At 67.7% G+C, this 45,745-nt stretch carries 42 protein-coding genes (1 of these 42 running past the window's edge); 11 read left to right on the forward strand and 31 right to left on the reverse strand.

Translation table 11 applies throughout. The annotated features are described in order from the left end of the window. The 5 genes from mmsB to ACXJ3V_RS14905 all read right to left on the reverse strand — a co-directional run. Positions 1 to 846, reverse strand: partial view of a multiple monosaccharide ABC transporter permease gene (gene mmsB, locus ACXJ3V_RS14885; RefSeq protein ID WP_457101108.1) — the 5' portion only. Its footprint begins 387 nt before the window's first position; only the first 846 of its 1,233 coding nucleotides appear in the window; its start codon is at positions 844 to 846; its stop codon lies off the left edge, out of view. A 22-nt stretch (positions 847 to 868) separates the two neighbouring features. Next, positions 869 to 2,398 carry a multiple monosaccharide ABC transporter ATP-binding protein gene (gene mmsA, locus ACXJ3V_RS14890; protein ID WP_457101109.1) on the reverse strand — a complete coding sequence of 510 codons (1,530 nt, stop codon included), beginning with the start codon at positions 2,396 to 2,398 and terminating at the stop codon, positions 869 to 871. A gap of 112 nt (positions 2,399 to 2,510) precedes the next feature. Beyond that, on the reverse strand, positions 2,511 to 3,584 hold the full coding sequence (gene chvE, locus ACXJ3V_RS14895; protein WP_457101149.1) for a multiple monosaccharide ABC transporter substrate-binding protein: 1,074 nt from the start codon (positions 3,582 to 3,584) through the stop codon (positions 2,511 to 2,513). 97 nt (positions 3,585 to 3,681) lie between these two features. Then, a complete protein-coding gene (locus ACXJ3V_RS14900; protein WP_457101150.1) occupies positions 3,682 to 4,401 on the reverse strand; it encodes an L-ribulose-5-phosphate 4-epimerase in 720 nt (239 codons plus the stop codon). A gap of 182 nt (positions 4,402 to 4,583) precedes the next feature. Beyond that, positions 4,584 to 5,603: a LacI family DNA-binding transcriptional regulator gene (locus ACXJ3V_RS14905; protein WP_457101110.1), complete on the reverse strand. Its 1,020-nt coding sequence runs from the start codon at positions 5,601 to 5,603 to the stop codon at positions 4,584 to 4,586. A gap of 171 nt (positions 5,604 to 5,774) precedes the next feature. Here ACXJ3V_RS14905 and ACXJ3V_RS14910 point away from each other — a divergent pair, with 171 nt between their 5' ends. The 3 genes from ACXJ3V_RS14910 to ACXJ3V_RS14920 are packed head-to-tail and all read left to right on the forward strand — an operon-like array spanning position 5,775 to position 8,211. Beyond that, entirely contained in the window at positions 5,775 to 6,326 is a 552-nt protein-coding gene (locus tag ACXJ3V_RS14910) for a hypothetical protein (protein ID WP_457101111.1), read from the forward strand. A gap of 33 nt (positions 6,327 to 6,359) precedes the next feature. Continuing rightward, positions 6,360 to 7,343, forward strand: coding sequence for a Gfo/Idh/MocA family protein (locus ACXJ3V_RS14915; protein ID WP_457101112.1), 984 nt, complete (start codon positions 6,360 to 6,362; stop codon positions 7,341 to 7,343). A gap of 1 nt (position 7,344) precedes the next feature. Beyond that, positions 7,345 to 8,211, forward strand: coding sequence for an NYN domain-containing protein (locus ACXJ3V_RS14920; protein WP_457101113.1), 867 nt, complete (start codon positions 7,345 to 7,347; stop codon positions 8,209 to 8,211). Between the two features lie 9 nt (positions 8,212 to 8,220). On the opposite strand, the gene ACXJ3V_RS14925 is transcribed toward ACXJ3V_RS14920, so the two are convergent. From ACXJ3V_RS14925 to ACXJ3V_RS14965, 9 genes are all read right to left on the reverse strand, one after another. Continuing rightward, positions 8,221 to 9,024 (reverse strand): alpha/beta fold hydrolase, encoded by an 804-nt coding sequence (locus tag ACXJ3V_RS14925; protein WP_457101114.1) that lies wholly within the window; start codon positions 9,022 to 9,024, stop codon positions 8,221 to 8,223. Positions 9,025 to 9,029: 5 nt separating this feature from the next. Then, entirely contained in the window at positions 9,030 to 10,421 is a 1,392-nt protein-coding gene (locus ACXJ3V_RS14930; RefSeq protein WP_457101115.1) for an FAD-binding oxidoreductase, read from the reverse strand. A gap of 12 nt (positions 10,422 to 10,433) precedes the next feature. Further along, positions 10,434 to 11,120: an NAD-dependent deacylase gene (locus ACXJ3V_RS14935; protein ID WP_457101116.1), complete on the reverse strand. Its 687-nt coding sequence runs from the start codon at positions 11,118 to 11,120 to the stop codon at positions 10,434 to 10,436. A gap of 4 nt (positions 11,121 to 11,124) precedes the next feature. Further along, entirely contained in the window at positions 11,125 to 12,642 is a 1,518-nt protein-coding gene (locus ACXJ3V_RS14940; RefSeq protein ID WP_457101117.1) for an ATP-dependent DNA ligase, read from the reverse strand. A 2-nt stretch (positions 12,643 to 12,644) separates the two neighbouring features. Further along, positions 12,645 to 14,471, reverse strand: coding sequence for a Na+/H+ antiporter NhaA (gene nhaA / locus ACXJ3V_RS14945; protein ID WP_457101118.1), 1,827 nt, complete (start codon positions 14,469 to 14,471; stop codon positions 12,645 to 12,647). A 54-nt stretch (positions 14,472 to 14,525) separates the two neighbouring features. Then, positions 14,526 to 14,987 (reverse strand): DUF3817 domain-containing protein, encoded by a 462-nt coding sequence (locus ACXJ3V_RS14950; protein ID WP_457101119.1) that lies wholly within the window; start codon positions 14,985 to 14,987, stop codon positions 14,526 to 14,528. A gap of 23 nt (positions 14,988 to 15,010) precedes the next feature. Continuing rightward, a complete protein-coding gene (locus ACXJ3V_RS14955; protein ID WP_457101120.1) occupies positions 15,011 to 15,442 on the reverse strand; it encodes a MarR family winged helix-turn-helix transcriptional regulator in 432 nt (143 codons plus the stop codon). 30 nt (positions 15,443 to 15,472) lie between these two features. After that, complete coding sequence (locus ACXJ3V_RS14960; protein ID WP_457101121.1) at positions 15,473 to 17,530, reverse strand: elongation factor G; 2,058 nt, start codon at positions 17,528 to 17,530, stop codon at positions 15,473 to 15,475. Positions 17,531 to 17,600: 70 nt separating this feature from the next. Continuing rightward, a complete protein-coding gene (locus ACXJ3V_RS14965; protein WP_457101122.1) occupies positions 17,601 to 18,623 on the reverse strand; it encodes an NAD(P)-dependent alcohol dehydrogenase in 1,023 nt (340 codons plus the stop codon). 110 nt (positions 18,624 to 18,733) lie between these two features. On the opposite strand from ACXJ3V_RS14965, the gene ACXJ3V_RS14970 reads away from it, so the two are divergent. Next, positions 18,734 to 19,426: a TetR/AcrR family transcriptional regulator gene (locus ACXJ3V_RS14970; RefSeq protein ID WP_457101123.1), complete on the forward strand. Its 693-nt coding sequence runs from the start codon at positions 18,734 to 18,736 to the stop codon at positions 19,424 to 19,426. Between the two features lie 41 nt (positions 19,427 to 19,467). Next, positions 19,468 to 20,595 (forward strand): class I SAM-dependent methyltransferase, encoded by a 1,128-nt coding sequence (locus ACXJ3V_RS14975; protein WP_457101124.1) that lies wholly within the window; start codon positions 19,468 to 19,470, stop codon positions 20,593 to 20,595. A 6-nt stretch (positions 20,596 to 20,601) separates the two neighbouring features. Here ACXJ3V_RS14975 and ACXJ3V_RS14980 read toward each other — a convergent pair whose 3' ends face one another. Then, positions 20,602 to 21,246, reverse strand: a complete 645-nt coding sequence (locus ACXJ3V_RS14980) for a hypothetical protein (RefSeq protein ID WP_457101125.1) — start codon at positions 21,244 to 21,246, stop codon at positions 20,602 to 20,604. 133 nt (positions 21,247 to 21,379) lie between these two features. Between ACXJ3V_RS14980 and ACXJ3V_RS14985 the strand changes: the two genes are divergently transcribed. Next, positions 21,380 to 22,183 carry an alpha/beta fold hydrolase gene (locus ACXJ3V_RS14985; protein WP_457101126.1) on the forward strand — a complete coding sequence of 268 codons (804 nt, stop codon included), beginning with the start codon at positions 21,380 to 21,382 and terminating at the stop codon, positions 22,181 to 22,183. On the opposite strand, the gene ACXJ3V_RS14990 is transcribed toward ACXJ3V_RS14985, so the two are convergent. Beyond that, on the reverse strand, positions 22,180 to 22,566 hold the full coding sequence (locus ACXJ3V_RS14990; RefSeq protein ID WP_457101127.1) for a DoxX family protein: 387 nt from the start codon (positions 22,564 to 22,566) through the stop codon (positions 22,180 to 22,182). The genes ACXJ3V_RS14985 and ACXJ3V_RS14990 overlap by 4 nt on opposite strands. A 206-nt stretch (positions 22,567 to 22,772) precedes the next feature. Between ACXJ3V_RS14990 and ACXJ3V_RS14995 the strand changes: the two genes are divergently transcribed. Further along, entirely contained in the window at positions 22,773 to 24,779 is a 2,007-nt protein-coding gene (locus ACXJ3V_RS14995; RefSeq protein ID WP_457101128.1) for an ATP-dependent helicase, read from the forward strand. Between the two features lie 63 nt (positions 24,780 to 24,842). Next, the gene (locus ACXJ3V_RS15000) at positions 24,843 to 25,997 is read left to right on the forward strand and encodes a DUF4232 domain-containing protein (RefSeq protein WP_457101129.1); all 1,155 of its coding nucleotides are present in this window, start codon (positions 24,843 to 24,845) and stop codon (positions 25,995 to 25,997) included. A gap of 46 nt (positions 25,998 to 26,043) precedes the next feature. Here ACXJ3V_RS15000 and ACXJ3V_RS15005 read toward each other — a convergent pair whose 3' ends face one another. From ACXJ3V_RS15005 to ACXJ3V_RS15040, 8 genes are all read right to left on the reverse strand, one after another. Beyond that, on the reverse strand, positions 26,044 to 26,331 hold the full coding sequence (locus ACXJ3V_RS15005) for a TraR/DksA family transcriptional regulator (protein WP_457101130.1): 288 nt from the start codon (positions 26,329 to 26,331) through the stop codon (positions 26,044 to 26,046). A gap of 99 nt (positions 26,332 to 26,430) precedes the next feature. After that, positions 26,431 to 26,766, reverse strand: a complete 336-nt coding sequence (locus tag ACXJ3V_RS15010; RefSeq protein ID WP_457101131.1) for a PRC-barrel domain-containing protein — start codon at positions 26,764 to 26,766, stop codon at positions 26,431 to 26,433. Positions 26,767 to 26,801: 35 nt separating this feature from the next. Then, positions 26,802 to 27,461, reverse strand: coding sequence for a hypothetical protein (locus ACXJ3V_RS15015; protein WP_457101132.1), 660 nt, complete (start codon positions 27,459 to 27,461; stop codon positions 26,802 to 26,804). A 104-nt stretch (positions 27,462 to 27,565) separates the two neighbouring features. Beyond that, the gene (locus ACXJ3V_RS15020; RefSeq protein ID WP_457101133.1) at positions 27,566 to 28,270 is read right to left on the reverse strand and encodes a glycosyltransferase; all 705 of its coding nucleotides are present in this window, start codon (positions 28,268 to 28,270) and stop codon (positions 27,566 to 27,568) included. Then, a complete protein-coding gene (locus tag ACXJ3V_RS15025) occupies positions 28,267 to 29,634 on the reverse strand; it encodes a PIG-L family deacetylase (RefSeq protein ID WP_457101134.1) in 1,368 nt (455 codons plus the stop codon). The genes ACXJ3V_RS15020 and ACXJ3V_RS15025 overlap by 4 nt, the downstream gene beginning before the upstream one ends. Then, positions 29,634 to 30,767: an acyl-CoA dehydrogenase family protein gene (locus ACXJ3V_RS15030; protein ID WP_457101135.1), complete on the reverse strand. Its 1,134-nt coding sequence runs from the start codon at positions 30,765 to 30,767 to the stop codon at positions 29,634 to 29,636. Before ACXJ3V_RS15030 ends, ACXJ3V_RS15025 begins: the two co-directional genes overlap by 1 nt. 894 nt (positions 30,768 to 31,661) lie before the next feature. Next, entirely contained in the window at positions 31,662 to 31,805 is a 144-nt protein-coding gene (locus tag ACXJ3V_RS15035) for a hypothetical protein (protein WP_457101136.1), read from the reverse strand. 108 nt (positions 31,806 to 31,913) lie between these two features. After that, positions 31,914 to 32,159: a hypothetical protein gene (locus ACXJ3V_RS15040; protein WP_457101137.1), complete on the reverse strand. Its 246-nt coding sequence runs from the start codon at positions 32,157 to 32,159 to the stop codon at positions 31,914 to 31,916. 98 nt (positions 32,160 to 32,257) lie between these two features. Here ACXJ3V_RS15040 and ACXJ3V_RS15045 point away from each other — a divergent pair, with 98 nt between their 5' ends. Then, positions 32,258 to 32,785: a hypothetical protein gene (locus ACXJ3V_RS15045; protein ID WP_457101138.1), complete on the forward strand. Its 528-nt coding sequence runs from the start codon at positions 32,258 to 32,260 to the stop codon at positions 32,783 to 32,785. A 177-nt stretch (positions 32,786 to 32,962) separates the two neighbouring features. Here the strand turns inward: ACXJ3V_RS15045 and ACXJ3V_RS15050 are convergent, their stop codons facing one another. From ACXJ3V_RS15050 to ACXJ3V_RS15070, 5 genes are all read right to left on the reverse strand, one after another. Further along, positions 32,963 to 33,619: a hypothetical protein gene (locus ACXJ3V_RS15050; RefSeq protein WP_457101139.1), complete on the reverse strand. Its 657-nt coding sequence runs from the start codon at positions 33,617 to 33,619 to the stop codon at positions 32,963 to 32,965. Between the two features lie 155 nt (positions 33,620 to 33,774). Further along, positions 33,775 to 35,712, reverse strand: coding sequence for a hypothetical protein (locus ACXJ3V_RS15055; RefSeq protein WP_457101140.1), 1,938 nt, complete (start codon positions 35,710 to 35,712; stop codon positions 33,775 to 33,777). Between the two features lie 1,159 nt (positions 35,713 to 36,871). Then, positions 36,872 to 37,039, reverse strand: a complete 168-nt coding sequence (locus tag ACXJ3V_RS15060; RefSeq protein WP_457101141.1) for a metallopeptidase family protein — start codon at positions 37,037 to 37,039, stop codon at positions 36,872 to 36,874. 272 nt (positions 37,040 to 37,311) lie between these two features. Then, the gene (locus ACXJ3V_RS15065; RefSeq protein ID WP_457101142.1) at positions 37,312 to 38,943 is read right to left on the reverse strand and encodes a tachylectin-related carbohydrate-binding protein; all 1,632 of its coding nucleotides are present in this window, start codon (positions 38,941 to 38,943) and stop codon (positions 37,312 to 37,314) included. A gap of 386 nt (positions 38,944 to 39,329) precedes the next feature. Beyond that, positions 39,330 to 39,638, reverse strand: coding sequence for a hypothetical protein (locus tag ACXJ3V_RS15070; protein WP_457101143.1), 309 nt, complete (start codon positions 39,636 to 39,638; stop codon positions 39,330 to 39,332). A gap of 275 nt (positions 39,639 to 39,913) precedes the next feature. Between ACXJ3V_RS15070 and ACXJ3V_RS15075 the strand changes: the two genes are divergently transcribed. Then, positions 39,914 to 40,633: a DUF5995 family protein gene (locus tag ACXJ3V_RS15075; protein ID WP_457101144.1), complete on the forward strand. Its 720-nt coding sequence runs from the start codon at positions 39,914 to 39,916 to the stop codon at positions 40,631 to 40,633. Between the two features lie 1,371 nt (positions 40,634 to 42,004). Here ACXJ3V_RS15075 and ACXJ3V_RS15080 read toward each other — a convergent pair. Beyond that, on the reverse strand, positions 42,005 to 43,132 hold the full coding sequence (locus ACXJ3V_RS15080; protein ID WP_457101145.1) for a hypothetical protein: 1,128 nt from the start codon (positions 43,130 to 43,132) through the stop codon (positions 42,005 to 42,007). Between the two features lie 176 nt (positions 43,133 to 43,308). After that, positions 43,309 to 45,039 (reverse strand): hypothetical protein, encoded by a 1,731-nt coding sequence (locus ACXJ3V_RS15085; RefSeq protein WP_457101146.1) that lies wholly within the window; start codon positions 45,037 to 45,039, stop codon positions 43,309 to 43,311. Positions 45,040 to 45,497: 458 nt separating this feature from the next. On the opposite strand from ACXJ3V_RS15085, the gene ACXJ3V_RS15090 reads away from it, so the two are divergent. After that, on the forward strand, positions 45,498 to 45,745 hold a 248-nt coding region (locus ACXJ3V_RS15090), incomplete at its 3' end, for a phospholipase effector Tle1 domain-containing protein (protein WP_457101147.1).

Genomic DNA, 45,745 nt, shown 5'->3' on the forward strand with positions numbered 1-45,745 from the left:
GTGACGGCCGAACACGGTCCGGTTCATCACGATGCCGTAGACCAGCACGAGGATGGCCAGGATGACCAGCGTCACGGGGATGCCCTTGTAGGACGCGAGCGCCCAGGCGAACCAGCCGATGACGAGGGCGATCAGCACGAGCTTGGTGATGAACCACGTGAGCGGCTCGACCTCCTGGCCGTACTTGCTGCGGCCGGAGCGCGTGCGCACCTGCTGAATCACGAACGCCGCGATCGCGAGGCCTCCGATGGCCAGCGTGAACAGGTCGGGGTCGGTGTCGGCGCCGAAGACGTTCGAGATGAAGCCGTTGCCGAGGGCGCGGTACTCGGTCGGGAACGAGCCGATGTTCGCGTTCTGGAGCACGACCAGCGCGAGGCCGCGGAAGATCAGCATGCCCGCGAGGGTCACGATGAAGGCGGGGATCCCGACGAAGGCGACCCAGAAGCCCTGCCATGCGCCGACGAGCGCGCCGATGATGAGCGACAGGATCACCGACAGCCACCAGGGCAGGCCCCACGTGACCGCGAAGACGCCGGAGCAGGCGCCGACGAAGGCCGCGACCGATCCGACCGACAGGTCGATGTGGCCCGCGATGATGACCATCACCATGCCGATGGCCAGAACGAGGATGTAGCCGTTCTGGACGATCAGGTTGGAGATGTTCTGCGGCCGCAGCAGGATGCCGTCGGTCAGGATCGCGAACAGCGCGACGACCGCGATGAGCGCGATGAAGATGCCGTTCTTGCCCAGATCGGCGAGGACGTGGCTCAGCCAGTTGGTGAACTTGTTCTCGGTCGGGTTGATGTTCGCGCCGACCGCGGTGTTGGTGGGGATGTTGTCGGACATGTTCGTGTTCTCCTGGCGCGCGTCAGCGCGGCTTCTCCATGGTCATGAGCTTCAGGACGGTTTCGGGTGTGGCCTCTTCGATCGGCAGCTCGCCGGTGATGCGCCCTTCGGAGAGCGCGTACACCCGGTCTGAGATGCCGAGGAGCTCCGGCAGCTCGGAGGAGATCACGATGATCCCCTTGCCGGATGCCGCGAGCTTGTTGATGAGGGTGTAGATCTCGTACTTCGCACCGACGTCGATCCCGCGGGTCGGCTCGTCGAGGATCAGGACATCGGGGTCCGAGTAGATCCACTTGGCGAGGACGACCTTCTGCTGGTTGCCGCMGGAGAGCTTGCCGGTCTTGACCAGGACGTTCGGGGCCTTGATGTTCAGGTCGCGACGGTACTGGTTCGCGATCTTGAACTCTTCGTTGTCGTCGACGAGCCCGCGCTTGGTGAGCTTGTGCAGCGACGCCATCGAGACGTTGCGCTTGATGTCCTCGATGAGGTTCAGGCCGTAGGACTTGCGGTCCTCCGTGGCGTACGCGATGCCGTTCTCGATCGCCTCCGCCACCGAACGGGTCTTGATCTCCTTGCCGCGCATGAACACCTTGCCGGTGATGCGCGACCCGTAGCTGTGCCCGAACAGGCTCATCGCGAACTCGGTGCGACCCGCGCCCATGAGGCCCGCGATCCCGACGATCTCACCGGCGCGCACGTTGATCGACACGTTGTCGACCATGACGCGGCTGGGATCCTGCGGGTGGTGGGCCGTCCAGTCCTCGACGCGCAGCAGCTCTTCGCCGATGTGCGGCTCGTGGTCGGGATAGCGGTGCTCGAGATCACGGCCGACCATGTCGCGGATGATGCGATCCTCGGTCACGTCGTCCTTGGCGATCGTCTCGATCGTCTWGCCGTCACGGATGACGGTGACGGTGTCGGCGACCTTCTTGATCTCGTTCAGCTTGTGGCTGATGATGATCGACGTGATGCCCTGGGCCTTGAGGCGCAGGATGAGGTCGAGCAGGTGGTCGGAGTCCTCGTCGTTGAGGGCCGCGGTCGGCTCATCGAGGATGAGGAGCTTCACTTCCTTCGAGAGGGCCTTGGCGATCTCGACGAGCTGCTGCTTGCCGACGCCGATCTGCTTGATCGGGGTGGTCGGGTTGTCGCGCAGGCCGACCTGGTCGAGGAGTTTCTGCGCCTCGAAGTTGGTCTTGTTCCAGTCGATGAGACCGAGGGGATTCTTGCGCTCGTTGTTGAGGAAGATGTTCTCGGCGATCGACAGGTGCGGGCTCAGCGCCAGCTCCTGGTGGATGATGACGACGCCCTTGGCCTCACTGTCGGTGAGGTTGCGGAACTGCACCTCCTCGCCTTCGAAGACGATGTCGCCTTCATAGGTGCCGTGGCCGTAGACGCCGGACAGCACCTTCATGAGCGTGGACTTGCCTGCGCCGTTCTCGCCGCAGATGGCGTGGACGGCACCGCGCTCGACCTCGAAATTGACGTTCGAGAGCGCCTTCACGCCGGGAAATGTCTTGGTGATGCCCCGCATCTCCAGGATGTAGTTGGTCACGTTCTTCGACCTCCTCGTGGGGGACTGACAGTGGGGACGTACACGGGGCGACGGCGGTGAGGGTGGAGTTCCCCCACCGCCGTCGCGCTATCGAGCGGTGAGCTCGGCCGGGTTACAGGCCGAGGTCTTCCTTCGACCAGTAGCCGGTGTCGACCAGAGCCGACTCGACGTTGTCCTTGACGACCGGGACCGGTGCGAGCAGGTACGAGGGAACGACCTTGACGTCGTTGTCGTACGTCTCGGTGTCGTTGACCTCGACCTCGTCGCCGTTCAGAACGGCGATGGCCATGCCGGCAGCGACCTTCGCGAGCTCGCGGGTGTCCTTGAAGATCGTCGCGTACTGCTCACCGGAGAGGATCGCCTTGACCGAGTCGACCTCGGCGTCCTGGCCCGAGATGATCGGCCACTCGTCGCCGACGGAGTAGCCGGCGTCGGTGAGGGCCGAGATGATGCCGCGCGAGATGCCGTCGTACGGCGACAGCACGGCGTCGACCTTGGTGCCGTCGGAGTAGGTCGAGGTGAGGATGTCCTCCATGCGGCTCTGGGCGGTCTCGCCGTCCCAGCGCAGCGTGGCGGCCTGCTCGATCTCGGTCTGACCCGACTTGACGACGAGCGTGCCGTCATCGATCAGCGGCTGGAGGACGTCCATGGCGCCGTTGAAGAAGAAGAACGCGTTGTTGTCGTCCAGCGAGCCGGCGAACAGCTCGATGTTGAACGGGCCGGCGGGCGCGTCATCGAGGGCGTTGCCCTCGAGGTCGGTCAGGCCGAGGCCGTTGAGCACGGTCCACGCCTGCTGCTGGCCGACGAGGAAGTTGTCGAACGTCGCGTAGTAGTCGACGTTCTCGGTGCCCTTGATCAGGCGGTCGTACGCGATGACGGGAATGTCAGCGTCCGCGGCGGTCTGGAGGACCTCCGAGAGCGTCGTGCCGTCGATCGACGCGACGATGAGGGCCTTGGCGCCCTTGGTGATCATGTTCTCGATCTGCGAGACCTGCGTGGGGATGTCGTCCTCGGCGTACTGCAGGTCGACCTTGTAACCCTCGGACTCGAGCGCTTCCTGAACGGCCTTGCCGTCAGAGATCCAACGCTCCGAGCTCTTGGTCGGCATCGCGACGCCTATCAGGCCGCCGTCTGCGCTGTCGCCAGAACCGCTGTCACCCGAGGTGCCCGAGCATGCCGTGAGCATGAGTGCTCCTGCCGCGACTGCGGCGATGAGGAACTTCTTGCCGTTGTTCACTGTGTGTGTCCTTTCATGGACGTCATCGTCTTGGTGGTGCCGATATTCAGTTGTTGCCTCGGGCCACCGGGGCGTCCCGGCGGTCGTCGGAGTTCTGCCCGTAGACGTTCTGGTACCGGCTGTAGAGCCGGTCGATCGCGTCCTGCGGGATGGAGATGAGGGGGCCGCCCTGCTTGGCGAAGTGCACGGTGCGGGCGACGTCTTCGCACATGACGGCGGCCTTGACGGCGTCCTTCGCGGTCGCGCCGATCGTAAACGGGCCGTGGTTCTGCATCAGCACGGCGCGGGAGCGGTGCCCGGTGAGCGTCTCGACGATGCCTCGACCGATCGAGTCGTCGCCGATGATCGCGAACGGGCCGACCGGGATCGGGCCGCCGAATTCGTCGGCCATCGCGGTGATGACGCATGGGATCTCCTCGCCACGCGCAGCCCATGCCACGGCGTAGTCGGAGTGGGTGTGCACCACACCGCCGACCTCGGGCATGTTGCGGTAGACGTAGGCGTGTGCGGCGGTGTCGCTCGATGGGGTGCGCTCGCTGCCGGGAGTGCCTGGGACGACGTTGCCGTCCAGGTCGCACAGGATCATGTTCTCGGGGGCGAGGTCATCGTACGAGACGCCGGAGGGCTTGATCACGAAGAGGTCGGCGCCGGGAACGCGACCCGAGACGTTGCCGCCGGTCCAGACGACGAGTCCGTAGCGGACGAGTTCGGCGTGCAGCGCGGCCACGTCGGCGCGAACCCGCGCGATGGCGACTTCGGTCTTCACTCCGACGACGTACCGATCACGCTGCTCAGCGTCTTTGCCCTGCACCACAGTGCGTCTCCTTGGTCTCGCGCTCCGATGAGCGTTCCCGATGTGACGTCATGTGACCGTTCACATCGGTTCACTATAGCCACGGGCGCGGCCGGAGTGTCAACTCAAACGGTCTCGGGTTGGTAACGGCCTCTTCAGCCCCACCGCACCGGCCCGGTCGAGGACCGCACGATCAGCTCGGGCATGATCGTGGCGGGCGCCGACTCATGGTTCGGATCGACCGGGCCGAGCAGGATGTCGACGCACCGGCGGCCGAGTTCGACGAAATCCTGTCGCACCGTGGTCAACGGCGGCCAGAAGTGCGCGGCCTCGGGGATGTCGTCGAAGCCGACGATGCTGATGTCCCGCGGCACCTCGAGCCCTTCGTCCCGGATGGCGTGGATCAGCCCGAGCGCCATCTGGTCGTTCGACGAGAAGATCGCGGTGAAGTCCCGCACCCGCAGCAGCTCACGCCCCGCGTAGTAGCCGAAATCGGCGGTCCAGTCGCCGAGGATCGGCGCCGTGGTCGGGATGTCGCTGGCCGACATCTCCTCGAGGAAGCCGCGCATGCGCGCCTCCGCCTCGATCCAGTCCTGGGGGCCCGCAAGGTGGTAGATCCCACGATGACCCTGGTTGATCAGGTGTTTTGTCGCGAGCCTGGCGCCGGCGACCTGATCCACCGACATCGCGTGCGCAGGATCGAGGTCGGTGGACTGCAGCGTGACGTACGGGATGTCTATGGCTTCCGCCGACAGTGCGCGCAAGACGCGCACCTGCGGGGCGATGACGACGATGCCCTCCACCGCCTGGGTCATCAGATGCGTCAGCCCGGCCGGGATCGACTGCGGATCCGACGCGTCGATGTTCGCCGTGCTCACCCAGTAGCCGCGCTCCTGGGCGGCCGCCTCGATGGCCGCGATGCTCGAAGCCGGCCCGTACTGGGTGCTCCGGGCCGCGAGGATGCCGATCGTCTGCGAACGGCTGGTCACGAGTGCCCGCGCCGCGCGGTTCGGTCGGTACTGCAGCCGTGCCATGACCTCGAGCACACGCTCTTTGGTTTCGGGACGGATGCTCGGGTGGTTGTTGAGCACGCGGGAGACGGTCTGATGCGAGACGCCGGCGAGGCGTGCGACGTCGCGGATGCTGGGTCGCCGGGCGCTGGCTTCTTCGCTCATCCGGATGCCTCCTCTTCGCGGCTAGGGAAATTCCATGTGCACGGTCACATGACTCTCCTGGACATTATGCACCCGGTAGCTCGATTACACCCAGGTGCCCATGTGACTGTCACATCCTGCCTGCTGTGTCGTGTGACGCGGTGCATGCCGTCACACGCCTACACTGGCCGGGTGTCGGATCTGTCCAAGCATCTTCCGCTGAGCAATCAGCCGCGCGGCGACGAGACCGGCGTCACCTCGGATCGCCGCAGCCCCATCGTCGAGCTTCTGACCGAGGCGTCGCGGCTCGTCGGGAACGCTCCAGCGTCCCAGCAGGCTGCCCTCGTCACCGCCTTCCTCGACGACGCGCGCCTCGCCAGGGAAGCCCCCGCCGATMGCGACCCGCTCCCGCGCCTGACCGAGGCCGCMGCGGCGGTCCGGAACGGCCGGAAGCGCGGCATCCGTCCCCTCGTGCACACCGCGCGCGCGCTCTTCCGGCTCGCGTCCTCGCTCGGGGCCTCTCCGGCGATCGACCCGCAGGTCTGCGGCGCCATCGTGCTGTGGGGGGCGACCTCGGGGCCGTTCGACCGCCGTGCGGTGCTCTCCGGGCACACGATCCGCGCCACCGACGCCGATTGGGAGTTCGGACACGGCCCGGTGCTCGCCGGAACCGCCCTCGCGATCGCCGCCTTCGTGCTCGGGGCGTCGGACACTCCCCCGCAGCAGGTCAGCTCGCCGCGATGACTCGCCGAGGCCGGCGATCGGTACGCTCGAAGCATGACCGGACTGCGCTGGGGAATCCTCGCCACGGGCGGAATCGCCCATATGTTCACCAAGGACCTGCGCACCGCGGGCCTCGACATCGCCGCTGTGGGATCGCGGCGCGCTGACGCGGCCCGCGCCTTCGCCGACGAATTCGAGATCCCGCACGCCCACGACTCCTACGAAGCCCTCGTAGACGACCCCGACGTCGACATCGTCTACGTCGCCACCCCGCACCCGGCGCACGCCGACAACGCCATCCTCGCGCTCGAGCACGGCAAGCACGTCCTCGTCGAGAAGCCCTTCACCCTCAACGCCGCCGAAGCGGCGCGGGTGCGCGATGTCGCCGCCGCCAACGGCCTGCTCGCGATGGAGGCCATGTGGACCAGATACCTTCCGCACATGGCGCGCATCCGGGAGCTGCTCGCGGAGGGGGCACTCGGTGACGTGCGCGCCGTCACCGCCGACCACACCCAGAGCATCTCCACCGATCCCGCGCACCGGCTCAACGCTCTCGAGCTCGGCGGCGGCGCCCTGCTCGACCTCGGGATCTACCCCGTCTCGTTCGCGTGGGACATGCTCGGCGCGCCGACGACGGTCACCGCCGCCGCGCGACTGAGCGAGACCGGCGCCGACGCGGAGGTCGCCACGATCTTCACCCACGCGTCGGGCGCGCTGTCCACCACGATCTCCGCCGCCCGCTCGGCGGGACCGAACACGGCGCACGTCATCGGCACGGACGCCCGCATCGACATCGACCGGGTCTGGTACAGCGCCACCTCGTTCCGCGTGACCCGGCCCGACGGCACGGTGGTCGAGGATTACATCTCTCAGATCGACGGCCGCGGGATGCAGTACCAAGCGCTGGCCGCGGAGCGGATCCTCGCCGAGGGACGCACCGACAGCGACATCCTCCCCATCGACGAGACCGTGGCCATCATGGGCACGCTCGACGAGATCCGCGCCCAGATCGGCGTGCGCTACCCCGGAGAGCAGTGATATGCCCGACCACCTGAACCCCCGCGTCGCCGTCTACCTCGACTTCGACAACATCGTGATGAGCTGGTACGACCGCGTGCACGGACGCAACTCGTACTCGCGCGACCGCCAGCGGATCGCCGAGAACACCACCGACACCGAGATCGCCGGGCGCCTGGCCGCCGCGACGATCGATGTCGGGGCGATCATCGACTACGCCGCCTCGTTCGGCACGCTCGTGCTCACCCGCGCCTACGCGGACTGGTCATCGCCGGTCAACGCCATCTACCGCTCGCAGCTCGTCGCGCGGGCCGTCGACCTCGTGCAGCTCTTCCCTGCGGCCGCGTACGCCAAGAACGGCGCCGACATCCGCCTCGCGGTGGACACCGTCGAGGACATGTTCCGCCTCCCCGACCTCACCCACGTCGTGGTCGTTGCCGGCGACAGCGACTACGTGCCGCTCGCCCAGCGCTGCAAGCGCCTCGGCCGGTTCGTGGTCGGTGTCGGCGTCGCGGGGTCGACGGCGAAGTCCCTCGCCGCCGCCTGCGACCAGTTCGACGCGTACGACTCACTCCCGGGCGTCGTCGTTCCGGTCACCGAGAAGGCGACGGATGCCGCACCCGCCGCGACGGGACGCCGCCGGAAGAAGGAGCCCGAGGACACGTCCGGCGAGTTGCTCGGTCGCGCGCTGCGCCTCGAGCACGAGCGCACCGACGAGGACTGGGTGCACCTCTCCGCGGTCAAGAACCTGCTCAAGCGGATGGACCCGTCCTTCACGGAGAAGGGACTCGGGCACCGCTCGTTCTCGGACTTCGTGAAGGCGCACCCCACCGTCGCTGAGATCGACGAGTCGACCAACATCGTGCGGGTGCGGCTCGTCGGACGCTGAGCGCCCTGCTCAGACGCCGCGCAGGAACTCCAGCAGTGCGGCGTTGAAAGCCTTCGGCTGCTCCCAGTTCGCCGCATGGCCGTCTTTGGGGATGACGACCGACGAACCCCGCGGGGCGAGCGCCGCCGCAGCCGCCGCGTGGCTGCTCGGCCACAATTCGCTCTCCGCCCCCGCGACGAAGAGCACCGGCACGTCGGTCTGGGCGATCGTCGCGCGCCAGTCGGCCTTCGCGTGGTCTCCGAGCAGGGCGAGTTCCCCGGGCGTCAGGGTGCGGTCGACCCCCTTCAGGGCGCTGAGCATCCGCACGAGGCGCATCCCGCGCTTGAAGACCGGGGTGCCCTTTCCGGTGTCGGGGATCTTCTCGGCGAAGTACGTGTCGATGTTGGAGGCGTCATAGCCGTAGAACCCGTGCGGCCAATCGGGCGTGTTGAGCATCTTCGGCGTCTGGTCGATGATCGCGATCGCGCGCACCCGGTCAGCGGTGAATTGGTCGACGTACGACCAGATCGTGTTGCCGCCCATCGATCCGCCCACGAGGATCGCGTCGGAAAGATCGAGGGCCTGCAGGACATCCCGCAGGTCCTGCCCGCGGCGACGCATGTCGACGCCCTGTGCCGGGCGCTCAGCGGCGCCGTGCCCACGCAGGTCGACGGCGAGCACGCGGTAGCCGGCATCCGCCAGCGCCGGCACCTGGTACTTCCAGCTCGTGGCGGCGGCCTTGAACCCGGCCGTGAGGACGAGGGGTGGGCCGGCCGGGTCGCCGTGCTCGGTGTAGTCGAGGCGGACGCCGTCGTCGGCGGTGATGGTTGTCATGGTGCTCATGCTCCGTTCGGGAAGGCTTTGCCTGGGTTGAGGATGTCGTGGGGGTCGAGTGCCCGTTTGATCGCGGAGTGCAGCTCGAGCACCACGGGGCTCAGCTCCTCCGCTGCGCCGGTGAGCTTGAGCAGACCGACGCCGTGCTCGCCGGTCACGGTGCCGCCCAGGGCGCGGCAGTCGTCGACGATGCGGTCGAACGCCCGCTTCGCCCGGCGCTTGGCCTCATCGTCGCCCTCGGGGGCGATGATCAGGGGGTGCAGGTTGCCGTCGCCGGCGTGGGCGATGTTGGCGATCACGACGCCTTCATCGGCGGCCGCCCGCTCGATGCGAGCGAGCATCTCGGGCACGGCGCTGCGCGGGACGCAGACGTCCTCGGTGAGCACCGGCCCGAGCCGCTCCAGCGCCGGGTAGGCGAGGCGGCGCGCCGCGAACAGCCGGTCGATCGCGTCCGGGTCGGAGGCGCGCTGCACCTCGGTGCCGCCGGCCTCGGCGAACAGGCCGGCGATGCGTGCGGCCAGCTCCTCGCCGCGCTCGCCGACTTCGTCGACCTTGGCCAAGAGCAGGGTCTGCGCACTGTCCGGGAGGGTCCACCCCTGCCATTCGGCCACGGCGTGCAGACAGGTGCGGTCGATGAGCTCGAGGGCTGAAGGGACGATGCCGGCCGCGGACACGGCTGCGACGGCGTGCCCGGCATCCGTCAACGAAGGAAAGTAGCCGATGATCGCGCGCTCTTCGCGCCCGCCGAGTGGGAGGAGCTTGAGGGTCACCTCGACAATGATCCCGAGGGTGCCTTCGGACCCGACGAGGAGTCCGGTGAGGTCGTACCCGGTTACCCCCTTGGCCGTCCGGCGCCCGACTCGTGCCACCCGGCCATCGGCCAGCACCACGGTGAGCCCCAGGACGTAGTCGCGCGTGACGCCGTACTTCACGCAGCAGATGCCGCCGGCGTTGGTGGCGACGTTGCCGCCGATCGTGCTGATGGACTGGCTCGCCGGGTCGGGCGGGTACCAGAGGCCCTGGGTGGCGACGTGCCGGCGGAGGTCGTCGTTGAGGACGCCTGCCTCGACGACCGCGTACCGCTCGGCCGGCTCGACCTCGAGGATCCTGGTCATCCGCTCGAGTGATAGGACAAGGCATCCCGCGGTGGCGTTGGCGCCTCCGGACAGTCCCGTGCCCGCGCCACGCGGCACCACCGGCACGCCGTGCGCCGCCGCGATGCGGACGGCGGTGGACACCTCATCAACCGAGGTGGCGAAGACGACCGCCGCGGGCCGGGCGAACTCGGCCCATTCGGCGTCGTCGTGGCTGCAGCGCTCGAGGGTGTCGGGATCGGTCACCACCGTTCCGACGGGGAGGGCTGCGAGGAGGTCGGCGACGATGGCGGGCGTGGTCATGGCCCCTCGATGCTATGTCAACAGAACCTCGTCGACCCACGCAGGCACGACCTCGGTGGCAGGCCCGGCCCGCACCTCGTCGAACGGCACAGCGGCGTCGCTCGGCTCGAGGTTGAGCTCAAGGGTGCGCGCGCCGAAGGCCGCGGCGAGGGCGACATAGCCGGCGGCCGGATACACCGCGCCGGATGTCCCGACCGATACGAACGTGTCGCACGACACAACGGCCCGCTCGATGCGGTCGAGGTCGTACGGCATCTCACCGAACCAGACGACGTCGGGGCGCAGCATCCGCTCTCGGCACACGGGACAGGGCGGGCGGTCGATCAGATCGGAGGCCCACGCCGAGCGCGACCCGCACGCGGTGCACCGCGCCCGGAGCAGCTCGCCGTGCATGTGGACGAGGCGGCGGCTGCCGGCCCGCTCGTGCAGATCGTCGACATTCTGCGTCACGACGAGGAGGTCATCGCCCAGCTCGTCCTCGAGCCGCGCGAGTGCGCGATGCGCCGCGTTGGGGACGACGGATGCCAGGGCCCTTCGTCGCGCGTCGTAGAAGCCGAGCACCAGCTCGGGGTCGGCCTCGTAGCCCTCCGGCGTCGCCACGCGGTCGACGGAGTGGCCCTCCCACAGGCCGTCGGTGGCACGGAACGTCGGCACACCGCTCTCGGCGGAGATGCCGGCACCGGTGAGCACGACGATCATGCCGTCACCCCTTGAGCATCGCGCGCAGCGTCTGCACGGTGTCGGCCTCGGCCGGCCGCTTGTCTTCGCGGTACCGCTTGACCCGGGCGAAGCGCAGCGCGATCCCCCCTGGGTAGCGCGTGGAACGCTGTACGCCGTCGATCGCGATCTCCACCACGATCTCGGGGGCGATCCACACGGTGCCCTCGGAGCGCCGCACCTCGAGCTCGGGGAACCGCTCGGTCTGCCACCGCAGGAGCTCATCGGTGAGGCCCTTGAAGGTCTTGCCGACCATCACGAAGCCTCCCCCGAATTCGCCGGTCTCATCGCGTGCGCCGAGGTGCAGGTTGGACAGCGTCCCGGTGCGCCGCCCGTACCCCCACTCCGCGGCGAGGACGACGAGGTCGAACGTGTGCACCGGCTTCACCTTGATCCAGCTCGCCCCGCGGCGGCCGGCCGCGTAGGGCGAGTCGATGGCCTTCACCACGACGCCTTCGTGCCCGGCCGCGAGCGCTGCGGCCGAGACCTGCTCCGCCGCCACGGGATCGGCCGTGATCTCGCCGGGGATCAGGTGCGCCGGGGCGATCCGGCCGAGCTCCGCGCGGCGAAGCGCCAGCGGCTCGTCGATGAGATCGCGGCCGTCGAGGTGCAGCACGTCGAAGAACCACGGATGCAGGAGGGTCTCGCGCGCTCCGTCTGCGCCGAACCTGGCCATCGTGTCCTGGAAGGGACGCGGCACGTCGTTCTCGTCGAGGGCGAGGGTCTCACCGTCGAGGATCACCGCATGCACCGGCATCCGCCGGACGATGTCGACCACCTCGGGGAGCCGATGCGTGATGTCGGCGAGGTTGCGGGTGAACACCCAGACCTCGTCGCCCGCGCGATGCACCTGGATGCGAGCGCCGTCGAGCTTGTATTCGACGGATGCCTCGCCCACCGTCGCGATCGCCGCCGCCGCGCTCGGGGCCGTGCCGGCGAGCATCGGCATGATCGCGCGCCCGACGACGAGCCCCACCGCGTCGAGCGCCTCCGCCGTCCCGCGGATCGCCAGTGCCGCGGTCTCGGCGAGGTCGCCGGAGAGCATCGCCGCCCGCCGCACGCTCGCAGCCTCGCGCCCGGAAGCCCGCACGATCGCGTCCAGGAGCACACCCTCCAGAGCGCCGGTGCGCAGCTCGCCGACGATCACCCGAGCCAGAAAGTCCCACTCCGGGGCCGTGGCCTGCGCCGCGAGCGCCTGAAGTGTCGCAGTGCGCGTCGCGACCGACCCTGCACCGGATGCCGTGGCCAGCGCCTCGAAGGCGGCATCGACGTCGGCGATGGTCAGGGTGGGCTCCGGCGCGTGCTCGACCTCGAGTGTCGCGATGCCGCGCCAGCCGACGCCGATCCGTCCCTGCCGCGGGCTCGCGGTGAGGAGGCCGACGGCCGGGGCGAACTCGTCCTGGTCGAGTGTGCTGAGGAGCTCGGAGAGCGCCTCGATCTTCGCGAGCCGCGACCGCGTCGCGGTGACCGCATCCACGGCCTGCAGCACGCGTGCGAGCAGCATGCTCAGCTCGCCTCCAGGACCCGGATCAGCGTCGCCGAGTCGTACGGGCCGATGTGCCGACGTCCGTTGACGAAGAACGTGGGAGTGCCGTGCAGGTCCATGACCTCGGCATCCATCCGATCGTCCTTGATGCGGTGCATCACATGCGGTGAGCGGAAGTCCTCGGCGAACCGGTCGGGGTCGAGGCCGAGCTCGACCGCATACCGGCACAGGTCGTCGACCTCGAGGCGATCCTGGTTCGCGAACAGCACGACCGCCATCTCGAAGAAGCGGCCCTGCAGGGCCGCCGCTTCGGCGGCCTGGGCGGCCTCCTGCGCACGCGGATGCGGTGCATCGAGCGGGAAGTGCCGGAAGATCCAGCGCACGTCATCGCCGAACCGCTCGCGGACGGCGTCGATCGAGCCGGTCGCGCGGCTGCAGAAGGAGCACTCGAAGTCGCCGTACTCGACGATCTCCAGCACGGCCCCCACTCGGCCGCGGAAGTGGTCGCGGTCGGGGTCGAACGGCCGCGCCAGGCGGGCGCCCACGGCTCGCGGCGGCCGCACCCGGTCGCCGATCGCCAGGATCGCCCAGCCGGCGAAGAAGGCGATCACCGATGCGGCCAGCACGGCGATGCGCGCGATGTCCCGGGTGTGCGGGTCGTCGATCGCGAGGGGCACCAGGAAGAGGGAGATCGTGAAGCCGATCCCGGACAGCGCCGCTCCTCCGGCGATCCGGGTCATCCCCAGCCCGGGCGCGAGCACGCCCTTGCCTGCCAACCGGATCATCGCGGTGGCGCCCGTGATGCCGATGAACTTGCCGACCACGAGCCCCGCGACGATGCCCCACGCGACCGGGGAGGTCGCGGCATCCCGGATCATCTCGGGTTCGAGGTGCACCCCCGCGTTCGCGAGCGCGAACACCGGCAGGACGCCGTAGGCGATGTAGGGGCGCCAGGCCGCATCGACCCGCTCGTTGATCGAGAGCGAATCGCGCAGGCTCCGGGTGACGGCCGCGGCATACGCCGGATTCGGCGACTCGCGGAACGCCTGCGTGAGTTCGGCCGCGCGTTCGACGTCGGAGCGCCGGGGCGGGAACACCGGGATGAGCAGCGCGACCGCGACCCCGGCGAGCGTCGGATGCACGCCGGCCAGGAGGAGCGCCGCCCACAGGGCCGCCCCGAGGGCGATGTAGCCGAGTGCCCGCGCCGCCGGGAGGAAGCGCACCAGCGCGAGGAGGCCGATGAGCAGAGCCGCGGCGACGAGCGGGACGAGCTGGATGCCGGTGTTGTAGAAGATCGCGATCACCACAAGTGCGCCGATGTCGTCGACCACGGCGAGGGTGAGCAGGAAGATCCGCAGTCGGGCGGGGAACTGCAGGCCGATCAACGCCACGGCACCGAGCAGGAAGGCGGTGTCGGTCGAGATGACCACACCCCAGGCATCCGCGTGCCCGCTCGAGAACGTGAACAGGGCGAAGATCGCGGCGGGCACGATGAGCCCGGCGACGGCCGCCGTGATCGGTACGACGGCGCGGGCGCGGTCGGTGAGCTCGCCGATCGTCAGTTCGCGCTTCACCTCGAGCCCGACGAGGAAGAAGAACAGGGTCATGAGGCCCTCGTTGACCACCTCGTGCAGCGTGAAGGCCGCTTCGAGTCCGCCCGCCGAGATCGACAGCGGAAGGTTCCAGAACTCCTCGTACGTCGTGGCGAACGGGGCGTTGGCCCACACCATGGCCAGCACGATGCCGACCAGCATGACGGCGGCGGCCCGCCGGTCGCCGTCCATGCGGCGCCGGCGATGACGCGCGCCGATGCCGGCGGTCGTGCGGATGACCCGGCTCTCGCTCACGCTCCTATCCTGGCCGAGGATCCGGCGCTGGGCACCGAGATTGCCGCGCTCGGCTCAACGACCGCCGGGCGGCCCGAGGATGAGGAGGACGATGAAGAGGACCAGGATGCCGAGCAGCAGCACTGATGCGAACACCCACGGCCGGCGGAGGAACCATCGCATCAGACGGTCGTGCCACGCGAGATCGCGCGGATCGGCGGTGGCGTCCACCCGCCAGGCACCGGTCAGTCGTCCCGTGCGATGCAGCCACAGCTCGACCGGGATGGTGGCGTACGGGATCACCGTGCTGACGAGCGCGACGAGGGTCGGTCGCACGGTCCAGCGGTTGTTCTTCGCCACGAGGATTGCGGTGGCGCCATACGACAGGAACACCAGTCCGTGGATCGCACCTCCGATCGTCGTGGCGATCGCGAGTCCTGCGGTGGCGCGCAGGATCAGGCCGATGATGAGCAGGGTCCACGAGATCGCCTCGGCGACCGCGAGCACTCGAAAGAGATTCAGGGGGGTTCGGAACACCCCTTCAGTATAACTGAAGCCCTTCAGTCTTCCTGAAGGTTCGCTCCGAACGGCTCGTCGTGCGGTTCGCCTTCCAGCGCGCGGGTGAGCGTCGGGGCTCCGCCGGCGAAGGCGGCATCCAGCCGCGCGAGGCGCCGCTCGGCCTCGGCGAGCGCAGATTCGCCCTTCGCGGTAGGTCGCAGATCGGATGCCGCGCCGGCCTGTGCCGTGGCATCCGACACGAGGCCCTCCTCCTGGAGCGCACGCACCGCGGTGTGCGCGGTCTGCACCGTGATCTGCGAGCGGCGGGCGAGTTCGGAGAACGAGATGCCCGGCGTGACGTGGATATGCGCGAGCAGCCCGTACTTGCGGGTCGTCAGGCCGAGGTCCTTCAGCGCCGCCGTCAGCTGTGCGTCCCACACGCTCGACAGAGTCAGCAGTGCGATGACCGGACTGAAAGGCGGGCGCTCAGACATGGATCCCCATCGTAGCGAGCGCGTGCACGCTCAGGCGGGAGCGCGCTCGTACCGGTCCGGGGCGATCGTCAGCTCGGCTTCGCCGCCGGTGAGGGCGCGCAGGTCGAGCACGTACCGGCCCAACTCGGCATCTGGCACGCTCGCGATGACCCGGGCGCGGCCTTCGTCGGCGGTCTCGCTCGCGATGACCCGCCCACGTCGACCGGAAAGATCGGTGAGCACGGGACCCTGGTGATCGGCCGGAACCGTGACGGTGACGATGGACACCGGTTCGAGTCGCACGGTGCCGGCCTCGGCGAGCGCGGCCTTCACCCCGAGCGACGCCGCGGTGCGGAACGCCATCTCGGACGAGTCCACCGAATGCGCCTTGCCGTCGAGGAGTTCGACCCGGACGTCGACGACCGGATGCCCGAGCGGACCACCGGAGGCGAACGCCTCGCGGGCGCCGCGCTCGACGGCGGGAATGTAGGAGCGCGGCACGGAGCCGCCCACGACGGAATCGATGAATTCGAAGCCGCCCCCAGGCGCAAGCGGCGATACCCGTACGTGCACGACGGCGAACTGGCCGTGTCCGCCCGACTGCTTCTTGAGCTTGCCCTCCGCCTCGGCCGTGCCGGAGATCGTCTCGCGGTACGCGATCGGCGCGCTGTCCGTCGTGACGTGCACGCCGAGCACGCGGGCCAGCCGCTCGACGCCGACGGCGATGTGGGTCTCGCCGAGGCCCCGCAGGAGCGTGTCGCTTCCAGCTCGATCGACCACGAGGGTCGGATCCTCGGCGACGAGGCGCGCCAGCGCCGTTGTGAGCTTGGCGTCATCGGACTGCGACACCGGCTCGAGGCTCACCGCGAAGACCGGCGCGCGCACGGGGAGCCGCATCGGGCGCGCCCCGCCGCTGGTCCTCGTCCACAGCAGCGACCCGGCCGGACTCCCGGTGAGCTTGGCGACCGCACCGATCTCTCCGGCGCGCAGCGAATCCGCCTGCAGGTGCTCGGCCCCGCGGAGGCGGAAGATGCCGGCGATGCGCTCTTCGACGCCCGTGGTGGCGTTGTGCAGCCGATCCCCCGGCCGCATCACCCCGGACAGCACCTTGAGCATCGCGACCTGACCGACGAACGGATCGGCGACCGTGCGGAACACGTGGACGAGCGCCTCCCCCGCCGGATCAGGCGCGACGCGATGCTCGCTGCCGCCGTTTCCGTCGGCATCGACGCCGAGGAGGATCCGCCCGTCATGCGTGCCGCCGGACGGGGCGAGGTCGCAGATCAGGTCGATGATGTGGTCGATCCCCGTCCCGGTGACGGCGGAGCAGAGGATGACGGGCACCACCTCGCCCGCTGCGACCGCCTTCACGAGCGTGCGCTCCAGGTCGGGTGACGAGGGCTCGTTCCCGTCCAGGTAGGCCTCGAGCTGCTCGTCGTCGCGGGAGACGATCTCCTCGGTGACCTCCTGGTGCAGGCGATGCTCCTCCACCGCGATGCCCTCGGGGAGCGCGTCACCATGGTGGTGGCCGGACTCGTCGTAGACGAGCGCCTCCTCGGAGAGGAGGTCGGCGATCCCGTGGAAGTCCGCCTCCTCGCCGAGGGGCAGCTCGAGCGGCCAGAGCGTCTCGCCGAAGGCGGTGCGCAGCTGCGCGAGCGTGCGCCGGAAGTCGGCGCGCGCGCGATCCTCCTGGGTCACGACGATGATGCGCGGCACACCGGCCGCCGCCGATGCCGTCCAAGCGGCGCGGGTGCCGCCGGTGACGCCGTCGACAGCGCTCACCACGACCACCGCGACATCCGCGACGGAGAGCGCACCGTCCACGGCGCCGATGAAGTCCGGATGCCCTGGCGTGTCGATGAGCGTCACGTCCCGCTCGGTGCCGTCTTCGCGCCACGTGAACCACGCAGGCGCGAGCCCGAGGGTGGCGCCCCGCGCGATCTCCTCCGGCTCGTGATCCAGCGTTGTCGTCCCCTGCTCGACGCTCCCCATCCGCGGGATCGCGCCCGCTCGGTAGAGCAGCGCCTCCGCGAGGGTCGTCTTGCCCGAGCCCATCGCGCCGATGAGCGCCACCGTCCGGTGGGTGGAGAGAGCGGATGTCGCTGCCAAGGGGTCCTCCCGCGTCATCGCGGACCAATTGCGACCATCGTCCCCCGGATCGCGGAAGCGCACCAGTGGCTCACGCCATGCGCAGCACCACGTTCCCGCGCTTGTGGCCGGTGTCCACGCGGCGATGCGCCAGGGCCACATCCGCGAGCGGATGGATGCTGTCGATGACGGGGACGAGCGCGCCGGACTCGGCGAGCTCCGTCATCCGTCGCAGCGCCTCACCCGCCGTCAGCTTCGCGCCCTGATAGGTGACGAGCGCGCCGCTGCGGCGCGAGTTGCGGCGGGTGCCGAGCATCCCCTTCAGATCGGCGATGACGAGCAGGAGCGCTCCACCGCGGCGCAGGATCGGCGCCACCCGTTCGAACGGCGCGTTGCCGACGCACTCGACGATCACGTCGTAGGTGAGGCCCTCCGCGGCGAAGTCGGTGGTCGCGTAGTCGATGACGCGCTCCGCGCCCAGCGAGCGCACGAGCTCGGCGTTGCCGGCACTCGTCACCGCCGTCACCCGAGCGCCGGCTGCCGCAGCCAGCTGGATCACGATGCTCCCGACCGCACTCGACCCGCCGTTGACCAGGACTTCGGTGCCTTCGCCCAGCTCCACGCGATCGAGGAACGACAGGGCGGTGAGAGCCCCAAACGGCAGCGCGGCAGCCTCCTCGAATGTCAGGTTCGCCGGCTTGCGAAACACGTCCTTCGCCTTCAGGGCGACGAACTCCGCGTGACAGCCCATGTCGAACCCGCGGATCGCGAGGACCTCGTCGCCCACGGCGAACCCGCGCACGTCGCTTCCGACCGCGTCGATCACTCCGGCGGCGTCGGTGCCGAGGATCGGATGCCGCGGCCGGAACACCCCGATCATCACCAGCCCGAGCGCCCCGAGTCCGCGGGGCAGGTCGCGCGAGCGCATGCGATGGTCGGCGACGCTCACGCCTGCGGCTCGGACGCGCACGCGGACTTCGTCGGGGCGAGGCTCCGGGACCGCGACCGTCTCGATGCTCACGACCTCCGGGCCGCCGAACCGGCGGGCGACCGCCGCCCGCATCGTCTTGGCTGACGCGCTGGACCCTGCCGCGTGCCGCGAAACTGTGGTCATGATCGCTCCCTTACGCCGTAAGTATTACACTGTAAGGTAGCGCGGTATCCGCCGCGCGTCCAGACCCCCGGGCGAATATCGCGCGCTACGGTGAGGAAGGAGGTGGACGGATGCCGGGACGCAGGCTCGCGGAGCGCTCGCCGCTCACGCAGGACAGGGTGCTCGAGACCGCGACCGTGATCGCCGATCGCGAGGGCATCGACGCCCTCACCATGCGCCGCCTCGCCGACGACCTCGGGGTCGAGGCGATGTCGATCTACTACCACCTGCCCAACAAGGACGCGATCCTCGACGGGCTCGTCGAGCGCACCTTCGCCGAGATCGAGACCGAGGTCGGCGGCTTCGGAGCGCAGGGACCCGACGTTCCGTGGGCGCACTCGCTGCGGGCGCGGATCCTCGGTGCTCGCCGGGTGATGCTGCGCCATCCCTGGGTGCCGCAGGTCATGGAGTCCCGCTCGACGCTGGGCCCGACGATGGCCCGCTACGTCGACGGCGGCGTCGCGATCATGCATGCCGGCGGGGTCTCCTTCGACCTCATCCACCACGCCCTGCATGCCCTGGGCAGCCGCCTGTACGGCTTCACCCAGGAGCTCCGCATGGACAGCTCTTCCAGCGACGGCTCGTCCACGCCATCCGAGGACGAACTCGCGAGCATGATCGCACTCGCCCCGAACCTCGCCGCGATGCTGGCCGAGGTCGTGCACGATGACCCCGACTCGACCCTCGGCTGGTGCGACGACCAGACCGAGTTCGAGTTCGGTCTCGACATCCTGCTCGACGGCCTCGAGCGTCGCGCGCGCTGAGCGCACAGGTTCACCGCATACCCGCGGGCTACCGTGGGGACGTGGAATCTCCCCTAGACGCGCTGCGGCGCTGGCCCGACGTCGAGTCCCCGGATCTGCCGGCAGCGGATGCTGCCGACCGGCTCATCCTCGATGAGTCCGCGGAGGCGCGCGCGCAGGTGAGCGCAGGGCGGCTCGTGGTCATCGGCGATGGCTACGGCGCGCTCGCACTCGGGTCCGCGGCCGACGCCTCCGAGCGAGAAGCCGGTGGGCTCGGCATCCGTGTCCACCAGGACACCGTGACCGGGGAACGAGCGCTGGCGGCGAACGCCGAGACGCTCGGGCTCTCCGGCACGTACCGCTCGCTCGCGTTCGACGCTGAACTGGTGCGGGATGCCGAGATCGTGCTCGTGCGCCTCCCCCGGTCGCTCGACGCGCTGCGGGACATCGCCGGTCTGATCGCCGCGCACGCGTCACCTGAGGTGCGGGTGTTCGCCGGTGGGCGGCTCAAGTACATGACGACGTCGATGAACGACGTGCTCCGCGAGCACTTCACCACGGTCGATGTCACGCATGCGCGGCAGAAGTCGCGGGTGCTCGTCGCCCGCGGCCCGCATGACGGTCGTGAGCCGCAGCCGCGGAGCGAGGTGCACGACGGACTCGTCGTGTCGGCGTTCGGCGGAGCCTTCGCCGGTACGGGGATCGACATCGGCACGCGCTTCCTGCTCGAGAGTCTGCCCGCCGACATCCCGCAGGCTGATCCCGCGGTCGACATGGCGTGCGGCACCGGAGTCGTCGCTGCCTGGCTGGCTCGCCGGCATCCGGAACTGCAGGTGTATGCGAGCGATCAGTCCTCGATCGCCGTCGCGTCGGCTCGCGCCACGGCCGCAGCGAACGGCGTTGAGGATCGCGTGACCATCGTCCGCGAGGACGCGCTCTCGGGCCTGCCTGACGCGAGCGCCTCGTTCATCACGCTCAATCCGCCGTTCCACGTCGGCGGCGCCATTCATGAGGGCCTCGCTCCACGCCTGTTCGGCGACGCGGCGCGGGTGCTCCGGCCGGGCGGCGAACTGTGGACGGTATGGAACTCCACCCTGTTCTACCGCCCGGCCCTCGAGCGCCTCGTCGGACCGACGCGTCAGGTCGCGCGCAACAAGAAGTTCACTGTCGCGGCGTCAGTCAAGGCGTAGCGGGGTTCAGGGCGCCGGGGTTGGGGTGGCGGCGTGGGCCGGACCGGATTCCGTCCACGTTCCGCCCTCGCAGCCGTAGAACTGGCCGGCCACGGTGTCGATGTAGATGTCACCGTCGGTCTCGCAGGTCTGGGCGTCTGGCGTGCCCTCGCCGATGAGCACCTGGGTGCCCGCGGTGCCCGGGGCACCCGCCTCGCCGGGCTCGCCGGGCGTGCCCGCCGGTCCCGTCTCGCCGGTCAGGTTCTCGGCGGCGCTGGTGCGGATGTTGCCGACCCACACCCAGTCGTCCTGGAACGCGTACACATCGGCCGTTTTGCGGTCGATGTAGACGTCGCCCTCATAGCCCTTGCCGGACTCAGGCGCGCCGGTTCCGGTACGCACGGCCGAGCCGGCGGGCAGGATCTCCGCGATGATCTCCTCGTAGTCCGCCGATACCTCCTCGCTGGCGCTGGCCGTCGGGGTGGGCGCGGCCTCTTCTTCGTCACCGTCGGCCGATCGCGCGAGCCACGAGCCGAGGAACGCCGCCACGAACGACAGCACCACGACTGCCACTCCGATCCAAATGAGAGCCGTTCGGCTCACGCCGGCCGGCGGTGGCGCGGCGGCTGTGCTGCCGGGAGTGGGTGTGGGGTTGGTCTGGCCAGCGCTCATCGGCGGGTCCTTCCGGGTGCGCCCTGCGAGTCGGGCGATTCGCCGAAAGCCTAGGGGCTGAGTCCGCCGGTTGCCATGATCCGGCCGCGGCGATCTGCACGGACAATAGGACGTGACCCCCAAAGGAGCACCCATGGCCACCCTCACCTCCCCCGACGGCACCCTGATCGCGTACGACATCATGGGCGACGGGCCGGCCGTCATCCTGATCGACGGCGCGATGTGCTTCCGCGGCGGAGGGCCGATGCGGCCGATCGCCGAAGCGCTGAGCGGGCAGCTGACCGTGGTGCTCTACGACCGCAGGGGCCGTGGCGAGAGCGGCGACACCCTGCCATTCGCCGTCGAGCGCGAGATCGAGGACATCGCCGCGCTCATCGACGCCGCGGGAGGCCGGGCCGCGCTCTTCGGCATCTCGTCCGGGGGCGCGCTCGCGCTGCGGGCGGCTGCTGCGCTCGGGCCGTCACGCGTGTCGGCGCTGGCGGTCTACGAAGTGCCGTTCATGCCCCCGAGCGCCCTCGCAGGCGCGGTGGAGTACACCGCGGCGCTCGGCGCAGCGCTCGCCGCCGGCCTCCCCGATGAGGCGGTCGCTGCATTCCTGCGCCGAGTGGGCACACCGGATGCCGGGATCGCGGGTGTGCGCCAGTCACCCGGCTGGCCGGGGATGGTGGCCCTCGCGCCGACGCTCGCCTACGACGACGCCGCGATGGGCGACAGCACAGTGCCGTTCGATCTCGCGGCGGGGCTCAGCATCCCGGCCCTCACCCTGGCCGGCGGAGCGAGCCCGGAGTTTCTCTCGTACGGCGTCAGTACCTTGGCCGAAGCCGTGCCGGGCGCACGGTTCGAGGTGGTCGAGGGGCAGGACCACGATGTCAAGGCGGCCGCGATCGCCCCGCACCTGCTGGGGTTCCTCGACCCGCAGGAGGCCGCCGCCGATTAGTCCTGCGGCTGCGTTCGCGTCGACCAGATCGCCCAGGCCACCAGCGCGGGCTGGAAGAAGAGGCGCACGAGCCGCTTGGTGTCGGTGTCGAGTCCGAAGCCGTCGCGGTGCTTGACGTACTGCTCGACGTTGCCAGGGAAGACCGCGACGAAGAGTGCCGCCACGATCGCGCCGACCGCGCTGCGCGACTTCGGCAGCGCCACGAGTGCGGCGCCGAGCATGACCTCGACCACACCCGAGGCGACGACGACCGCGTCTTTGTCCAGCACCTTGGTGGTGAGGTCGGGCACCTGAGCCTGGAACTCTCCGCGCCCCCAGAACAGGTGGCTCACACCGGCGAACACCAGAGCCAGGGCAAGAGCCCACCGCGCAACATGTCTCATGAGGCCCAGCCAACCACAGCCCAGTGCCCTTCGGCTCAGGTCGGGACGAACCGGAGCGTGGGCGGGGGCCTATCGACGTAGGTGCGTGCGGCACCCGGGAAAGCGGCAGTGTTCGTCGCGCACGCGCAGGAGTCTGGCCCACTTCGAGACGCCCGCGAACTCGTCATAACGGCGGAGTGTCGGGGGTTCTCGTTACCGTCACCTCTGTGGCACTAAGCGATGCACTTGCCGGGCTGGATCCGGCGCAGCTCGAGGCAGTCGAGCACGGCGATGGGCCGCTTGTGGTCGCGGCAGGGGCCGGCACCGGCAAGACGCGCGTGCTCACCGCGCGAGTTGCGCGGCTGCTCGAGGCGGGGGTAGCACCTGAACGGATCCTGCTGCTGACATTCACTCGGCGCGCGGCATCCGCGATGCTCTCTCGCGCTGCGGCCATGTGCGGCGACGCTCAAGCCGCGCAGCGCATGGCCGGCGGCACTTTCCATGCCGTCGCGCACCGCGTCGTCGCCGAGCATGCGCAGCATCTGGGGCTGGCGGACGTGACGGTCATCGATCCCGACGACGTCATCGACCTGATCGACCTGCTCCGCGGGGAGCACGGGCTCGACGGCACCGAGGTGCGGCTGCCCACGACACGCACCATCGCCGACATCGCCTCCCGCGCGATCAACACCGCGACCCCGGCCCGCGCCGTCATCGAAGAGCAGTTTCCGTGGGCGCTCGAGCAGGCCGACGCGGTCGTCGGCCTGCTGCGGCATTACCGCGACCGCAAGCGCGAGCGTGGCCTGCTCGACCTGGATGATCTGCTCATCGCGTGGCGGGCGCTGGTCGCTGATCCCGATGTCGGAGCGCGGCTGCGGGCGCGCTGGGACTGGGTGCTCGTCGACGAGTACCAGGACGTCAACCAGCTTCAGGTGGACATCGTGCGCGGCCTCAGTCCCGACGGCCGCGGGCTCACGGTAGTCGGCGACGACGCACAGGCGATCTACGCGTTCCGAGGGGCGAGCGCCGGCCACCTGCTCGAGCTCATCGACGCGTACCCGGACGCCACCCTCGTGCGCCTCGAACGCAACTTCCGTTCCACACAGCCGATCCTCGACCTCGCGAACGAGGTGCGCCCGGGCGAACTGAGGCTGCGGCTCGTCGCCGACCGTCCGCAGCCGGGCGCCCGACCGACGCTGGTCACCTGCCGGAACGCCGACGACGAGGCCCGCACGATCGCGGACCGCATCCTCGCCGCGCACGTCGATGGCACGCCGCTGCGCTCGCAGGCCGTGCTGATGCGCACCGGATCCCACAGCGCGCAGCTCGAGGTCGAGCTCAAGGTGCGGGCGATCCCGTTCCACAAGTTCGGCGGGATCGGCTACCTGGAGACGTCGCATGTGCGGGACTTGCTGGCGAGCTTCCGAGTGGTGCTCAATCCCGCAGATGAGGTGTCCTGGTACCGCCTGCTCACCCGCCACCGCGCGATCGGCAAAGCGAGTGCACGCGGGCTCGCCAGGATCCTCGCGGACGGGGGCGTCGATCGCACGGCCGACGCGGTCGCGGCGGCCCCGGCGAAGGCGCGCACCCGGCTCGCGTCGACCCTGTCGCTGCTGGGCGCCGTCGACTCCACGACCGCCGTGCCGGAGCTGGTCGAAGCATGCCGAGGCGCGGTGGATCCACTGCTGCGCGCGCACTATCCGGATTGGCACCGTCGGGTGACCGAAGTCGACGGCATCGCTCAGGCCGCCGCTCAACAGAGCGATCTCCGCACGTTCGTCAGTGAGCAGGCGATCGACCCGGTGAACGTCGCCGGCGACTGGGCGAAGCAGCCACATCTCGACGAGGACTGGCTGACCCTGTCCACGATCCACTCCGCGAAGGGGCTGGAATGGGACAGCGTGCACCTCCTGCGCGCGAACGACGGTGCGATGCCCTCGGACATGGCACTCACCTCGCCCGCTGGCCTCGCCGAGGAGGAGCGACTCTTCTACGTCGCTCTCACCCGCGCGCGCGACGACCTCGACGTGTACGTGCCCTCCCAGCTGCCCACGCATCCCACCGCGTTCCTCGCCAAACACGTCGCCGCCAAGCCCAGCAGGTTCCTGACCGAGCCCGCACGCGCTCTCATGGAGTCGGTCAGCACCGCCGCCGCAAACCCCGAGCCTGCGATCAAACGGACCGTCGCGGCTCCACGCGTGCGCACGGACGCGTTCGACGAGCTCTTCGCCTGAAGGCGAGGGCTCACCCCGGACACCTCGCGGATCGGAACGGCGGATGAGTCAGGATGAGAGGCGATGCGCACATCAATCAGCCGCCGCCTGCTCGCATCGAGCGCTCTCGCGGCCGCACTCTGGCTCCTGTTCGCCGTCGTCCGCTGGGCCTTCTCGCAGATCCAAGGGTCCGCGGCCCAACTCGCCCTTCTGGTGCCCGAGGTGGTGCCGTCGGGACTGATGTGGGGCGAAAGCGGTCTGTGGCTGATCCTCACGCTCGTCATCAGCGGGATCGCAGTCGCGCTCGCGCATGCGTTGTTCACCGCGGCCGCGAGCCGGGGCAGCACAACGCTGGTCGCAGCCTGGTTCGCGACCGTCGCAGCGGGCGCGCTGGTCGGGCTTGCCCTGGACATCGCCGGCGCCTGGGGATCCCTCGCCACCTTCGGACCACGCGGGCTGCTGGTCGGCGAGTTCGGCGCCGCCGCAGCATCCGGCGCCGTGTGGGGGCTGGCGGTGGGGTGGATGCCAGGCCTGGTCGCCCGCACGCCGGCTCCCGTTGGGGCCGGCGCAGAGGAGCCGATGACGCGGACGCGGCGACCCGCCTGGCTCCTGCCGGCCGCGGCCGTCGCCGTGATCGCTGTGGTCACGACCGGCGTGGCGGCCGACAACGCGCGCACTGCCGCGATCGAGGCGGATACCGCCGCGCGGCAGGAGGCTGAGGCGGCCGTCACCTTCGGCGCCATGCCTGACCCCGACGCGCCAGGAGTGCCGGTGCCCGATAAGGCGGACGCCTCCCCCGACCTGGACCCGGAGTGGTGCACGCCCGAAAAGGCGATGCTGCTGAAGGGCGAGCCCGATGCGGCGACCGGGCACCGCGGCCTGCCGATCCGGCTGATGAACTTCTCGGACGAACCCTGCGTGATCGAGGGGTACCCCGATGTGGCGTTCGGCGACCAGAACCAGCACCTGCTCGCGGTGACCGTTGAGCAGGGCGGGTCGTTCATGGCGCAGGACTACGGCCCCCAGCGCATCGAGGTGCCCGCCGGCGGCTACGCGGTGTCTGTTCTGGGGTGGGATGCCGCGTCCCCGCATGGTGCACTCGTCACGAAGACCGTCTACGCCGCGCCTACCGCCGGCATGACCCGAGGCTCCTGGCCAATCGATCTCGACATCGTCGAAGGCTCGACCGTCGCCATCACCGCCTGGGCGATCGACGCGAACTCTGCACCCGCCGGGTGAACGCTGCCGGGCGGTCTCCCCGGTAAACAGCGGTCTGCGTGAGGGGTCAGCCGCCGACCCGCTCCGCGCAGGGCACGCAGCGCCTCGCAACTGGTCGCACCCGCAGCCTTTCCATCGGGATGCTTCGACCGCATCCCTCGCATCGGCCGTAGTCGCCGGAGCTCCACCGGGTGAGTGCCTCGTCGATCTCGGCGAGGTCACGCTCGGCGGCCAGGCGACGAGGAGCGCGCCACGGGATGCGTGTGAAGGAACGGTGCTCATCGCCTTCGAGCTGAGGCTCTGGAAGTCCCAGTCCTCGTCGCGAACCGCGTCTGCTGCCAGCCACTCCACCCATCCATCCTGGGATAGTGGCTCGCAGCGAGCAGGCTACTTGCCTCTCCGCCGGCGGCGACCCGTTCGACTGCCCGCGGCATCCGCTACGGCGACGACGGTGTCACCGCTCGGCAGGCTGGTCCGGGCTGATCCGACGGTAGTAGGCGAGCAGGCTTGCCTCGTCGACGCTGGACAGTTCACCGTCGTCTGCGATCCGAGGAGCGTTCTTCACAGCGTCCTTCGAGTAGGGCAGGTGCAGGTTCCCGCCCACCTCGTCTGCGTGCTCCACCGGGACGAAGGAGTGGGACGTGCCGAAAAGCCCACTCTTGACCGTCGCCCAGGTCGGCGTGCCAGTCGCGGGATCGACGAAGATCTGACCCACGGTGCCGATCTTGTTGCCGTCGGCATCTGTCACGTCGACACCGACCAGGCTGGCGCTGTTCTGGCTGCTGATCATTTCAACTCCGCTCCGCTCATTGATCCGCGACCGCACTAGCGGCCGAGGCCGACCCTGTCGACCTTGCGGTGGTAGCGCATGCCGGCCATGCCGCCGAGGATCGCACCGACGAGAGTGACCGCGGCAGCGCCGAGCGCGGTCAGGATGCCGGTGAGCGTCGCGGTCTCGGGTGTCACGGGGATGCGGGGGAAACTGTTGAGGTTGCCGAGGATGTCCCACTGACTGCCCGCGAAGGCGGTGATGATGGCGACGACGATGGCGATCGCAACGGCCCAGATCCACACCGCCAGTCCCTGCTTGATCCCACTGAAACGTGCCATCCGCCCGGCGACATATCCGCCCGCGAAGTAGGCGATGAACAGGACCAGCCCCAGCACGATGGCGCTGATGATCCCGACCAGAGCGGGGTTGTCGGCCGCGGCGCCCGCGGCCCCGTCAACAGACCCGTCGAGGCCCAATCCGAGGGCTGCGCCGATCGCGGCGACGAGTGCGGTGAGGATGACGGCGGTTCCGGTGGCGGTCAGCCAGCCGAAGAAGGCGGAACCGAACTTGAAACCGCCGAACTCGGCTTGTTCGCGGGCCAGGACATCCCGCTGCAGGGTGTGTTTGGGGTCCACCGGGACAGCGGCGCCGGTCGAGGTCGCGTCATAGAGCGGTGCCCCAGGCTGCCGCGGTTCGGAGATATCTGAGCTCATACCGACAAGCTATGCGGCCGCCCCCTCGACTGCCGGGTGGGTTGTCACGACCACCTGATGCGCGTACCCTGAGTGCCCCATTGGCCCAGGCAACGTGCGAATGGCTACCGCAAGATCTCCGCCTGAGCGCGCAGATAGCCGGCGTACCCGGCGGGGGTGCGGCCGATGAAGCGTCCGGAGGTGAGCACCTCCGCCGTCGCGCTCGCGCGAAGGTTCGCACCGAGCAGCAGGCAGCGCCGCACAAGTTCGACGTCCTCGTGCTCCTCGACCGCCTCGAAACCGCCTGCGGCAGTGTAGGTGCTCGCGCGTATACCAAGGCTGGCACCGTGGACGTGCCCATTCGGAGTGCCGGAGGAATGCGTGCGCACCCAGTGTCGCTGGTGGCGTGGACTGAGGTCGGCGAAGTCGGGGCGGACTGTGCCGATGAAGACATCTGCGCCGGACGCTGCCAGCTCGCACTGTGCCACGATCCAATTGGGAGGAACCGCGGAGTCCGCGTCGGTGTTCGCGATCCACACTCGCTGGGGCGGGATGTGACGAAGCTCCTGCATCGCCGCCTCGATGCCTCGCGCCCGCGCGTCGCCGACTCGCTCCGCCGAGATCGTCATGGTCGGGAACTGATGCGCCTCCGCGATCAGCCTCGACCCATCGGTGCAGCCGTCGAGCACGATCCGCACCACGCAGCGGATGCCCCGGCGCGCGGCCGTCGCTGCGGCCACGCTGAGAGCGCTCAGGCACCGATCGAGCAGCTCCGCTTCGTTGTGCACCGGCACGGCCACGACCACCGTCGTCACGCCGGGAATCGTCACACCAGCCCCTCTCGTTGAGCGACCGAGCGGGCAGGGGTGCGACTGAACACCTCGAGGATGAAGTCCTTCTCCTCGTGGCGGACCGTGCTCTCCCAGGCGGCGCTTGCACGCAACGCGGCATGCACCTCCTCTCCTGTTTGCGGGTACTCCGCGACGGGGTGTCGCCAATGACAGGCCACGAGGCATCCGTCATCTGTCAGACAGCCCTCGATGAGGTGAATTGTGCGGGCCAGATCGGCGGTCGACAGGTAGTAGCCGACCTCCGAGAGCACGACGGTGTCGTACCTCCCACCAGGCCAGTCGTGCGGCACCTGACCTTGTACGAACGTCACGCGATCGTCGTCGACCCGCGCTCGAGCCGCATCAACGGCCGACTCGACCGGGTCGAGCGCGACGACCCGGGCGGCGCGGGCGGCGAGTTCTCGCGTGATGAGTCCCGTCGAGCAGCCGATCTCGAGCACATCGCCGATCTCCGCCTTCGGCAGCGACGCCATCAAGACGCTGCGCTTCCGCTGTTCGTACCACCGGGTCTCGAACCCCCAGGGATCCTCATGCCGTTCGTAGAACTCCTCGAACCACCCTGCGGTCATGGAGACCGCACTCCGCGCGGGCGGCTCGATGAGGAACAGCTCAACGCCGCGTTCGAAGTGCACGCGCATGTCGGCGTGCACCACCGCCTCATCGCCGGGGGCTGGGGACAGCGGTGCGATCTGGGACGCGTGTCGGTCGATGGCCGCCTGCTTGGACGCGACCTCGTCCGCCGTGAGCGTCAGCATCTGCGCGGACCCCCACGGCACATCATCGGGTGCGCCCCAATGCCACAGCCAGATCGGGTATCCCACGTGACGGATGCCACGCGCGTCGCAAACTCGGGCGACCGCCTCCGCCGCGACCCGGTGATCGCGGTGGCCGTCGCCCGACCATGGGGCCACTACGAGCAGGTCGCCACCGCGACCCTCGTGACGGTCGAGAGCCTCTGCGATCGCCTCGACCAGGCGGTCGCTGTGCTCGCGCAGAGCACCATCGGGGATCCCCAGGAAGTGCAGGCGCGTGCCGTCGGCGAGGGTGGCGACGGCACGCTCGACTTCCGACCGGCGCAGGGTGGCGATCTGCTCCCGAGTGTGGGTCGGTGACGCCGGATGCGACGCTTCGCCGTCGGTCGCTACGATCACGGCGACCCGGCCTCCGCGCCGGTGTACTCGGCGGATGAGTCCCGCAGCGCCCAGCGTCTCATCGTCTGGGTGCGCAGCCACGACGACGAGCCCATCGACGGGCAGGTGGAGTTCGGGGCCGTGGAGGGTTCGCGGATCGCCGCGCCACACCGCTTCAGGCGTTCCTGCATCCAGATGGCTGAACGTGCGCATCACGAGTCCGCAGCCACGAGCAGCCGGCCGATGCGCGCGGCATCGCGCAGGCCGTGGTGCTGCCGCAGATACAGATGCAGATCCGCCACCCGCCGGGCATGGTCCTCGTCCTTCACGAGGGGACCTGGGCCGAGCGCGGCATCCGCCTCGGCGAGCGTCAACGTGGCGGCGTCGACGACCACGGCCCGTACGCGCTCCGCCAGAATTCGCTCATCCAGCTGTGGCGGAACGCCCCGGTCGATCAGGTCCGCGGCCTCGGCGAGCGTGGCGCGCGCGGCCCACAGTGCGGCATCCACACGGCCCAGATGAACCAGTGCGAGCTGGTCTGCGCGCTGCGATCGCGCTGGCTCGAGGAGCGCACTCGCGACTCCCCGCGCCGCCCCCCACCAGCACGCGGCGACCGACATCCCGCCCCACGCGAAACCCCGGCGCGACAGGTACCACCCTGGCTCTCCGACGGGAACTGCCGGGACATCTTCGAAGTCGACCGGACCGCTGACCACGTGCGGCAATCCGCGCGCGAACCACTCGTTCCCCCGGGGATGCACACCCGGCCCGCGCAGATCCACGGCGAACAGCTGCCGATGGGACTCGTCGATGAATGCCGTCACCAGAGCATGCGAGAGCTCACCGGCGAGCGAGCACCACGGCTTAGACCCCCGCAGCACCCACCCTGTCCCGGTGCTGATCGCCTCGAGCCGCGCGCCGCCTGACTCCGCCGCGAACACGCCCCACGAGGAATCACCGTCTGCGGCGACCCGCTCGAGTTCCCACGGATCCCGGTGACGAAACAGATCCGTCCCCGCCTGGTGCAGGATGCTGAGCGCGTCGAGATGCGGCTCGAGCATGCGCGCCGCCGACACATTCCGCATCGCCACCCCTGCCAGCAGTTCCCACAACCGCTTCGTCTGGCCCTCGCCCACCAACGGAGCACGCCGCCCCACGTCGACACACCACTCGAGCGTGCCCGCGACATCCGTCCCCAGCATGGCTTGATGCTTCGCCGAGGCGAGTGCCGCGGTGAGCATGGAATCGTCGTCGCCGGCAGGACTCAGCGCACCGGCGACCGTGGCCGCGCCCGGTGTGGATGTGCGGCTTTCGGCGCGAGCACGGGAATTCGCGGATGCGATCATCGGGCGTACCTCCCCCTCGACGGTAACCGCGCGGCTGCTCGCCGCCGGGGCCCTTGACAGATCCGTCCAGCTCCTGATGAGCGAATCGCCTGACGGTCTCATCTGGGCCATGCTGTCCCTGATGTCCTCCGTTGTCTCAATGCGGAGGCACGAAAAGAGCCCCGAACCTGCAGTTCTCTGCAGATCCGGGGCTCAAGGTGGGCCCGTTGGAGCCGTCCGAGTTGGGGGACTCTAGAAGTCCCAGTCCTCGTCGCGAACCGCGAAATCATGCGGAAGAACCAGGTCGGCGCGCAGGTCGTGCCTGCTGCGTGCCACTCGCGGCAGAAACTGCGTAAGCCTTCCGACCGCGAATCCCACAGCAGATTTTAGTCGACGCGGACCTCGATGCCCAGAGGTGTCAAGCCTGGCTGACTCACACGAAGTGTTGGAACCAAGCAGTACGGGAATGGTCCGAGCCCGCGACCTCGATGGTTCTGGAGTCGATAACCGTTGAACAATCAGTGGCGCATCGATTGTCGACCGTAAACTGCACCAACGAGTTGAACACGACCATGGCCGTCGATCGCAAGCCATCTCACATCGTCAGATCCCGGACAGCCATCGCTCAGTTGATCGCTCGGGTATTGCGTAGCACGATGCCCTGAGCGGATCGGTTGGCAGGCGGACACGCAGTCGCGTACATCCGAGGATCGGCTTACGCGCGGTCGACGACTAGCGTCAACTACTCATCGCCCTCCGCTGGCGACTCCGGCGCCATATCAGCTGACTGCAGGTAGTGGGGATCAAGGAGCCCTCCGACCAGACTGCTTGCGGATGTTCCCTCACCTCGACGACCCGAGACCTCGATGGCCAGTCGAGGTCTCGGGTGACGGGCGGGCCCGGTCGATTCGGTAATCAGCCGCTGAAGGTGCCCTTGATGGCGAGGAATGCACCGCTCGTGAGATCTTCAACGCTTACGTTCGACCACTCGAACGAGACCAGCGTTGCGGTCTGCCCGTTCGGGCAATCGAGCACAGTTGCGGCAGCCGGAACGCTCACCGACAGCGAGCCGACGAGGTTGCCGTTCTGACCGGCTGTGAAGACGCCGCTCTCGGAGACATCCGAGTTGATGGTGGCCTTCTTGGGATCGTTCGGGTTGTTTCCGCCTCAGTTGATGCACTGGTAATCGGCAACAACATGAGCGGTGACCTGCACGTCCTCGACGGCGCCCGATGAGAGGCCCGCTTCCTTGAACTGGACGACGAGCGACGTGCCCTCGACTGACGCGGTGGTGGCGTTCTTGATGAAGTGCGGGCTGCCGCCGGCAAGAGCGGGTGCGGAGCCGGCGAACACGAGTGCAACGGTGGCTGCGAGCGCGAGGAGCGCCCGGCGAATAGTGATGCGTCCTTTCACTGGATCTGGAGTGGACGACGTGGCCATACGGATTCGCGACCGCTCCGGCCTCCGGCAGGCTTCTCACCGCCGGGATCGAAGACGCGTTCCGCGAAGGGATGAGCCAGATCGGTGGGATCCCGGGCGTCCGCACTGTTGCCGGCGCCTCGCCTCAACCGCAGGACTTTGGCGCGGCGGCGGTGGTCTACGCAGCCAACCTGGAGACCGTGCGGGCATCCGTTGCGCTGCTCGACGAGCCGTTCGGCCCGACGACTCTTCTCGTCGAATACGAATCGATCGACGATGCGCTGGCACTTGCCGAGAGCCTGGGCGGGAGCCTCACCGCGACGGTTCACTCCGAGACGGACGAGGTCACGCGGACAATGGCGGACCGGCTCGTCGGATTCGCCGGCCGGGTCCTCTTCGCCGGATGGCCAACGGGGGTCGCCGTCACCTGGGCGCAGAACCATGGCGGCCCGTGGCCGGCATCAACATCTACGGACACCTCTGTCGGTCCTACGGCGCTGCGCCGGTTCCTGCGCCTGGTGGCGTACCAATCCGCTCCATCCGAACTGCTGCCTGACGAACTTCACGACGTGAATCCCCTGCGCATACCCCGTCGCGTCGACGGGGTACTCACCCGCTGAGACCTCCCCTGGACGGGCGACAGAGTGTCCTTCGGAGGGACCGGCATATGGGCGGTGGTAGACCGCCTCACAGCGTGGTCAACCGCCGGCGGGACCGCGGATACCTCGGGCGACGCGACACCTCGCCACAGCGCCATCCGGGGCGGTGTCGGCTCGGAGCACGCCAGCATCGGTGACCTACTGGGCGAGATGGGCGAGAAGTTTCTTTAAGAGGTTCTCGAGGCTTTCCTTCGTCGGGTCCTGCGGGCTGGCGGGCTCCTCGGGCGGCGCGGTCATCGTGGCCGGCACGACGGGGGTATTACTGATCGCTGACATTTCAGGGTCGACGGGAAACCACTCCCGCACGCCGGGGCTGACCGCGGCAACTGTGAGCAGTGCGCGCAGGGAGGAGATGATCGTCGCCAGATCCGACTGGGCCTGGACCGCCGTTGCGAGCCTATTCGCCCGCCTTGCGAGGGCAACGGTCTCCTCCGACTTCCCGTTGATCGCAACCATTTGCCGTGCGTCCTGAATCGCGGCGTCAGCGGACTCCCCGATGATCTGAGCGCTCGCGAGCGCAGTGCCGAGCACTCCGTCGCGCTTCACCCTGAGGTTTGCGTAACGCGCCGACGCGGCATCCCGCTCGGCATTCGCCGTGTCGACTGCCCGCTTCAGTTCGGCGATCTTGTCGGCGGTCGCCGCTGGGTCGGCGTTTGCCGCTGCCGCCCGTTCCGCTCGCTTGGTCTCAAGTACTGTGCTGGCGGCGGAGGACTTGCGCTCGGCCTCGTCGACCTTCTCCGGCAAATGGGGCGCTTCAGCGCAGACCGCAACGAGCACTTCGGATGCCGCAGCCACGGCCCGAGCGGCGTCTGCGGTGATAGGCGCCAGGTCATCGTCGGGACGCTGGGGATGAAGCGGCCTCGACGCTGCTTCCGCGAGTTTGGTGGCTGCGTCCCTGACGGCGGTGGCGGCCGCCGTCAGTTTGTCCCAAGGCTCCCGTTGTTCCGACATCATTCCTCCATCTGAGGGGCCGCCAACCACCAATTGGCCGATCGGTAGCACGCTAACGCATAGGCCACATCGGGGTCGTGGGCGAAGTCGCCCGAAACCGCGAGGGCTGCATCTTCGCAATCAAACCGACGACGCAGAGCGAGGACGCCGGGCTCAGGCCGATTCGCCCGTTCCTCCCATGCCTTCTTCTCCTGACCGAATGGTGGGAGACGCAATATCGGGGGGATGCCGGTCAACTCTCGCGCGCGACGGAACTCGTCGATGAGGAGGAACTGCCGCCGACGCGCTCTCGTCACGCTCGACTCGTCGGTGCGCTTGACTGACTGCACCCGGATCCTCAGGCGGCGCATGCGGATTTCGGTGTCGATGAGTTCGATATCGCCCAGTGCAGCAAGATTCGCCTCCACTGCGGCGTACGCCTGCAGTAGACGCGGCAAGAGGCCGTTGGCCAGAAGCGACTTCTCTGGAATGTTGCGGGCCGCCGTCGGAATGAGCGCCGGGCCGAAACCGTCGTCGATCTGCGGGATCCATTGCGGATCATCCACATGCGGGAGTCGGGCGAGTTCGTTCTCGATCGCCGCGAGAAGTGCACGGCGATAGCTCTCATGCGGGCCTCGATCGCCAGCGAGGTGGATCGCCGGGTTGCGGTAGACGAAGTTCGCCCGGGTCGCCCATACCGCGCGATTACTCGGATCGAGCGTGAGCGCGAGTTCGAGAATCTCGACGGCCTTCGCGCGAGATGCCGCAGAAGCGGCGAGCGTCGTGCTCGCGAGGTAATGCAGACCAATGGCCTGACCATCGGTGGCGCCATAGAGCTTGGGGTCGAACTCGGGTCGGTACCGGGTTCGTAGTGTGGCCACGAGCTCACCCGCTACCAGAGCCGCGAGACGTTCGGCAATTGGCACTTCGTCGATCCCCGCGAGCGGATGTGGCTTTGCCACTCGGATCCGCTTGGCGGTCATCAGCTTGCCGTTTCGCGAGATCGTGATCGACACCGCGTCGTCTGACTCGTTCTCGGCCGAAAGTACCCAGGGAGTCGTACCGAAGATCGCGCGAAGCGTTGCCTGAACCACCTTGACAAAGGTGTTGTCCGACAGTTCGGCAACCCCCTCGGCAGCTGTTGTCAAGTCGGTGCCAACAGGTATCTCTATTCCTCGGTTCTTCCCGCCGGCAAGACCGTTGATGGCAGCCATGAGCTGGCTGGAATCGAGGCCTTTGCCGTCGTCGCTGCCCTTGAGGTTGAGCGTCACCCGGGGCGCTGACGCGAAGACGAACGACCAAACCCAGATCGCGAACACCGACAGCACCAGGAAGAAGAACCACCAGCCGCCGCCGAAAGTCGCAAGCGCCGCCGCAAACTGCGGGGCGAAGGGTGCATCTGGAGTGTACGGTGCCTTCGGGCCGCCTCCCTGCATGAGCCAGACCCCTCGCAGCATGACCGCGGAAGGCACCACGACGGAGAGCGCTAGTCCGATGCCCACCGCAAGGCGCCGCGTGCTCCGGTGCTGAAACTCACCCCGCTTCGGATCCCGGAACGGCGGAACGAACGCGAGGATCCTCCCTAGCGCAATGAGCGCAAACACGAAGGCAGCCCAGAACGCGACCATCGCTGTGATCGGCGTGAGCACGTCTTTCTGGAACTGTGCCCACCACTCACCGAAGTCCTTCGGAGTTACAGACGTTGCCGGGGTCTTGGGCTCGACCAGGCACGCGAGGATTGTGGCCGAATCCGTCGGCTGACCGGCATCCTCCAGCAGTCGCTCGGCCTCGCGGATCTGTGACGCCGTCGAGGGAGCCTCGATCGACTTGAGGAGCTCACACGGATCTATTTCCGCCGCTGACGCCTGCGACGGCGTTGCGAAAGCAAACATGCAGAACACCATCATCACGGCCAGCGTGACCGCGCCGCCGTGGATCGGATTCCTCGATCGTGGCATCGTCCCCCAACGTTGCTCCCCGTACCCGAGGTTGAGGCAATGATGGCGGACCTCGCACGCGACGGTCAAGCCCTCTCGGCGGTAGGGCGACAAGCCCATACATTGCACGGGCAAATTTCGGTGTCGAGTCGTGCCCGTTGGCACGGGGCCCGATCAAGGACAGGAACCGCGCACGGTCCTCATCGCGGCGCAGATTACAGCGACCACTCCTGGGCCGCGCCTCGGCTTGACATCCAGCATGAGCAGATCTCGAGCACAGCCCTCCGACGGATCAGTGAATCAGCGCCTGGCAAACACACGTGACGTCCTAGTCCGCGCGCACATCCCGCGGAGGCGGACGGGCATGGGCCTTCTCTCTTCGATGTGGTGGTGGCGAATGAAGCCCTACAAGACAGTTCGCCAGACAACTCCGCGAAGTATTCACCACCGAAAAAGCTAGCTAGTTCCTGTTTGTGTTGACCGCCGCCAACCCGCCGATCGGAACTGCGAGGTACTTTTATCCTCTGATCAGGGCTTTTTCTCAGAAGTCCCAGTCCTAGTCAAGAGCGGGGAAATCATGCGGAAGAACTATGTCGGCGCGCAGGTCGTGCCTGCTCCGTGCCACTCGCGGCGGATAATGCGTCAGCCTGCCGACCGCGAATCACACACCAAGATTTTAGTCGACTCGGACCTCGAAGCCCAGAGGGTTTACACGATTGACCGACACGACCTTCGTTCGCCATCGGGCCATCTCGGGGGTTTCACGAGTCGATAATCGATGGAATTCTGGGTGACGCATCGAGTGTCTGCGTCGCCACGGCGCGGGCGATCGACGCCACGCGAGCGCGGTTGCCTCCCCTCGGTCGACCTCAGCGTCGGCCACCCATCGCAGTTATGGGACGGTCATCGTGCATCTCATCGCGCGGGCCATACGTTCGGCCACACCAGACAGAATCAGGTGCCTCGTCGAGATGCGTCCTCAAATCCGTCAGAGGACCCGGTGCGGGCTAGCGGAGTCGTTCATCACCTCACTGCGCGCTCTCCACGATCGGGTCTGGACGCGGCTGCGCGGCGCTGAGCGGGCACGGCCCGGCACCCCGCCATCCATGCGCCCCGCTGCCCGAGGTGGCGGCGTGATATGCCCACCGAGCTCCTGCAGCCGGGCATCGTCGAGCCCAAATTAGTGACCGATGTCGTGCACGAGCGTGATGTGCACCCGCTTACGCAACGCGTCGAGGTCGGCGCCGTGCTCCTGCATGTTGTTCTTGTTCAACGTGATCCGGTCAGGAAGCTCGCGCGCGGAGTGAGCGCCGAGGAGGAAGGAGCGCAGTTCCGCTACCGCTATCACGGCCGCCGCCTCCTTGTCCGCGGGGCGACTATCTCTTTCTCGTCCCGGACCTGTGGTCGCCCAACGCGTCCACCTATTTGATCCCGCTCGACGACGACGCCTTCCGATTCCGTTTTCGATTCCTGCCCGACGCCGACGGACACAGTAATAGCCAATACTCGCCTAGTGATCCCTCACGTCTCACCGCGAACGATGTCAGCGCGTCGACGGCCGCCATGCGGTGCGTAGGCGACTCGGTAGCGGGGGCGCCTCTCGTTGCAATCGCGCGAACGTCAGCGAACGGGATCTGGCGTTGTTGGCATGATCGCGAACACCTTCGCGAAGTGCTGCCATCCGGAGCCGATGGTTACAGCCGTCTCCCACCGGTCCTTCAGCCGCCCAAATCCCACGCCACCGTCGGTCATTCCTAGGTGCTTGTACCAGATCAGAGCCCCGTCGGGACGAATGCCCAGGATGACTCCATTGCCGACGGGGACGATTTGCTGGAACTGATTCCAGCCCGTACCGACCCCTCGTGGCGGATACCAGTCCTTGGCGCCTGTCTCGAAACCCTTCTGCTGGTACAGCAGAAGGGTGCCGTCGGCCTGAACGGCGTAGACGGCACCGCCGCCGAGGGAGAACACGTCCTTGAAGTCACCCCAACCCGAGCCGACTTCTTTCGCCTCGCTCCATTGGTTGCTTCCGTCCCGGTAGCCCAGGTGGCGATACCAAAACAGCTTGCCATCGTCCCGGATTGCGTAAATGACCCCGTCACCGCCAGCGAAGATCCGCTTGAAGGACCAACCATGGCCGACCTCAATGCCGCCCTTCCATTTGAACTCACCCGAGTTGAAGCCGTCATGCTGAAACCACATCAGCTTGTCATCAGAGGTGAGGACGTAGAACCTGTTCCCGCCCGCAGCGATCACGTCCTTGAGGCCATTCCAGCCCACGCCGACGGTGCGCGGACCTTGCCAGACCGCCGCGTTGGAGTCCTTGCGATACCAGACAAGTTCACCGTTGGGTTGGACTGCGTAAACCCACATCGGCTGGAAGTCGGGCGGCGAAGCGGCAAACGTTCCGACGTTGCCGGTGGGCGGGAACGGTTCACGCATGTCAGGAGCAGACTGAGGGGGGCCCATGATCTGCCACATCTGCTTCCAGACCGGCATGATCGGAGCGTCGGCACCCTCCGGAGTCGAGGTCACCCACATCCACCCCGTGGACGGCTTGCCCGCCACATAGTTGGCGCGCGTTAACGCGTGAACTCCGACCAACGCATATCCGCCAAGCACCCAGGCAAATGATGGACCGCCGCTGTCGCCGCCGGCGATCATCTGGCCGTTCTCGCTCGGATACCAGTAGAGCTCGCCATCGTTGCGGTTGACTCTTGCGTAGCCCATTCGATACTTGCCGTCCAGAAGTGACGGAGTCGCGGCTGCGCCCTCCCCCGAGGCGAACTGGTAGATCCCTCGCCCGAAGACAAGCAGGTGCGCCCCGCGCGGGTCCCCGAAAAGCGGGAACTGACCACCCTGGAAGACCAGACGCTGGTAGCCGGTTGTGGATCCATGCACGGTGAACGGTGCTGCGAGCTGGACCAGAGCAATGTCGTAAGGACGGAAGGTAACGACCCGCACCGCTTGCCGCGTCTGGGCTGAATCCCAGCCGGCGGTAAGGGTCATGCTGGCGATCGGCTTGAGCATGTTCTGGCCAGGCCGGGTCGGATCAGGAGTCATATTGCCGGCCGCGTCTGTGAGCTCGACACAATGGGCCGCAGAGACGACCCAGTCGTTGCGCAACAGCGATGCGCTGCACGAGCCGCTCCCATCCCCATACGCCAGCAACCCAAAATCCTCGATGAGCTCGTCTCTGACGATGACCCCGGCCACAAGAGGTTGGCGGACGGTCCCGATGTTTTCGGCCATGGCGTAGCTCCGTTGGTTTGGTTTCCTGCGCAAATGCGGATGCTGGTGGGCGTCACTATTCGACGCGAGAGGCCGCGAGATCCGGGACGCTCTGATCGGGCGCGCGCCGATGGATTAACACTCGGCGGTCGAAGGAAGTCCAAATAGGACTCCCTGGGCCAACGCGCGGATCCCCCAACGCGCTCAGGGTCCCACGGGGGTAAAGGAGTGTCAATGACCCCGGCTGATGAGTCGTGTGTACAGCCACAGGAAGAGGACCATATGGTTGGCGTCGAACGAACGTGCTGTGGGTGGCGTGACTGACTCAACGACACGCGTGAAGCTCCTCGGCGGACCGCTCGCCGGATATCACCTCCGCGAAGTATTCGCCGCCGAGCGAGCTACAGCTAGTTCCTGTTTGTGTTGACCGCCGCCAACCCGCCGATCGGAACTGCGAGGTAGGCGATGACCGCTTGCGCCGCTTCGAGCCACGCCGGCAAGACACCCGTCACCCCGAAACCCGCGACGATCGCCCCGACAGCGATCGCGAGAAACGCATACGTGCTGTAGATCCATCGCCGCGCGGCTGKGCTCTTGACCACGACACCAAGGCCGGGTGCTAGCAGGCCCGGGTTTACTGCCTCAACCACCGCCTTCTGCTGATCCGGAGCAAGATTCTCGAATTGCGCCTTCGCGGGTTCGCTCGCGGCCGCCATGTTTGCCATTTTGCCCCCAGAGTAATTGGGCGCCCACGATGGTCGGCGTCATTTGATGCTGATATTCCTGGTAGGACGGCAAATCGTCAAGAGCATCCCGCCACATGCGGGACTGCCGCACGGATAACGGACATCCTCAGCAGGGGTTATCCCGATGGGAAGAGCCCGGGTGATCTCGAACGAATCGGGATCGTATGCAACTGGATCGACACATCGGCCCTGGGCGGCGGTGGATCGCAGGTGCTCAGCATCCGGCCTACCACTAAGGTGGCGGCATGACGACGCCCGTCAAGGTCGATCAGTCCTCTCCCATTGGGAAGGTCGTCCGCGAGCTCGATCGCGTGCGCGCCCCGCTGCCGCGCGCGGATGGCATCCGCATCTTCGCCGACGTATATCGAGATGTGACTGCTCTGGTGRCCGTCCGGGTGGCGGATGGCACTTTTGGAGACCCGAAGTTCATGGAGGCGTTCGACGTCACCTTCGCTGACCTCTTCCTTGACGTGCCCCGAGACATCGCAGCGGGCCGCGAGGCCTCGAAGGTATGGGCTCCGCTCGTGGAGTGCCGCTCCGAGCGTCTGTTCCCCCTGCAGTTCGCGCTCGCCGGCATGAACGCGCACATCAATCACGACCTTGCGATCGCGGTCGTACGCACGTGCCAAAAGCTGAGTCGGTCACCCGACTCGGGCAGCGTCCACGGAGATTTCGTCAAGATCAACCAGGTGCTCGCCGAGCGTGTGCGACCCATCCGCCAGAAGTTCCTCGACGAAACCGTCGTGAAATACGGTGCTCCTCTGTCGCCGCTGGCCGACCTGATGACAAATTTCTCCATGGAGAAGGCGAGGGACGCCGCGTGGGCGTCGACGCTTGCGCTCTGGGCTGTGCGCGACATCCCAGTCGTGAAGGAACTCACCCAGGAGTCTCTCGCTGGTACCGTCGGCCTCGTCGGTCGTCAGTTGCTGACCCGATTCGACCCGCTCGGCCAACTCGGCCGCTGACGCTCACACAGCGATCTCGTCCGAGGCGACCACCGCCGCGCGGTAGCGCGAGTCGTCGTCCGCGCAGTGGATGCCCCTTGCCGTCGGGAGCGTCGCTCCAACCCCGACAGCCGCCACCACATGCTCGCTCGGTTGCCGAAGCGTCCCTGTCCCACCCTGCTCTATCGTCAGGAATCTCACCGCCTCGTCAGCGGCTTGGAGACTCAGGCTCGTCGCGGAGATGTCGCCGCGGGGCACCAGGAGTGATTGCAAGTCCTCCGTAGCTATCCTGTTCTCCGCGTGTCGACGGGTTGCAGGTGTGTGCTCCCCGCTCCGCCACTTCCGGCGAGGGAACCGGGCTGGGCCGAGAGCGCTGCGTGCTCGGACACATCAGCGCCCTACCCGATTGGGCATGATCGGGGTTAGAACATGGAGTCGCGCGGACGCGCCAGCATTCGCCACGGTCTTTCAACTCGATCGGGCCAAATCCACCGGCCACTCCGACGAAGAACAGCGCAAGCCCGACGATGACGACGATCGCGTGCGGCAGCGCGACATGCGGGTAGAAGATGATCCATCGATACCTCACCGAGCCCTGTTCTCCCCAGGGCGCGGGACGATTCGGGTTCTCGTCCGTCTGGCCACTGCCGCGGCGTCTCCAAGACGAGTAGAAGCTCCAGTCGATCAGTGGTGAAAGATACGTGTCCACGAGAGGTCGTGCGGCCGAACAGGTCGTACGCGATCACCTCGATCTCTGCCATTCGGGGGTAGTTGCGGATCTGGTGAGACTTGACCGAGCCTTCGATGATCCAGAACGCCAAGGCTCCGATCGCGGCGACGAGGAACAGTCCGTAGTGGCCCTGCTGAAAGCCGAACCCAGCGTCGCCAGGGCGAAGGTGACACCCCAACTCTTGATTGTCAGGAGTCGCTGATCGAAGCCGTCGACAATCTGCACTTTCCGGTATTACTCGCTCATGAGATCCCTGTGAAGGCGACCTAGCCGCAATGGTTCATCAGGGCTCGGACACGAGACCGTCCCCAAGGTCTGCTGGCGGATGCACCCTGCGCTGGCAGGCAAGCAGCCGACATCGCGACCACGGTGACCCACCTCACCTCGACACGAAGGACGGCTTTGGCACATCCTTCCATGAGCCGGGGGCGGCTGCGATCGCTCGCCGCCGGCGCCGTCCGTCTCGTGCGTGCCTCCACGACCACACTGCGGTGACGGACCGCCTAGTCATCCGCGTGCAGTGGCGTCACCGATCCCCTGCGTCGCATCCGCCGACGCGCTCGCGGCAAGCACGGATCAGTTCCACCATTGAGCTCTGTACTCCCCCACTCCGCAGCAATTTCCTTGACGGAACGCCTCGACGCGGGGCCCTGCGGTCAAATCTAGACTCGCGCGAATGGCCCGCCGGTCACGTCGGCGACGATCTCGATGAACTCTTCGCCGTGATTCAGGTCATCGGTCGAGTGCAGTTCGGCCACCTGACGCAATGCAGTAATGAGGGTTTCGCGTGGAACTGCTGTCGCTTCGGTCTTTCCGTGCACTCCCTCACGGGTCGACATGAGTGCCGTCATCCGCGGTAGGTGGTCGGGTCGATCGGCCCAGAGATCATAGAGGGTGCGCGGCGTGGCGTTGCGGCTGCCGTGATGACCGACCTTGTACAGGTCGATCCCAGCGAGCTTGGCCTTGAGGTCGGACTGGTCGTCGGCGAAGCGTTCGAGAGTGTATTGCCAGTTCTCGATCTGGGCGTCTCCGGGAAACAACATCGACAGCTTGCCGATCGTGAGGAGGAGGATGATGCTCGTATTGTTCAACGCGTCATCGAGATCGCGGACAAGACGTGCCGCGGAGTGCGACCGCTGCGCGGCGAGTCGTTCCACCAGCCACCGCACCGGGCCGGGCCCGAGGGACCGGCCGCGCGTATCGTTCCGGTTCGAGGTGACACTGTCCGCGGCGACCCTCAATGAGGCGCTAAGCCTCGTCATCCAATACTCCGGATCGTCGGCGTGTTGTCCGCTTACGCGCACATCCTGCTGGACGGTCGGTGGTCCGAGCACCGTCACAGCAAGTCCGGGGACTAACTCATCCAGGCCAGCGTCGGCACCCGCATAGAGGTAGCCGCCCCTTGGTGGTCCGCTGAGTTCATTGAGGAACTGGACAGCGGCGGCGTTTTTCAGCCGGTCTCCCGCGCCCGCAGGTTCGTCCAGGTCGAGCCGGCCATCCCCTGCAAGCGTGTCGCTGTAATCCTGCGCGTCCGCCAGGCCCTTCAAGTAGCGCTTCGATGCGGGATCGGCACCGGGTTGCGGGTTTATCGCATCGCCCGCGGGGGCATCCGCGGTAGGTTCCAGATCTGGCGTTTCAGTCCAGGGTCGAAGTACCCGCTTGGGGGCGAGTGTTCGAATGATGTTCACCGCCGCGTCATCGGCGAAACCGGAGAGGTGGTCCTTGTGGCGGTGGGTGACGACGAGCACATCGAGAACACCATGGGTGTGCTGCTGAATCAGTTTCGCCACGTCGGACATCTCGCCGGACGCCCGTCCCTCACGGGGCCGACGGCTCGACCCGAAGTCGAAGAGCAGGTGCCGCTCTGCCCGACCATCCGGGAGCGGCGCGTCGTACTCGACGGATAGCAGGAAGCAGTCTCCGAAGCCCACCTGAAACATCCGGACTCGCACTCGGGTGGGCGCGCTCACCATGACTCCCCGGATCTCAGGCTGGTGTCATGGAGTTCAGCGAAGGCCTGTCCACGGGCGGAACCATCGGCGAAGCCGATTCGCTTTGAGGTATCACGCTGGCCGCTCGCTTGGAGGTATTCGATCCGACGGCGCTGACGCCGCCAATCGTCGATTCGCTTATAGATGTGCAGTTTCAGCCTCCCGAATTGATCGAACACGAGAGTTCCGCCGCCGAAGAGTTGCACCAAGGTTGTCGGCTTCACTCCGTCGGGAAGTGGCAATTCTGAGATGCGGACGAACTCTCCCGCGGTCATCTCGATCATCTGCACGTATGTGGCTACCGACTCGGCGATGATCAGCCCGTCCACCCCAATCCGCTGGGTGGGTAAGACAGATTCGATGGAAGTGAAGTAATTGGTGGGCACATCGAGGCGGAGCGCGTTCTGCCAAAGGAACCGGAACACTTCGTCGCGGTTGCTGCGCAATGACACCTGATTGATCCCCAGGTAGTGAGGTGCCACCTCTGCTTCGAGCACATCGCTCACTCGGTCGCGCGGCCGGGTGATCCCCGCCGCGGCGAACCTCTGGACCAGGAGCTGACGGTAGCCGAGGTCATCGTCGGGGACCACCTCGACGTCGGCGAGCAGCGCGGCATCGAGCAGATCAGCGAACTCAAACTCGACCGGGGGCAGGTAGTCCAGGCCTCGGATCAGCATGGTTAGCAGGTGAGTTGCGGCCTTCACGCCCTCCTCCGCTGCGCGGGCTCGGTCAACGGTGACGGCTGCGCCCGTGCCCGACGTGGAGAACAACGCGGTGAGGCGGGCAGACCAGATGTCCACCAGCACCTCAAGCACGATAGCGACGAGGACTTCGCCGCGCCGATGCGGTTCTGCGAACTCCGGCAGGCGAGCCCAGTCAGCAGGCGGTGGGTCCATCGCCGACTTACGCAGGGGGCCCCGACCTTGGGTCAGCACGCTTCCCACTTGCTCTGCGACGCTGGTCAGCACACCGTCCCTGAGTTTGGCTGGCTCGACCTGGGACTCTGCGAGTCGACCCCCGTCGGTAGGCGGCCCGAGTGCCTGTTCCACGACCGGTTGCATGGAGAACACTGAGAGCAGCGCCACGATGTCGGCGAGCCCCTCGTGGAAAGCGGCCTGATCCGGCAATCCCGGCTCCAGGAACCGTCGACGTAACCCGTCCAGGATGGCGTGAGTCGTCTCGTGGACGATGACGTCGTAGCTCAGGCACGTGTAGACCGGCGCCTCGTCCTCGTCTCCGTTGGGAACGTACCCGAACAGGACTGCGTGGTCATCAGATGAGTAGTAGGCGTTAGCCTCGGGAAAAGCGTGCGGCACGAGATACAGCTGATGGCCACCGAAGCTCCACGAGAGTCGTCGTCCCAACGCCGACTCAAATGTGGCGAGTGTCCTTGCTGCGGTGCCGTACACCTGCTGAGCATGGAACGATCGGTCCGTCAGCAGTACCTCATCAGGTGCTTTGGCGAACGCGTCCTCATTCGTCAGCGCAGGATGCTTGTCGTACCTGCCGGTGGTGGGGTCGAAGTCGACAACGTGGAAGCGGGCACCACGCGGCCCGTCCTCCATCCGCGACCACGGCACTTTGACGCTCGCCGTGAGAATCTTGCGGTCGTCTCCCGTCACGGACGGGTCCTGCGCGATCAGGCGGAGGGTGATGTGGGTGCGCGGTGCGTCCGGCCGCTCGGAGAATTCGACCGTGTTGGACATCTGAGCCCCCACCCACCTCGTCCGTTCCCCTCCATCGAAATGGAAAAGGCTCATCGATGTCGAGTGTGACGCATAACAGCCGCGTAACGCTAGGCGGCACAAGATCTGCGAAGGAGTGGGCGGCAAAGGGCACCGGGCGCTGCGAGCACCGGAACCCGCTCAATCCGGGCGCACCAGGCCGAGTCGCCCTCGCGGAACACTCTGTACTCCCCCAGAGGGGTGGCGTGGGCCCGGCCCTACGGCGAAGCGCGCCGAGACCTGCCCCCTGAGGGACGCGATCATGGCCGGCCTCGACTCCGCCGCATGTTCCGCCACCGAACCCCGCGGACGTGAAAGCACCCGCTACGCTGAGCACGAATCGCCCGACTGAGCGGCGATTCGCGAACGCGTGGCGGTTTGGCCTATATCACCGACCATGTCGTGGTGGGACGGTTCATGGGACTCTGAAGGAGTCGGTGATGATGGCAAGCCGCGGGGATGATCACTCAGATTCTGGCGCGCCATTGGACTCGAGCCCGCCTCCACGGAATCTTGTGATCTGCTTTGACGGCACGAGCAACGAGCCTGAAACCGGCGCGACCGCCGTGACGCGGCTTTATCAGGTTGCTGAGAAGAGTGACGCTCAGCTGGTCTATTACGACCCCGGCGTCGGAACCATGGGCGCGCGGGCCGCCGTGACCGGCTGGGGGAAGTCGCTTACCCGATT

It is taken from the genome of Microbacterium sp. P5_E9, from assembly GCF_054049175.1.

Coding starts and splice junctions, on each gene's coding strand:
- chvE (WP_457101149.1), bottom strand. CDS start 3,584: ATGCTCACGGCATGCTCGGGCACCTCGGGTGACAGCGGTTCTGGCGAC.
- ACXJ3V_RS14905 (WP_457101110.1), bottom strand. CDS start 5,603: ATGAGCGAAGAAGCCAGCGCCCGGCGACCCAGCATCCGCGACGTCGCA.
- ACXJ3V_RS14915 (WP_457101112.1), top strand. CDS start 6,360: ATGACCGGACTGCGCTGGGGAATCCTCGCCACGGGCGGAATCGCCCAT.
- ACXJ3V_RS14920 (WP_457101113.1), top strand. CDS start 7,345: ATGCCCGACCACCTGAACCCCCGCGTCGCCGTCTACCTCGACTTCGAC.
- ACXJ3V_RS14925 (WP_457101114.1), bottom strand. CDS start 9,024: ATGACAACCATCACCGCCGACGACGGCGTCCGCCTCGACTACACCGAG.
- ACXJ3V_RS14930 (WP_457101115.1), bottom strand. CDS start 10,421: ATGACCACGCCCGCCATCGTCGCCGACCTCCTCGCAGCCCTCCCCGTC.
- ACXJ3V_RS14935 (WP_457101116.1), bottom strand. CDS start 11,120: ATGATCGTCGTGCTCACCGGTGCCGGCATCTCCGCCGAGAGCGGTGTG.
- ACXJ3V_RS14940 (WP_457101117.1), bottom strand. CDS start 12,642: ATGCTGCTCGCACGCGTGCTGCAGGCCGTGGATGCGGTCACCGCGACG.
- ACXJ3V_RS14955 (WP_457101120.1), bottom strand. CDS start 15,442: ATGTCTGAGCGCCCGCCTTTCAGTCCGGTCATCGCACTGCTGACTCTG.
- ACXJ3V_RS14965 (WP_457101122.1), bottom strand. CDS start 18,623: ATGACCACAGTTTCGCGGCACGCGGCAGGGTCCAGCGCGTCAGCCAAG.
- ACXJ3V_RS14970 (WP_457101123.1), top strand. CDS start 18,734: ATGCCGGGACGCAGGCTCGCGGAGCGCTCGCCGCTCACGCAGGACAGG.
- ACXJ3V_RS14980 (WP_457101125.1), bottom strand. CDS start 21,246: ATGAGCGCTGGCCAGACCAACCCCACACCCACTCCCGGCAGCACAGCC.
- ACXJ3V_RS14985 (WP_457101126.1), top strand. CDS start 21,380: ATGGCCACCCTCACCTCCCCCGACGGCACCCTGATCGCGTACGACATC.
- ACXJ3V_RS14990 (WP_457101127.1), bottom strand. CDS start 22,566: ATGAGACATGTTGCGCGGTGGGCTCTTGCCCTGGCTCTGGTGTTCGCC.
- ACXJ3V_RS15000 (WP_457101129.1), top strand. CDS start 24,843: ATGCGCACATCAATCAGCCGCCGCCTGCTCGCATCGAGCGCTCTCGCG.
- ACXJ3V_RS15005 (WP_457101130.1), bottom strand. CDS start 26,331: ATGGGTGGAGTGGCTGGCAGCAGACGCGGTTCGCGACGAGGACTGGGA.
- ACXJ3V_RS15010 (WP_457101131.1), bottom strand. CDS start 26,766: ATGATCAGCAGCCAGAACAGCGCCAGCCTGGTCGGTGTCGACGTGACA.
- ACXJ3V_RS15015 (WP_457101132.1), bottom strand. CDS start 27,461: ATGAGCTCAGATATCTCCGAACCGCGGCAGCCTGGGGCACCGCTCTAT.
- ACXJ3V_RS15025 (WP_457101134.1), bottom strand. CDS start 29,634: ATGCGCACGTTCAGCCATCTGGATGCAGGAACGCCTGAAGCGGTGTGG.
- ACXJ3V_RS15030 (WP_457101135.1), bottom strand. CDS start 30,767: ATGATCGCATCCGCGAATTCCCGTGCTCGCGCCGAAAGCCGCACATCC.
- ACXJ3V_RS15045 (WP_457101138.1), top strand. CDS start 32,258: ATGAGCCAGATCGGTGGGATCCCGGGCGTCCGCACTGTTGCCGGCGCC.
- ACXJ3V_RS15055 (WP_457101140.1), bottom strand. CDS start 35,712: ATGCCACGATCGAGGAATCCGATCCACGGCGGCGCGGTCACGCTGGCC.
- ACXJ3V_RS15065 (WP_457101142.1), bottom strand. CDS start 38,943: ATGGCCGAAAACATCGGGACCGTCCGCCAACCTCTTGTGGCCGGGGTC.
- ACXJ3V_RS15085 (WP_457101146.1), bottom strand. CDS start 45,039: ATGTCCAACACGGTCGAATTCTCCGAGCGGCCGGACGCACCGCGCACC.